Source organism: candidate division WOR-3 bacterium (assembly GCA_016867815.1).
In the GTDB taxonomy this organism is placed as follows: Bacteria; Hydrothermota; Tepidihabitantia; order Tepidihabitantales; family Tepidihabitantaceae; genus UBA2258.
The window spans coordinates 1-57,671 of sequence record VGIR01000006.1 but is presented as its reverse complement, the minus strand read 5'-3'; the positions used below and the strand labels follow the sequence as shown (position 1 = coordinate 57,671).

Annotated in this window: 44 protein-coding genes (1 of these 44 running past the window's edge); 4 read left to right on the top strand and 40 right to left on the bottom strand. The window is 64.6% G+C overall.

Features of this window, described 5'->3' with window-relative positions; genetic code table 11:
• The 7 genes from FJY68_01955 to FJY68_01925 form a co-directional block, all read right to left on the bottom strand.
• Positions 1-577: the start of a hypothetical protein gene (locus FJY68_01955; protein ID MBM3330600.1), read on the bottom strand. It extends 1,052 nt beyond the left edge of the window; 577 of the gene's 1,629 nt are visible here — the first part of the coding sequence; the start codon lies at positions 575-577; its stop codon lies off the left edge, out of view.
• The gene (locus FJY68_01950) at positions 578-1,546 is read right to left on the bottom strand and encodes a hypothetical protein (protein ID MBM3330599.1); all 969 of its coding nucleotides are present in this window, start codon (positions 1,544-1,546) and stop codon (positions 578-580) included.
• Positions 1,547-1,645: 99 nt separating this feature from the next.
• Positions 1,646-2,098: a DUF2721 domain-containing protein gene (locus FJY68_01945; protein ID MBM3330598.1), complete on the bottom strand. Its 453-nt coding sequence runs from the start codon at positions 2,096-2,098 to the stop codon at positions 1,646-1,648.
• A 22-nt stretch (positions 2,099-2,120) separates the two neighbouring features.
• Complete coding sequence (locus tag FJY68_01940; GenBank protein MBM3330597.1) at positions 2,121-3,155, bottom strand: shikimate dehydrogenase; 1,035 nt, start codon at positions 3,153-3,155, stop codon at positions 2,121-2,123.
• Positions 3,156-3,166: 11 nt separating this feature from the next.
• Positions 3,167-3,697: a hypothetical protein gene (locus tag FJY68_01935; GenBank protein ID MBM3330596.1), complete on the bottom strand. Its 531-nt coding sequence runs from the start codon at positions 3,695-3,697 to the stop codon at positions 3,167-3,169.
• Between the two features lie 12 nt (positions 3,698-3,709).
• Positions 3,710-4,102: a VOC family protein gene (locus tag FJY68_01930; protein ID MBM3330595.1), complete on the bottom strand. Its 393-nt coding sequence runs from the start codon at positions 4,100-4,102 to the stop codon at positions 3,710-3,712.
• A 30-nt stretch (positions 4,103-4,132) separates the two neighbouring features.
• Entirely contained in the window at positions 4,133-5,071 is a 939-nt protein-coding gene (locus FJY68_01925; GenBank protein ID MBM3330594.1) for a hypothetical protein, read from the bottom strand.
• Positions 5,072-5,164: 93 nt separating this feature from the next.
• Between FJY68_01925 and FJY68_01920 the strand changes: the two genes are divergently transcribed.
• Positions 5,165-6,274 carry an asparaginase gene (locus FJY68_01920; protein ID MBM3330593.1) on the top strand — a complete coding sequence of 370 codons (1,110 nt, stop codon included), beginning with the start codon at positions 5,165-5,167 and terminating at the stop codon, positions 6,272-6,274.
• Positions 6,275-6,350: 76 nt separating this feature from the next.
• On the opposite strand, the gene FJY68_01915 is transcribed toward FJY68_01920, so the two are convergent.
• The 8 genes from FJY68_01915 to FJY68_01880 form a co-directional block, all read right to left on the bottom strand.
• Positions 6,351-7,235 carry a DMT family transporter gene (locus FJY68_01915; protein MBM3330592.1) on the bottom strand — a complete coding sequence of 295 codons (885 nt, stop codon included), beginning with the start codon at positions 7,233-7,235 and terminating at the stop codon, positions 6,351-6,353.
• A 181-nt stretch (positions 7,236-7,416) separates the two neighbouring features.
• Positions 7,417-8,079: a methyltransferase domain-containing protein gene (locus FJY68_01910; protein ID MBM3330591.1), complete on the bottom strand. Its 663-nt coding sequence runs from the start codon at positions 8,077-8,079 to the stop codon at positions 7,417-7,419.
• 82 nt (positions 8,080-8,161) lie between these two features.
• Positions 8,162-10,069 carry a hypothetical protein gene (locus FJY68_01905; GenBank protein MBM3330590.1) on the bottom strand — a complete coding sequence of 636 codons (1,908 nt, stop codon included), beginning with the start codon at positions 10,067-10,069 and terminating at the stop codon, positions 8,162-8,164.
• Between the two features lie 246 nt (positions 10,070-10,315).
• Positions 10,316-12,349, bottom strand: a complete 2,034-nt coding sequence (gene feoB / locus FJY68_01900) for a ferrous iron transport protein B (GenBank protein MBM3330589.1) — start codon at positions 12,347-12,349, stop codon at positions 10,316-10,318.
• A gap of 104 nt (positions 12,350-12,453) precedes the next feature.
• On the bottom strand, positions 12,454-12,702 hold the full coding sequence (locus tag FJY68_01895; GenBank protein ID MBM3330588.1) for a ferrous iron transport protein A: 249 nt from the start codon (positions 12,700-12,702) through the stop codon (positions 12,454-12,456).
• Positions 12,689-13,147 carry a metal-dependent transcriptional regulator gene (locus FJY68_01890; GenBank protein MBM3330587.1) on the bottom strand — a complete coding sequence of 153 codons (459 nt, stop codon included), beginning with the start codon at positions 13,145-13,147 and terminating at the stop codon, positions 12,689-12,691. The genes FJY68_01895 and FJY68_01890 overlap by 14 nt, the downstream gene beginning before the upstream one ends.
• An 812-nt stretch (positions 13,148-13,959) precedes the next feature.
• Positions 13,960-16,497, bottom strand: coding sequence for a hypothetical protein (locus tag FJY68_01885; GenBank protein MBM3330586.1), 2,538 nt, complete (start codon positions 16,495-16,497; stop codon positions 13,960-13,962).
• A 9-nt stretch (positions 16,498-16,506) separates the two neighbouring features.
• Positions 16,507-18,867, bottom strand: a complete 2,361-nt coding sequence (locus FJY68_01880) for a hypothetical protein (GenBank protein ID MBM3330585.1) — start codon at positions 18,865-18,867, stop codon at positions 16,507-16,509.
• Positions 18,868-19,382: 515 nt separating this feature from the next.
• On the opposite strand from FJY68_01880, the gene FJY68_01875 reads away from it, so the two are divergent.
• Positions 19,383-19,742, top strand: coding sequence for a hypothetical protein (locus FJY68_01875; protein MBM3330584.1), 360 nt, complete (start codon positions 19,383-19,385; stop codon positions 19,740-19,742).
• A 23-nt stretch (positions 19,743-19,765) separates the two neighbouring features.
• Here FJY68_01875 and FJY68_01870 read toward each other — a convergent pair whose 3' ends face one another.
• The 19 genes from FJY68_01870 to FJY68_01780 form a co-directional block, all read right to left on the bottom strand.
• Entirely contained in the window at positions 19,766-21,916 is a 2,151-nt protein-coding gene (locus FJY68_01870; GenBank protein MBM3330583.1) for a hypothetical protein, read from the bottom strand.
• A gap of 8 nt (positions 21,917-21,924) precedes the next feature.
• A complete protein-coding gene (locus FJY68_01865) occupies positions 21,925-23,256 on the bottom strand; it encodes a YncE family protein (GenBank protein MBM3330582.1) in 1,332 nt (443 codons plus the stop codon).
• A 51-nt stretch (positions 23,257-23,307) separates the two neighbouring features.
• The gene (locus FJY68_01860; protein MBM3330581.1) at positions 23,308-24,504 is read right to left on the bottom strand and encodes a hypothetical protein; all 1,197 of its coding nucleotides are present in this window, start codon (positions 24,502-24,504) and stop codon (positions 23,308-23,310) included.
• A 9-nt stretch (positions 24,505-24,513) separates the two neighbouring features.
• The gene (locus tag FJY68_01855; GenBank protein MBM3330580.1) at positions 24,514-26,100 is read right to left on the bottom strand and encodes a hypothetical protein; all 1,587 of its coding nucleotides are present in this window, start codon (positions 26,098-26,100) and stop codon (positions 24,514-24,516) included.
• Between the two features lie 15 nt (positions 26,101-26,115).
• On the bottom strand, positions 26,116-27,699 hold the full coding sequence (locus FJY68_01850) for a hypothetical protein (GenBank protein MBM3330579.1): 1,584 nt from the start codon (positions 27,697-27,699) through the stop codon (positions 26,116-26,118).
• A 15-nt stretch (positions 27,700-27,714) separates the two neighbouring features.
• A complete protein-coding gene (locus FJY68_01845) occupies positions 27,715-29,799 on the bottom strand; it encodes a hypothetical protein (protein MBM3330578.1) in 2,085 nt (694 codons plus the stop codon).
• Between the two features lie 9 nt (positions 29,800-29,808).
• Positions 29,809-32,400 carry a hypothetical protein gene (locus tag FJY68_01840; protein MBM3330577.1) on the bottom strand — a complete coding sequence of 864 codons (2,592 nt, stop codon included), beginning with the start codon at positions 32,398-32,400 and terminating at the stop codon, positions 29,809-29,811.
• 9 nt (positions 32,401-32,409) lie between these two features.
• The gene (locus FJY68_01835) at positions 32,410-33,636 is read right to left on the bottom strand and encodes a YncE family protein (GenBank protein MBM3330576.1); all 1,227 of its coding nucleotides are present in this window, start codon (positions 33,634-33,636) and stop codon (positions 32,410-32,412) included.
• 9 nt (positions 33,637-33,645) lie between these two features.
• Positions 33,646-34,992, bottom strand: a complete 1,347-nt coding sequence (locus tag FJY68_01830) for a hypothetical protein (protein MBM3330575.1) — start codon at positions 34,990-34,992, stop codon at positions 33,646-33,648.
• A 13-nt stretch (positions 34,993-35,005) separates the two neighbouring features.
• Positions 35,006-35,536: an acetyltransferase gene (locus FJY68_01825; GenBank protein MBM3330574.1), complete on the bottom strand. Its 531-nt coding sequence runs from the start codon at positions 35,534-35,536 to the stop codon at positions 35,006-35,008.
• A gap of 2 nt (positions 35,537-35,538) precedes the next feature.
• Complete coding sequence (locus FJY68_01820; protein ID MBM3330573.1) at positions 35,539-36,963, bottom strand: hypothetical protein; 1,425 nt, start codon at positions 36,961-36,963, stop codon at positions 35,539-35,541.
• Between the two features lie 150 nt (positions 36,964-37,113).
• Positions 37,114-37,641 carry a T9SS type A sorting domain-containing protein gene (locus FJY68_01815; GenBank protein ID MBM3330572.1) on the bottom strand — a complete coding sequence of 176 codons (528 nt, stop codon included), beginning with the start codon at positions 37,639-37,641 and terminating at the stop codon, positions 37,114-37,116.
• Positions 37,642-37,653: 12 nt separating this feature from the next.
• Positions 37,654-40,203 carry a hypothetical protein gene (locus FJY68_01810; protein ID MBM3330571.1) on the bottom strand — a complete coding sequence of 850 codons (2,550 nt, stop codon included), beginning with the start codon at positions 40,201-40,203 and terminating at the stop codon, positions 37,654-37,656.
• A gap of 24 nt (positions 40,204-40,227) precedes the next feature.
• On the bottom strand, positions 40,228-41,763 hold the full coding sequence (locus FJY68_01805) for a hypothetical protein (GenBank protein MBM3330570.1): 1,536 nt from the start codon (positions 41,761-41,763) through the stop codon (positions 40,228-40,230).
• 570 nt (positions 41,764-42,333) lie between these two features.
• Positions 42,334-42,708, bottom strand: coding sequence for a hypothetical protein (locus tag FJY68_01800; protein ID MBM3330569.1), 375 nt, complete (start codon positions 42,706-42,708; stop codon positions 42,334-42,336).
• A gap of 254 nt (positions 42,709-42,962) precedes the next feature.
• A complete protein-coding gene (locus tag FJY68_01795; protein MBM3330568.1) occupies positions 42,963-44,846 on the bottom strand; it encodes a 2Fe-2S iron-sulfur cluster binding domain-containing protein in 1,884 nt (627 codons plus the stop codon).
• A 105-nt stretch (positions 44,847-44,951) separates the two neighbouring features.
• Positions 44,952-46,133: an iron hydrogenase gene (locus FJY68_01790; GenBank protein MBM3330567.1), complete on the bottom strand. Its 1,182-nt coding sequence runs from the start codon at positions 46,131-46,133 to the stop codon at positions 44,952-44,954.
• Entirely contained in the window at positions 46,126-46,650 is a 525-nt protein-coding gene (nuoE, locus tag FJY68_01785) for an NADH-quinone oxidoreductase subunit NuoE (GenBank protein ID MBM3330566.1), read from the bottom strand. The genes FJY68_01790 and nuoE overlap by 8 nt, the downstream gene beginning before the upstream one ends.
• A gap of 2 nt (positions 46,651-46,652) precedes the next feature.
• Positions 46,653-47,024: a response regulator gene (locus FJY68_01780; protein ID MBM3330565.1), complete on the bottom strand. Its 372-nt coding sequence runs from the start codon at positions 47,022-47,024 to the stop codon at positions 46,653-46,655.
• Positions 47,025-47,259: 235 nt separating this feature from the next.
• On the opposite strand from FJY68_01780, the gene FJY68_01775 reads away from it, so the two are divergent.
• Complete coding sequence (locus FJY68_01775) at positions 47,260-48,651, top strand: GAF domain-containing protein (GenBank protein ID MBM3330564.1); 1,392 nt, start codon at positions 47,260-47,262, stop codon at positions 48,649-48,651.
• Between the two features lie 267 nt (positions 48,652-48,918).
• Here the strand turns inward: FJY68_01775 and FJY68_01770 are convergent, their stop codons facing one another.
• Both FJY68_01770 and FJY68_01765 read right to left on the bottom strand, forming a co-directional pair.
• Complete coding sequence (locus FJY68_01770; protein ID MBM3330563.1) at positions 48,919-49,485, bottom strand: flavodoxin family protein; 567 nt, start codon at positions 49,483-49,485, stop codon at positions 48,919-48,921.
• A gap of 136 nt (positions 49,486-49,621) precedes the next feature.
• Positions 49,622-50,188: a hypothetical protein gene (locus FJY68_01765; GenBank protein ID MBM3330562.1), complete on the bottom strand. Its 567-nt coding sequence runs from the start codon at positions 50,186-50,188 to the stop codon at positions 49,622-49,624.
• Positions 50,189-50,497: 309 nt separating this feature from the next.
• Between FJY68_01765 and FJY68_01760 the strand changes: the two genes are divergently transcribed.
• Positions 50,498-51,667, top strand: a complete 1,170-nt coding sequence (locus tag FJY68_01760) for a phosphoribosylaminoimidazolecarboxamide formyltransferase (protein MBM3330561.1) — start codon at positions 50,498-50,500, stop codon at positions 51,665-51,667.
• A gap of 198 nt (positions 51,668-51,865) precedes the next feature.
• Here the strand turns inward: FJY68_01760 and FJY68_01755 are convergent, their stop codons facing one another.
• From FJY68_01755 to FJY68_01740, 4 genes are all read right to left on the bottom strand, one after another.
• The gene (locus FJY68_01755) at positions 51,866-53,293 is read right to left on the bottom strand and encodes an MFS transporter (protein MBM3330560.1); all 1,428 of its coding nucleotides are present in this window, start codon (positions 53,291-53,293) and stop codon (positions 51,866-51,868) included.
• Positions 53,290-54,192, bottom strand: a complete 903-nt coding sequence (lipA, locus tag FJY68_01750; protein ID MBM3330559.1) for a lipoyl synthase — start codon at positions 54,190-54,192, stop codon at positions 53,290-53,292. The genes FJY68_01755 and lipA overlap by 4 nt, the downstream gene beginning before the upstream one ends.
• A gap of 86 nt (positions 54,193-54,278) precedes the next feature.
• A complete protein-coding gene (locus tag FJY68_01745; GenBank protein ID MBM3330558.1) occupies positions 54,279-55,886 on the bottom strand; it encodes a 4Fe-4S binding protein in 1,608 nt (535 codons plus the stop codon).
• A 162-nt stretch (positions 55,887-56,048) separates the two neighbouring features.
• On the bottom strand, positions 56,049-57,551 hold the full coding sequence (locus FJY68_01740; protein ID MBM3330557.1) for a hypothetical protein: 1,503 nt from the start codon (positions 57,549-57,551) through the stop codon (positions 56,049-56,051).
• Positions 57,552-57,671 lie beyond the last annotated feature (120 nt).

Here is a 57,671-nt window from a genome sequence, read left to right as displayed (position 1 = left end):
CCCTGCCCTGGTAGCTGCTCGAGTTGTCTCGGCAGACGGCAAAGCGCTGCCCGGAATAGGCGTTGCTGAACCATGGCACCACCGTATCGTTGTCGGGCGACAGGTCGAGCAGCGGATTGTGGTAGAACGCACCGTAGTCAGACCAGGTTATGCCGGAGTTGTGGTTTGCCGAGAAGTGGTTGTGGTGGAAATCGGCCACCGGCCAGGTCGAGATGAACCCAAGCGTGTCGCCGACCGCGACCGTGTCGCCGTTCTGGACCTGGATCGTCGTGTCGTCGATATGGTAGTACATGTACCCGGAGCAGAACGAAGCGCCGGCCGAATCGGCGACGGTCACACCGTTGTAGAGCGGGCTGCCGCCGAGCCAGACCTGCTTCACATACCCGGGCTTGATGGCGACGACGGGAGCCTGGGCTGCGACCATGATATCCTGCCCGTTGTGCATGTAGGCCGAACCGTAGTTCTGGTAGTTGCCCCAGGCGTTGCCGATGGGATGAACCGAATTCTGCGGCAGGTGCGGCCAGGGGAGCGCGAAACCGGTAGTGAGCAGCGCGGTGAAGACCAACAGGCTCTTCATCTATTCCTCCTGATAGCGGTACTCTCGGACCACGTCGGCAGTCTTGACAGTGAGCGTTCGGCCGAGCCCGAATCGAACGCCTGGCATGGCGCTGCTCCAGCGGCTGTAGGTGAGTTCCTGCTGCCAGACCGGAGCGCCGGCCGGGTCGAGCAGAACCACCTGCCCGATCCGGTGTCGGTTGGGAGTGCCCTTGCCACCGTCAAGGTCAAGGCCGGCAGCCGTGAGCTCGTTACCAACGTCGAGCGAGATGAACTGCAGCCTCGGGTCCTCAGGCTGGAACTGGAACTCGAGAGCCGCGTCCCGGACTCGGTACAGGTACAGCGTGCGCCGCTCGCAGTATCCGAAACGCTCACCGTCCGGGGAGAATACCATCCCGCGGACGAAGGGTACGGCGACAGGAACCTCGGCGACCGGCGCGCCGTCCTTCAGGAGCCGGATTGCCTCGTCGGTCGCCAGCGCCAGCTGCCGGCCGTCCGCGGAAACTGCGAAGCGGTTGCCGCGACCGGCATTGTAGAGTTCCCTGCCTTCGGAAGTGAAGACCCGCAGTCCCTGCTTGCCGTCGAGCACGCAGTAGACGTTGCCGCTCGCTGAGAAACCATGTCGGTCCCAGAACCCGACCTCGGCGGTGCCGCGCTCTTTGCCTTCCGCGTCGTAGAAGTGCAGCCTCGCCCCTCCCGACACGGGCCCGTCGAAGTCGACCCCGACTACCAGCCCGTTGTCCGAGATGTCGAGGACCGTGTGCCCGCTACCGCTCCTTCCGTATACCGTCTTGCCGGCGGCATCGAGTAGTTCGAACCGATCGAACGGGACAAATTCGGTGTTGCCGGCGGAGTACTCCACCTTGGCTGCGTAGCTGCCGGACGGCGAGCGAAACTGCCAGGCACCGGTACCCATCGGCCGCTCGCTGACCAGTGTCGGCGCCAACGCCAGGACCAGCATGGGCGCCAGCGAAAGGACTAGTGTCCGCATCATTCCTCCTCTGTCCGCTCGGCCGGTAGGATCGCGGCCGCCGGCGGATGATGAATCAGTGTAGACCTAACCGGATGCAAGTCAACCCCCGTCGCCGGACTAGTCGTGCAGCCGGAGCTCCTTGATTTCCTCCATGATTGCCTGATGGGAGAGGCGTATCTCGAGGTAGGCGAGGATGCCGGCCCAGACGACCGATGCCAGCCCGAGGACGAAAAGCACGAGCATCAGCACCTCAAAGAACTGGGCGGCATGCGAAAGGCCGACGCAAAGAGAGGTAAGGGCAAAGACGGCCACGGCAAAGTAGAGCAGCCCGCAGGCGTTGCGCAGGAGCACGGCGCGGCGGAGCAGGATGTCAATCTGATTGCGGATGGATAGGCGCCGGACCATATCAACATCCGCAGGCAGTTCTCGATCCTCCGAGTTCAGCCCGCGAATCCGGTCAACGATGCGCGCAAGCTTGTTGGAGACCGACAGCAGCAGCAACCCGCACGCCGAGATCATCACTGCCGGCGTGACCATCGACTGAACGAGACTCAACAGGCCGGTCTGCATCAGGCACCTTCCCCTGTCGTCATCACCCCTCCTCTTCAATCTCCACGGCGCTTTCACCGAGCCAGACCTCAAACCCGTGCTTCCGGCCGATTTGCCCTATCTCCTCGACCTTGGCCGGACTGATGTTGTCACCCAGGGAGAAGTTCTCCAGTCTGCCTTCGAGCGCCAGCGCCATGGTCTCGGCCATGCAGGCATATACTACGCCTCGGGAAAGCCCGATGTCGACGCTGAACTCCGGCTTGCCTGGCAGCTTCACCCTTCCTCCGTCAACCACGGTCACGTCGTCGCGGGAATGCCGGGCTTTGGAGATGTTCTTGGGCACCGATACGTCGGCAACTATGCTCCCCGGCCGCAGTTCCTCTGCTGTGAACAACGCGTCTGGAGCGCTGGTCGTTGTGATGATAAGGTCGGCAGCCGCGACGGCCTTGTGAGCATCCATCTCCACGATCACCTCGGCGGCACAGGACCTAGCGACATCGCCTCGTAGCCTCTCCAGCCTGTCCTGATGCCGGGCGTTGATGATGACCTTCTTGACCGAGGGTGCCAGCACCTTGGTGCAGAGCGAACCGATGGAGCCGCTCGCGCCGATAACCGCGAGCGTCGAACTGCCCGGGGCAACGCCACGCTGCTTGGCCAGACGACGAATCGCCTCGACGGCCGACCAGGCAGTCATCGCGCTTCCGCTCGTCACCGCGATTCTCATCCGGGAGGCAACCGTATGCCCTTTGTCGCCGACGATTGACGTGTATCCGCCGAGGCCCAGGATTCCGGCGCCAAGCCTCTCGGCAATCCTGCCGGCACCGACAATGCGGTCTATGACGAACTCCGTCTCCAGTTCGAGCATCTGCTTCGGCAGCAGCGGGCAGACGACGAAGAAACCCTGGACCTCGTTTCCGAGAACGGAAATGACCTTGCGCACGCGTGAAATGAGGCACGGCTTCTGAAGACTGATGAGGGACACGACGAGACCATCAGGGACGAGGCATAGCGCGGGCACGGCCTTGCGTATGTGCCTGAGCGTCGGCGGGTGTACCGCAAAACCGAAGGACACGGGCACGGATGACTTCGTCACTTCCGGGGGCCTGCCAGCGATCGGATGAGATCCGTATCCAACTCTCCCTTTGCGCCCCAGCCTTTGACTCCGTCGGGAATCTGCGGTCGGAACTGCGCGTAAAAGGCAAAGGCCCGGGCAGCCAGGACGTCCGGCTTCATCGACTTGGCCAGCTCTTCCATCGCCGCCCGTACGGCTGCCAGGTGTTCGCCGAACTTGGACTCAAGATACGCCTGAGCGCTTCGGGCCGGAACCGGTTCACCCTTTGACAAGGCGCGCACGCCTTCCGCGGTACGCGTCACCGGCACCTCCCGGCCGAACAACTCGACCGAGTCCGCCCACCCCTCGCGTCGCTCTCCCGGCATCTCGTGCTTCTTGTATATCCCGAGGTGCCGCCCCTTGGCCTGCGCGTTCAGGCCGGTCACCGCCTTGCCGAGCGACAGCGCCTCTTCGCGGCTGAAGCCCAGCCGCTCGGCCACGACCGTAGCCCACAAAGCGAGCACCGGCGCCCGGTTGATGCTGACCACGAGTCCCTTGTCCGTCGCCATCGCCCGTGCCTCCTACTTGCCCCCGAGTGCTTCTAGGATGTTGCCCGCCGGGTCGTAGAACTGGAACCAGTAGTTGTCTCCACCCATGTGCTTCGGCTCCGCGTAGATGAACCTGACACCCGCGGCCTTGAGTCGCTCATAGGTTGCCTCGGCCGACTCGACCGAGAAGACAAACGCGGTGCGCATCGTGTCTTCTCCGTAGCTCGCGGCCTTGTTCTTGCCCTGCAGGTAGAGCCCGGTGTTGTCGGGAAGCTTGAAGAAGCATGCCGCGCTCCCCATGTCGTACTCCTTTTCCAGACCGAGGACTTCGGCGTAGAACCGATAGGCCTTCTCGAAGTCGTCGACGTACACCGACGCGAAGGCCAGTCCTTTCACCCTGTGTTTTGCCATCTCTACTCCTCTCATGCTGCAGCAATCGACTGCATCGTCCCGACGCTAGCGGACAACAACGACCTTCTGCGCTGCCTGCGCCTGGTCCTGTCGGACGAAATACACCCCGCGCGGCAGAAACGCACCCCTCGCCGTGACGTTTGCTCCCGATAGGTCATACACTGTCATACCCGTGGGCAAAGAACTCAAGACGTACAAACCTCTCTCGACCCGCTGCCGCTCGCCTGTCGGTGCGTCAGTAATATCCGACACAGTCTGCCAGGCGATCTCCTGGCAGAACCGCGCGGTCGCCGAGTCCAGGCCACCGTAGAACTGCAGGCCCACCGGGTTCGCCTCGTGTAGAACCGCGTAGAACACGCATGCTCCGAGGTAGGTACCCTCGAGTGTAGGATGGCTGTTGTCGCCCTGCCACAGGTCCACGAGCGAGTCAACCTGGCGGGCGCGGGCAAAAGCCGTCCCGACCGGGCAGAGGCCAGAGGACAACTCGCCCGCGATCTCCTGGTAGGCCACGCACAAGCTATCCTGCATCTCGAAGAAGTCGCGGAAATCCGGGCTCAGCGAGTCACCATAGCTCCACTGGCCGCCATGCTTCCGACCCCACGTCGTGAAGAAGACGGTCTTCGCGTCCTGGAGCCTGATGAGCGAGTCTAGCAGGCGGGAAGCCGGGTACATGCTGTTGTACCGCCAATAGTGAATCGTCGGTATGACGCTCTGCTCCTGCAGCACCACGAAGGACCACGAATCCTGTGCGATCTTGTCGAGCGTCGCCTGCGAGTTGGCGTGGTCGTTAAGCGAGTAGCCGCCGAACGTGCCGGCGTCGGTCCGCAACGGCCGGCCCCCGGCCTCAGATAGCCCCTGGAACAGCCCGGGCAGGTCGTTCACGTACGTGTAGCTGTTCCCGACGAAGAGCACCAGCAGCGAGTCGTCAGCCGTGGCCAGACCAGCGAGCGCGAGGATGAGAGCGACTGCACGCAGGCCATACATGGCCAGTGATTCTCCGGCGCTGACCGCCCTTCGTCAAGCCTCGCCTCCGGCCCGTGTTTGACTCCGGACGATATCGCGGCTAGATTCTGCCTGATGGCCACCGCGTCCCAGCACCGCTACGAGGCCGGTAACCGCGGCTCGGGTGTGCTGGTCATTTACACCGGCGGCACCATCGGCTCGATGCCCCGCGACCCGTCGGACCCGCAGAGCCCGCTCGTGGTCGTCGACTGGGCAGATTTCCGCCGTCGCACATCTTCGCTCTCGGAACTCCTGGCCGACGGCAGCACCAACCCGCGCTACATCGGGTTCAATGTGGATGGCGCCAGCCTCGAACCGCTCGACTCATGCAACATCGGACCGGGATACTGGGTCGAACTGGCGCGGCTCATCGAGGAGAGCTACGACCGCTACGAGGGCTTTGTCGTGCTCCACGGCACCGACACCATGGTCTACACCGCATCAGCGCTCAGCTTCATGCTCGAGGGGCTGGGCAAGCCCGTTCTGCTCACCGGCGCGCAGCGCTCGCACCTTGCCAACGTGCGCAACGATGCCCTCCAGAATCTGCTCACCTCGTTGCTCATCGCCAACCCGAAGCACTCAGGTCTGCCTGTCGTCCCCGAGGTCTCAATCTTCTTCCACGAGGAGCTGCTACGCGGCAACCGCAGCCGCAAGGTGAACGCCTCCGGGTTCGCCGCGTTCACGTCTCCCAACTACCCGCGGCTCGCTTCCGCCGGTGAGAGCATCATTGTCGACCGTCGCGTCCTGCGGCCACCGGGCTCACGCCTGCGTCTGCGCAGCCACATCGAGCCCAATGTCGCCTCCGTCATCTTCTTTCCCGGGATTCAGGAAGCGTCGATTCTGGAGGACGTGCTCTCCGACCCGCGCCTCAAAGGCGTAGTCCTGATGACCTACGGCGCCGGCACCGTGCCATCTGACTCAAGGGTTCTCGACCCGATTGCGGCGGCGGTAGAGCGCGGGGTCGTGGCAATTGCCGTTACTCAGTGCGGCGGCGGAACGGTCGAACTCGAGCGCTACAAGGCGAGCGCCCAACTGATCGACGCCGGAGTCGTATCCGGCCGCGACATCACGCCCGAGGCCGCGCTGGTGAAGTTGATGGTCCTGCTCGGCGACTCGAATCTCAGACCAGCCGAAGTGCGGCTACTTCTGAGCCAGGATCTCGCCGGCGAACTGACTGTCGGCTAGCAGCCAGCCGCCGAGATTGCGGACTCCGACTTCTGCACTCTGAATTCTGGCATCTGACTTCGGCCGAACCGTTGCCCTAGTCGACCTCGGCAGGCCCTGCGATCGTGCCGAGGTAGATGGCGAGAAGTGTCACAGTCGCGCCCGCAGCCTGCATGAACGACACCGGATGCCTGAAGAAGACCACGTCCCAGACCGCCGCCAGCAGGGGTTGTAGCAGGAGCAGCAGACCCGCCAGTGAACGGCGAACGCGCGGCAGGCCGCCGGACATGAGCACCCACGCCAGCACCTGCCCGATGACGCCCAGGGCCAGCAACAGACCCAGGCTCGGCACGTCCGGAATCCCGAAACTCTCCCGCTGTATCAGGGCAATGATGCCAAGAAAGCCGGCACAGCACGCCGACACGGTCGCCATGTTTGAAACTCGCCCGGCCAGCCCAGCGCTGTGCTGCAGCCGGCGCAGGGCCACGAGATACCCGGTGTAGCAGCAGGCGCTGCCGAGCCCAAAAAGGACGCCGTGCCTGAACCCGGTGCTGCCAAGCCGCCAGTCAACGCCGACTATCATCGCCAGGCCGACGATTGCCAGCGGCGCTGCCGCGGCAAGGCGCCAGGTCAGCTTCTCTCGGCCGAAAAGAAGACCGATGCCGGCCATGGGAAACACCTGGCAGCCGACCAGGATAGTAGCGAGGCCCGGCCCGACCAGCCGGATGCTGCGGTTCCACATCGTCATATCAAAGGCGAACGAAAGAGCGGCGGCCGCGGCGAGCGGAAGCGAGTTACGGTCCAGTCTCAGGCGCTCCCGCGCAAGCCCGACGATCAGCAGCAGTATGGCGCCGCCGAAGACCATCCGGTAGAACGCGGTGACCGTGGGCGCCACGGCGAGCACGCGCACAATCGGCCCAGTGAAGCTGACGATCGCCGCGCCGGTCGCGAGCATGAGCAGGGACGAATTGGCGGCTTTCATCTGGTGGTCGGCGGTCAGTCTAGGCGCAGCCCTCCACAAGTAAAGCCCTCCCGAAGAAGGGCACAACCGAGGTCAGATGTCAGAAGTCTCAGAACGGGCGCCCATGTGCCATTGCTTCAGAATCCACCTCTCCGAATTCTGGCATCTGGTTTCTGACTACTGAATTGTCTGTGCCGGTATCTCAGCGCTTGCGGCAGAGGGTGAGGCCGTCGGCAATCGGCACCAGGCTCAGGTCGATGCGCTGGTCATCAACCCGCGCGGCATTGAAGGCGCGGATGGCCCGCGTGTCGGCATCGCGCTTCGCCCGGTCCGCCACCCTGCCGCTCCACAGAGTGTTGTCGATAGCGATAATGCCGCCCGAACGCACCAACTCCATGCACTGCTCGAAGTAGGCGCCGTCCTTTGTCTTGTCGGCATCGATGAACGCGAAGTCGAAGCTGTCGCGTCCGCGCTCCTTGCGCAGTTGCGTCAGCGTCTTCTGCGCCTCGCCCAGGCGGAGTTCGATTCGGCCCTCGACTCCGGCCTTCCGCCAGTAGCGCCGGGCGACTGCCGTCCATGTTTCGCTTCGATCGCAGGTGATGACCTTCCCATTCTCAGGCAGCGCGAGCGCCATCGCGAGCGAGCTGTAACCCGTGAAGGTCCCGACCTCAAGCACGCGCTTCGCGCCCATCACCCGCAGGAGCAGAGCCATGAATTGCCCCTGCTCGGGCGAAATCTGGCAGTCGGCCTCAGGCATCGGCCGAGTTTCGTCGCGCAGCTCGCGCAGCACGTCCGGCTCGCGCAGCGAGGCCCCGAGCAGGTACTCGTACAGCGCGTCGTTCAGGTAGATGGTTCGGTTAGACATCACTCGTCTCCCTTCGGTTGCGAGTCTGCCTGAGAGAAGGTACTGTAAGGGCCGGCTCCGAGTGTCAAAGCCCGCGCCCGCGCTAGAGAATCTCGCAGCGGCCCGCGAAACAGGCCGGCTCGACGTCCACGGTCGTGGTGTCGCCGGTCATCGCCTCGAACTTGCCGAGCTGCGAGAAGTCGAGTTTCGGGAACTTCGCCGCCCGGTCCCGGTACGTCGCCTCGTCGATCTCCTCGAACGGCGCCAGCTCGTACTCGGCATCGGTGTAAGGGTAGAACGTTACACCGACGATCTCTTCCCAGTGCTCGTAGACGTAGTTCGCGACCTTCAGCCACTCATCCGGCTTCACGTAGACCGTGCAGGAGGCGTTGTGCGTGCACCAGTGCTGCTGCACCTTGCGGTACCAGTCGAGTTGTTTGAACGCGTCCATCCCGTCGCGGAAGACCGCGGTCGCGGGCGCCTGGACCGGGAAGGTGACGACCGCGGTCGTGAAGTTGTCGCGGGTCTGGCCGGTTTCCGGCTCCCAGGGCAACCCCTGGGCACGGAGCATGGCCAGGACCGGGTCGTTGGCCGCAATCCGGTAGCGGCGCAGGTAGTAGCGACTCCAGCGCGGGTGCAGGCCGCTGGCGGAGTCTACCAGTTGCGACACCGTGCCCGACGGCTTGACGCAGGTGTAAGCGGTGGCGGCCGGAACCCCGAGACAGCGGGCGGCCTCCTCGACCGTGCGCTCGACCACGGTCTTCAACTGCTCCAGCACCTTCTCGGTGAGGAGCGACGGGTGGTCCATCTGCCCGGTCAAAGACACCCCTGCCAGCCGTTCCTCGTTGCAGTTCTCCGCCCACTCCTTGCGCAGGAACGGGAAGAAAGTGAAAGTCCCCTGGATCACGCCCAGCCAGGCCGCGGTCTTCACCTTGTCGACCAGCGTGCCGATGTCGTCCGCGGGCCGCAGCACCACCTCGGAGAGATTGCAGAACTGGTGCGGGCGGAGGATGATCTCGCCGCAGGGATTGGTGCGTTCGTCCCCGCGGTACTTGCGGGTCTGCGAGCAGGCGACCGGCACGGCGCTCGTGTTCAGGATGCCGCGTTCGCCCGAGCCGGAGGCGGCCATCGCCGCCCACTCGTTCATGAACACAATCGGGTCCGGCTTCTTCGTGTAGGCTACGCTGTTGTTGGCGATGAACCGGTAGGACGGGACCGGGCCGCGCGAGAAGTCCTTGGCGTGGCGCATCTCCTCGTCATCGAGGTCCGAAAACGAGATCATGGCCGAACGGCGCTTCCCGCCCATCACGATCTTCTCGGCCACCATGCAGCAGATGTCGTGGCACTCCAGCGGCGTCAGGCGCCGGCCCGCAGCCCGGCGCACGATTGCCTCGACGTCGGCGAACAGATGCTGCAGCGATTCGGCGCCCGACGCCCTGCCTCCCATCTGCTTCAGCCGCGCGCCGTACGGGCGGATTTGCGAGAAGTCGAAACGCACCGACTCGCCCGCGAACCAGGTCTCGAGGGCGAAAAGGAATGCCTTGGCCCAGCCCTCGCGCGAATCCTCTATCGCGTAGTCATCGCGGCAGTCCACGCCCGGCTGCGCCACCGGCGGCAACTGCTGCACGAACTCCCGTTCCACTGAGAACCCGACGCCCGATCCGCACATCAGCAGGAACATCAACTCGGAGAAACTGCGCAGGTCCCGGATCGGGAAATAGGCGCAGTTGTAGATGCACGCGTTGTCCTTGAGCACGACCGGGCCCGCGGTCGCCACCAGCCGCATCGACGGCATCACGCTGAACGTCGCGAGCCCGTCCCGTATCCTTTCCCACACCCGGGGCGGCACGCCCTCGCGCCCGGGCGTGTTGTTGCGCAGGAACGATACGACCCGCTCCACCACTTCGTCCCACGTTTCGCGGCGGCCGTCTTCCTCCCGCCACCGGCAATAGTGGGTCAGGGCGACGAACTCTGCGGCCTGATTCGGAAACAGACTGTGCTGCTCTGCCAAGACCTCTCCTCTCACGTCTCAGTGCACCGGGAAATTGAAGTTGTTTGCGTAGGCTGCCGACGGCTCGCCGTCCGCCTGGCGTCAATCTGGTTTGACTCGGTGTTCGGGATTCGAGCTTCGGAATTCAACCTACGACGCCGCGAGTCTACCCCCACCCGGGCCTCGAATCAAGCGTTTTCCACCCTCCGCGCGTGCGGCAAACGGGACGACCTGTGCGAGCGAGCAAGGTGCCCGGCTCTCCTCCGGCTAGCGCAGCAACAACCGGCCGACCTGGTTGATGGCGACGGCTACGACCCAGCCCAGCGCCAGGCTGTACCCGGTCGCGAGCAGGGCCCAGCGCCCGCCGGCCTCACGCCGGATGGCGGCGATGGTAGCGACGCACGGGACGTAGATGAGCGACATCGCCATGAACGCATAGGCTGTAAGCGGCGTGAACTGGGCGTGGAGGGCGGCCGTCAACCCCTGGCTGCCGGTGCCCATCAACGTTCCCATGGTCCCGACGACCAGCTCCTTGGCCACTATCCCGGCCAGCAGCGATACCCCCGCCTGCCAGAAGCCGAACCCGGCCGGCGCGAACAGCGGCGCCAGCAGGCTGCCGATCCGTCCGATCAGCGTCCCCTCCGAGGCGTAGGGAGCACCCCAGGGCAGCCGCGCCAGCAGCCAGAGCAGAACCACGGCCAGGGCGATGGTCGTGCCGGCCTTGCGCAGGAAGAGACCGGTCCGCTGCAGGGTGTGGCGCAGCAGGTGCCGGAGCACGGGTGCGTGGTACGGAGGCAGTTCGATGATAAGCGGCGCCGCCTCGCCCGGGAAGAGCAGCCGGCGCGCCACCCGGGCGACGACCAGGGCCAGCAGGATACCGAGCAGATAGAGCGAGAAGACTACGAGCCACTGCCGGCGCGGGAAGAACGCGGCTGCGAAGAGAGTGTATATGGGCAGCCGGGCCGAGCAGGACATGAGCGGCGAGATAAGGATGGTGAGCAATCGGTCCTTGCGCGCGTCCAGTGTCCGGGTTGCCAGGATTGCCGGCACGCAGCAGCCGAAACCCATCATCAACGGGATGAAGGACTTGCCATGCAGCCCGAGTGCGTGCATGAAGCGGTCCATCACGAACGCTGCCCGCGCCATGTACCCGGAGTCCTCGAGGAGCGAGATAACGAGAAACAGCAGCGCCACATTGGGAACGAAAACCAGCACCGAGCCGACTCCACCGATGAGCCCGTCCGCGACCAGCGAGCCCACCCACTCCGGAGCGTGTGCGGCAGCGAGCAGTGTCGACGCGGCTGCCGCCAGTTTGCCGAACCCGGTGTCAACCAGGTCGGCGAGCGGCGCGCCGGCGCGGAAAACGACGAAGAACGCCAGTCCCATCACCGCCAGGAAAAGCGGAACCCCGAACCAGGCGTGAGTTGCGACCCGGTCGATGCGGTCCGAAGCGGTCGGCCCGGCCTCCGCGTCTGGCGCTTCCCTGACACACTCATGCACCAGGCCATGGGCATAGGCGTGGCGTCGCTGCACCATCGCCGCCTCGATGCCCCCGGGCAGGCGCGACTCCAAGCGGGTGCGGGCCCGGCCCAATGCCGGCTCCAGCGCCGCGCGGCAGGCAGGACTGAAGTGGTGCAGCTCGTCGGCGTCGCCCTCGAGCAGCCGCAGGGCCAGCCAGCGTCGCGGCAGACCCGGCGCGTCCCCGCAGCCGGCCATCACCGACTCAAGCGCCGCCGCCTCGGCTTCAATATCCGGCCCGTAGTCCACGCGCAGCGCCGGCCCGCCTTCGGTCCGGCCGGCATCGTGGAGCGCGCGGCGGAGCTCGTCCAACCCCTGGCCGCGGCTCGCGACCGTCTCCACCACCGGTACGTTGAGCACGCGGGAGAGACCGGCCGCGTCGATTGCGGTCCCCTGCTTCGCCGCGACGTCGCTCATGTTCAGGTCGAGGACCACGCGGGCCCCGAGTTCGAGCAACTGGACGACGAGGTAGAGATTCCGCTCAAGGTTGGCCGCGTCGACCACTGCCAGCACCGCGTCCGGACGCTCGCGCACCAGGTAGTCGTGCGCAACCTTCTCATCGAGCGAATAGACCGTCAGGCTGTAGGTACCGGGCAGGTCCACCACCTCGACCTCGTGCCCCTGGAAGCTGAACCGGCCTTCTTTCCGCTCGACCGTCACGCCCGGCCAGTTGCCGACATGCTGGCTCGAACCGGTCAGCGCGTTGAAGATTGTGGTTTTGCCCGAATTGGGGTTGCCGGCGATCGCCACCCTAATCCGGCGTTTGGCCGGAGCAGCGGTCATGATCCGGTTCCTGCCGCCCCGATTCCGAAATTGAACCACCAAGACACCAAGAACACCAAGAGAAGAGCTTCGGGTCCTTCCTCACCCATTTGTGTCTTTGTGCCTTAGTGGTGACATCCTGTGCCGGATTCAGGGACCGGCTCGACCCTGACGCGGCGGGCAAGCCCGTGGCCGATTGCCAGACGCGAGCGGCGCAGGGCGACCAACACCGGCCCGCCCCCGCGCCGGGACAGAACGCTCACCTCCGTGCCGGGGATGAGACCGAGCGTGCTCAGCCGGCCGGCCATGCCGCGGCCGCCGTCGATTTCCACTACCCGCACGTTGCTGCCGGGTTGAACGTCAGCGAGACTCATGCCTGCCTCCGCATTCGCACCGCTTCCCGGTCGCCAGGAACCGCTCGAACCGGTCCCGGCACCGGGCCGCACCGTCTGGGTCGGCGGCGAAATCGAGGAACCGCACCATGCGCCGCATGGTTCCGGCCGACAGCGCGTGCTCCATGCGGCATGCGTCCGCCTCCGCCGCCTGCGCCCCGACGCCGAGAAGCTCGGAAAGGAACCTCACCAGCAGCCGGTGGCGTCCGGCCACCAGGCGCGCCGCCGATCGGCCTGTTTCGGTCAGCGTCACGTGGGCGTAGCGCTCGTGCCGTACCAGCCCGCGCCCGGCCAGCCGCCGCAACGCGGCCACCACCGCCGGCCGGCTCACCTCCAGCCGCTGCGCGAGCGCCGCCACTCGCACCGGGACGTCCCCGCTCTCCAACTCGATGATTGCCTCAAGATAGTCCTGGGCGCTTTCGCTCAGGTCCGTACTGCCCGTCGCCCTGGCTGTGTTATCCATGGATAATTTTGTTAACCTCGGTTAATTATAGGGCAGCGGCACTCGCCTGTCAACCCGCGCGGGGCTGCTGGAGATTGCGGGAGTTGTGCTTCTCCGTGCGGACCGGAGGCGAGCGACGGCAGCGGCTCTGCGCCCGGGCAGGCCCACTCACCGACCGAGCGCACCTCGCGCGTCTCAGCCGTCGTCGCTGCGCCACTGCCGCGCTCAGGTCCACCATTCTGCATCTTGCCATCTGCACTCTGCAGTCTGCATTGCCTCGGCGCATAGCCCGGCAAGCGAACCTGGAGACTGACCCGCATGCGACCTCGACTGCTGTCTCAACGGTTGCTCGGGCCGCAAGCGCCCGGACTCACCGGAGAAGAGTCCGCAGGACAAACCGGCGAATTGCATCCCCTGCTCTCCGACACACGGGCCCCCGAACTCCTGTTCACTTTCCTCCCCGGACAAGGGACCAGGGACTCCCCGAGACAACTTCCGAGACAGTCTTCCTGTCTCCTGTCTTCTCTGTTCTGTATTCTATCCGGAGGGCCGTCCCCCAGGCGGGGGTGTCATTTCGTCAGCCTCAAGCCTAAGGCCTCAAGCCTCAAGCACATGGGCCCAAGAGCCCGCTCCCGCGCCATTCTACAGGGTTGTAGAATCGCGTGTGGCAGCGAGCCTAGGACATCGTCACGGCGAGTGGGTCGAAGGGAGCAGGGGCGGGCTATCGCCCGCCCCGCTTTCGTTCACGCCCTAGTTCCGGACTCTACCTCAACCTTGACCTCAACCTTAGCCTTGCCCTATCTCTGCAAGACCACCTTTTCCGTCGCCGGGTGCTCGCCGGCAAGGCGCCGCACGAAGTAGACGCCGGGGGCGAGGCGCGAGACGTCGTTCGCGCCGGGCTCTAGTTCGATTACCTTGCGGCCGGTTGCGTCCATCAAGCTTGCGGCTTGGGGCTTGCGGCTTGCAGCTTCCGAGAGGAGCAGCACGCCGCGGACGATGGTCGGGACGGGGTTCGTCGTTCGCACTTCGGCGTTCGGCGCTTCCTCTACGCCCGGGCCCGGGTAGAGCTTGCCCCATGCCCGCATGGTCCGCGCCGGCCGGCCGCCGATCTCCTCGGTCCAGCCGGAGTAGGCAACAAGCACCTGCGCGTCCGGCCCACGGGCGATGTCGGGCGTCCGCTGGTTGCCCTGTCGTTGGGTGATGACCACCGTGTCTCCAACCAGGCCGTCGGGAGAAACCCTGGCGCCGTACACATCGTAGTTCTCATAGCTCTGGCGGTTGTCCTCCCAGACGACGACGAAGTCCGAACCGTCGAAGGCTGCTGTCGGATAGAGCTGTTCGCGCTCGGCGGTAGAGACCGGAATACCGGCCGAGTCAAGCACGGCCCCGCCCGTGCCGACCCTGGCGCCGTACACGTTCCGGTCCACGCCGCTGCGGTTGTCCATCCAGGCGACGAGGAAGCGGTCCCCGCCGCATGCGACGGATGGGTAGCTCTGCCCTCCCTGAGCCGCGGAGACGACAATCGGTACCGTATCCAACACCTGCCCACCGGGCGTGACCCTCGCGCCGTGGACGTCGCCCCCGCTGGTCGCGTCGGCCCAGACCACGAGCCAGTTCGATGCGTCGAATGCGACGTCTGGCGTGAGCTGGTCCCCGGTGGCGGCCGCAACTGGGATTCCGGTCGGGTCGAGCACCACGCCTGCCGGACTGACTCTCGCCACGTAGATGTCGAAGTCCTGCCCGTTGCGCCTGTCCTCCCAGGCAACCAGGTAGTTGCTTCCGTCCCACTCGGCCGCTGCATGTCGCTGCTCGCCGGGCTGTGCCGACACCGCGATGCCCGCCGGGTCGAGCGCGGCCCCGGTTGCAGCGACGCGCGCGCAGTACAGGTCGTTCTTATCGCGCCGCGCGTCCTCCCAGGCAACGAGGTACTGCCCGCTGCCGGCGGCCACCACCGGCGACAACTGGTAGCCGGATGCCGTGCTGACCGCAATCGGAGTCGGGTCGAGAACCCGGGCGCCGGATGAAACCCGGGCCGCGTAGATGTCGAACTCGGACTCGGCGCTGCGGTAGTCCTGCCAGGCAACCAGGTACTCGGACCCGAGCCCGGCGACTGCCGGTTCGGATTGATGACTGGCCCCTACCGCCACCGCGATTCCGGCGGTGTCCAGGACGACCCCGGACTCAGTCACCCGAGCACCCAGCACATTGCCGGACGACCAGAGAACAAAGAAGCTGTCGCCGGCAGCAACGGCCGGGTAATAGCCGGTGTGGCGACCTTGCCAGACCCTGATGCCCGATGTGTCGAGGACCTGCCCGGTCCCGGCGACGCGTGCTCCGTAGATGTCGTACCTGGTGGTATCATTGCGCCGGTCGGTCCAGACTATGAAGCTGCCGGCAGCGCCATGGGAGACGGCGGGCAGCATCTGGTGACCGGCCGCCTTTGAGACCGCAATCCCCGCGGTATCGAGCACGGTTGCGCCCGGTGTGACCCGCGCGCAGTAGATGTCGTAGTTCGCCGGAGGATAGTTGCGCAGGTCGGCCCAGGCTACCAGGTAGTTGGCCGCATCGAAGGTGACTGCCGGGCTTGCCTGACTAAGCACGGCTGCGGATATGACGAAACCGCCGGAGTCGAGCACGCCGCCGCCGGAGTTCACTCTCGCGCCGTGGATGTCGGTTCCTCCGAACCTCCAGACGACCAGCCAGTTGACGCCATCGCTGGCGACTTCCGGCGTCTCCTTGTCCTTGTCCGGCATCATGGCGATCTCGATTGCCTGCGTGTCCAGCACCTGGCCTGCCGTGCTGACCCGCGTTCCGCGCACGTCCGCGTAGATCGTGCTGTTCCGGTAGTCCTCCCAGACCACAAGGTACTGCCCGTTGCAGTATGCGACCCGAGGCCTCTCTTGATGGCGCGTTACGGTCGAGACGGGAATGCCGGCGGTGTCGAGCACGGTGCCGTTGGTCGTGACCCTGGCGCAGTAGATGTCGCTCGATGTGCCGCGCGAATCCTCCCAGACCACGAGGTAGTTCTCACCGTCGAACGCGACCGCCGGGTCATACTGACCGTCGGCTGCCAGCGAGATCGGGATTCCACCCGGATCCAGCACGGTGCCGTCCGCTCTCAGCCTGGTTCCGTAGACGTCGTAGGCGGTCACACTCCGATGGTCCTCCCAGACCGCGAGGAAGTTCGTGCCGTCGAAAGCTATCGCTGGCTCGGACTGCCCGCCGACTGAGGGCGTGTAAACGATGGTCGTATCGAGCAGAAACTCGTCGGCTCGGGCCGGGCTGGCCACTGCACTGATGGCCAGAGCAGCAGCTACCAGGACACGGATACGCATTCAGTGCTCCTATCTGGTCACGATGACCTTGGTCATTCGCTCAATGCCTGACGCACTACGCATCACGCCGGACGCTTGACGCATGAAGTACATGCCAGGGGCGAGGGCGGATACGTCATTCGCGCCGGGCTGCAAGTTCATGACCTTGCGGCCGGCTGCATCGAGCAGGACGACTTCCGATTGCAGGTTGCAGGTTGCAGATTGCAGATTGAGTATGCCTCGGACGATGGTCGGGACGCGGTTCGTCGTTCGCACTTCGGCGCTCGGCGTTTCCTCGACGCCGCCCGCGTCGTCGAGGACCGAGATGCTGGAACCCACGGAGTTCGCGGTGTAGACCCGGTTCCGTGCCGGATTCCATACCAGGTCCAGCGGGCTCTTGCCCACCGCAATGGTCGCTATCACCTGACGGGTCGCGCAGTCGATGACACTGACGTTGTCGTCCTGGCCGTTCGCGCAGTAGACACGGTTGCTAAGCGTGTCGAGGACCAGCGCGACCGGGTTGTTGCCGACCGGCACGGTCGCGATAACCGAATCCGCCGCGCAGTCAATCACCGAGACGCTCCGGCTCTGCTGGTTGGCGACGTAGACTTCGGTCCCGCCCGGGCCGCCGGCCATCGCGCTCGGGTTGTTGCCGACCGCGATGTAGGCCGCCACGCTGTCGCTGGGGCAGTCGATTGCCGCCACCGAGTTCTGGCCACCGTGGTGGCTTTCGACGTAGACGCGGTTGTCGCCGGGATTGTAGAAGATGGCGTTGTCGCACTCGCCGACCGTGATGTCCGGCAGCCAGGTGTTGGTCGCCCCGTCGATCACGGTCACGATGTCGTCGTTCGAGTTCGTGCAGTAGACCCGGTTGCTCGTCGGACTGTAGCAGAATCCCTCCGGACCCGTCCCGCGCGTGAGGCTGGCGATGACGCTGTCGCCGGCACCATCGATGATTGTCACGATGCCGCCCCAGTAGTCGGCGACGTAGACCTTGTTGTTCTGGGGGTTCCAGCACAGCGCCTGCGGTTCGGCGCCGGCCGGCAACGTCGCCCGGACCGCGTTCGTTGCCGCGTCAATCACGGTCACGGTGCCGCCACCGGTGTTGGCGGTGTAGACCTTGTCGCTCGTCGGATTGTACAGGATTGCGTAAGGCCAGTCCCCGGTTCGGACATAGGTGACCACCGTGTCGGCAGCCGCGTCGATGACGGCCACGTCGTCGCTGGTTTCGTTCGCCGAGTAAACCCGGTTGCGACCCGGGTCGTAGCAGAGCGCGACGGGCGAGTATCTGGCCTTGATGGTCGCGACGACGGTGTCGGCCGAAGCGTCGATGACCGTCACGTCGTCCGACGCTTGGTTCGCGGTGTAGGCTTTGCCGTTCTGCGGGTTGAAGCAGATGGCTCGGGAATCGCTTCCGGCCTCGACCTCGGTCATCGGCTGGTTGGTCGAGCCGTCAATCACGGTCACCAGGCTCGTATCCAATGCGCTGACGCAGTACACCCGGTTCAGCGCCTCGCTCACCACGAGGCCCTGCTCGTATCCCATCAGGGTAATCCGCGCCAGCACCGAATCGCCCGGACCGCTGATTGCCACCAGCCCCGGCCCGCCAAGGCAGTAGACCTGCTGGTTGGCCGGGTTGTAGCACAACGCTCCCGCTCTCGATATGTCATCGATCTGGGCCAGGATTTGGTTGGTCGAGCCGTCGATTACCGTTACGCGGTCGGCGCCCCGATTGGCGACGTAGACCTTGTTTGCCGCCGGGTTGTGGACGACGGCGTTCGGCTCATCGCCGGTGGCGACGGTCGCCAGCACCTCGTTGGTCGCGCCGTCAATCACGGTCACGTTGTCGCTGTACTCGTTCACGCAGTAGAGCCTATTGCCGGACGGGTTGTACCCGAGCGCCGTCGGCGCGGTTCCGACCGCAACGGTATCCAGCACCTGATTGGTCGCACCGGATATGACGAGCACTACCCTTTGAGCGGTGGCACAGTAAACCTTGTCGTTCTGGCTGTTGTACCCGAGGGCCAGCGGACGACCGCCAACCGGCACTGTCGCCACCGGCTGGTTGCTGGCGGCGTCAATGACAGCGACCGAGAAACTATCGGTCTGCGCCGCGTAGACCTTGTTGCCGGTCGGGTTGTACAGCAAAGCGCCCACCGCTTCGGCAACCGGGATGCGGGCGACCTTGTGGTTGGTGGCGCCGTCGATCACCAGCAGTAGGCCGCCCCCGCCGCCGACGTACACGCAGTTGCCCGCCGGCGCATAGACCAGCCGCGACGGGGAAGCGGTTCCCACGAAAGAGTCCGGCAGCCATATCGTCTTGTCGAGTCCTTGCGCCAACGCGCCGGACAGCAGGCAGCTCGCAGCTAGCAACAGAACAGAGAATCTCATCTCATCCTCCTATTTTGCCACGACGATTCTGGTAGCGGTCGACAGCCTGCGGCCTGTGGCTGACGGCACTTCTCGCACGAAGTAGACGCCGGGCGCGAGGCGGGAGACTTCGTTCGGGCCGGGACGCAAGTCAATCGCCTTCCGCCGTTGATGTCCAGCAGCTCCGCATTCGGCACTCGGCAACCGGCAATCGACAGACGCTGCGGACGACGCTCGGGACGGGATCCACCGTGCCGCGCTGATGGTCCATCTCCTTCTCAACCCCTCGCTGCGCACTGCCGCCAACGGCCGAGACCCCAGAGTTGAGGTTGGCGCCGCACAGCCGGCTCCGGGTCCCACCACAGGCTGACGTATGGCCGAAACTGACGTGCAGCCAAGCCGATCCTGAGGAGCAGCACAGGGACGGCGTCTCCGCGTACGGGAATGACGCCCGAGCGCTTGACAGCAAAGTCGAGGCCGATAGAATCCCACATAGTGCCATCTGACGCCGCGGCCAGCCAACCAAGGAGGCAAACGTGAGAAAACTGCTAAGGCTGTTTCTTGCATTCCTCGCACTCGTGGCCATGGGTAACATGTGCCCACCGAAAGCGCCGAAAATAGTGCCAATACGCCCGGAGCCCGGGTCTACGGTCCACGCCGGCCCGGTCGAAATCGTCGTCGTCGTCACTGACGACTATGAAGTCAAAAGCGTGCTGTACCATTTCCCGGGGGCCGACCCGGTTCCCGCGCATTGCTGTCCGCCCGATACCTACTGGTTGTTCTGGGACGCTTCCACCGTGGAGCAGAACCAGTGGGACACTATCAGGGTCAGAGCCGAGGACCACGACGAAATGGTCACCTGGGCGGATCTCTCCTACTTCGTAGTCGCAAAGTAGTGCCCGCCGGGGCGCAGCCAGGTTCACCATACGACGGCCACCTTGGTCAGGCTGGTCGTCGGTAGTCTGCCGCTCTGATAGCGCCGCACCACGTAGACCCCCGATGTGAGATGCCGAATGCTGTTCTCGCCCGGCACGAGATGCATCACCTTGCGCCCGCTCATGTCCAGCAGCTCCGCCCGCTGCGGGCCGCTAGCTGCAAGTCGTGAGCCCAGCCGCAGCACGCCGCGGATGATGGTCGGGCGGCCGCTTGGCGTCCGCCGTTCCGCGTGCGGCGTCTCGTGTACCGCGCCGCCGGCATCGCCGGTCGCGACGACGGTCCCTCCTGTGCCGACGGCGTAACCGTTGCGGCAGTCGACCGGGAAGCAGACCGCCATCAGCAGCGCGGACGTCGGGAATTGGCTGGTCCAGGTGGCGCCCTGGTCGGTTGTTCGGAATATGTCTCGTTCGCCGACCATGTAGCCGGTGTCCGCGCCCGCGGGAAACGTGATGTCGTAGAGGCAATCGCTGGAGCTGCCGATGAATTCGCCCTGCCACGTCTCGCCGCCGTCGGTAGAGCGCGCGAAGTACCGATCACTGCCGCAGACATGTACGTCCTGACCGCCGGGCAGCAGGGAGACCGCGTACAGGTCGTCAGTCATGCCGGCGTTGACTACGGACCAGGTCTGGCCCGCGTCGGTGGTCCGGGCGACCGCGCCCCATTCACCAACGAGCATCCCGGTGTCAGCGCAGCAGAAGTCCATGTCGAGGTAGGTCGCCGAGGTTCCGGTGTGGCGTGGGGACCACGTGCTCCCGGCATCGGTGGTGCGGTAGACGAGGTTGCCGGCACGGGCGTAGCCGGTTTCCCCAGTCGGGAACGACAGGTCGCTGAAAGTGGAGCCCGAAGACCCCAGTACCGAGTCCCACGTGACGCCTTCGTCCGTGGTCCGACAGACGACTCCGCGGTTCAGGCCGTGCCGGCCGGACACGAACCCGGTCTCGGGCCCGCCCGGGAAGACAATCTCCGTGAAGAGGTAGGTCGAGTCGAAAGCGCCCAGCGCCATCCAGTTCTGTCCGTAGTCGCCGGTGGCGAACAGCCCGCCGAAGTCGCTGGCCATATAGCCGCTCTCGGGCCCGGTCGGGAACGAAACACCCGTCAGCGTATGACGGGTCACCCGCCGCGCGAGGTCGAACCACGTCCGGCCGGTGTCGCTGCTCAACTTCAGGTCGCCTGCCAGCCCGGTCATCAGGACGTGCTCGCCGTCGGCCGCGAAATCAAGGGAGGTAGGGTAGAACGAGCTGGTCGTGTCTTCCGACCAGGTTGCGCCGCCGTCCGTCGTCCGGTGGCGGGTCTGTGCGCCCCCGTTGTACACACCCATCAGCACGAACCCGGTCTGGTTGTCGCGAAAGCCGGCGCCGATGCTGTTCCAGCCCGACTGGAAACCGGACGAGTCCCACGACAGCCCCGCGTCGGTGGTCTTGAGGACAAGACCGTAGTTACCCACAGCGTACCCGGTCTGGCCGTCTACCGGGAAGCTGATGTGCGTGAGTGAATGGCCTACCGGACCAGCGACGCGGTTCCACGTGACTCCCGCGTCCGTGGTTCTGAATACGACCCCGCCGGACGTTCCCAAGTTTCCCGCGGCATATCCGGTTCGGTCGTCTGCCAGGAGCAAGACACCGTAGAGCCGGCCGATCTCGCGAGGCTCCGACCGCGTCCAAGTGACGCCGCTGTCGATTGTCCGGAAGACGACCGTCGATTCCGGGGAACCAGGGAAGTAGCCGACGGCGAGACCGGTCCTCGTATCGGAGGAGAAGCAGATGTCTTCAAAACGGTACAGGATGTTGGACAAGACCATCGTCCAGTTGCGGCCACCGTCAGTGGTCCTGAAGACGGCACGGCCTCCGTCCCCGCTACGTCCGAGCACGAACCCGGTCAAGGTGTCCGCAGGGAAATGGATGCGGCGGAATGCGTACGGTCTGCCGTACGCGCCGTGGTCGGACCAACTTGCCCCGTTGTCCGTGGTCTTGAGCACGGTGCCGCCCGCCCCGGACACCAGCCATGTGTTCGCCTGCACGTGCTGCACCGCGAATAGGTCGTTTCCGGTAGGCAACGGGCACCGGTAGGACCAGTCGGCAGCAGCCATCGCGCACAGAACGACACAGGTCAGGAACGATATCTTCCATCTGAGCATGCGTGCCTCTACCGCGTCACTACGACCTTTGTCGTTGTCGAGCGGCGAGTGCCGACTGCCAAACGTGCGAAGTACAGCCCGGGCGCGAGGCGGCTCACGTCGTTCGCGCCGGACTCCAGCGGCATCACGCTGCGCCCGCTGATGTCCAGCAGGTTCCACTCCCTCACCTCCTGCCCCTCTCCCAGCGGGAGAGGGAAGGGTGAGGGCAGCAGGTACAGCACGCCGCGGACGATGCTTGCCCCGGGCGTGATGCGTGAAGCGTCGGGCGTGGAGCGTTGCTCCGCGACGGCTGCGGCCGAATCGCGCAGTACCGATATCGTTTGGTCCCACGAGTTGGCGACATACATCCGCTGACGTTGTGCGCTCCAGTACAGGTGGTCGGGTTTCGCCCCGACCGTGACGGTCGCTATCGCCGAGTCGGACGCGCCGTCGATCACTACCACTTTGCCGCCGTCGCGATCGGTGCAATACACCCGGTTGTGAATCGTATCGACGTCGATTGCACCGGGCGTGCCGGGAATCGTGACGTACGACCGGACCGAATCAGTCTGGCAGTCGATGATTCCGACGTTGTTGTTCCCGGTCGTCGCGGCGAAGACTTTGTTCACGCCCGGGCTGTAGCAGACGTACGTAGGCCAGACACCGACCGGAATCGGGCGCATAACGGTGTCGGCCGAGCAGTCGATGACCGCGACGTCGTTGCCGACGTCGAGCGCGACGTAGACGCGGTTCTGCATGGGATTGTAGCACATCATACCCGGGGTTTCGCCCACGGTAAGGCGGGCGCAAATCGTGTCCGCCGCGCAGTCGATGACTTCGACCCGGCTTTGCGAGTGGATGGACACGTACAACTTGTTCATGCCCGGGTTCAGGCACACGTAGTCCGGCATGTGCGCAACCGCTATGCGGTGGATGACCGAGTCGCCGGCGCCGTCGATGACGGCGATGGTGCGGTCACCGCCCGAGCCGCAGTAGATGCGGTTGCTCGGCGCGTGATAGACCAGCGGGCCCGGCCAGGTGCCGATGGCTAGGTGTTTGATGACGGTGTCCGCGTCCGCGTCGATGATGGTCACGGCAGTCCCGTATGCGGCTGCAGCGTAGAGCTTGTTGTTCGCGGAATTGAAGCAGAGCGAGGCTGGATTCACCCCGCAGGGGATGGCTTTGACAAAGACGTTGGCCGCAGCGTCAACAACGTCGACCGTACCGTGGGCCGAGGTAGTGTTCGCCACGTACAGCTTGCCGGCAGCGGGGTTGCAGAGCATGGCTCCCGGCATCGACGTATCGGGCAGGGCTATCGTAGTCTCCAGCCACTGCGCGGACAGGCAACCGCACAGCAACATTGTCGCCGCACACAGAGTCAATCGACTCATAGTGTTTTCTCGGTTCACGGTCTAGTCTCCCACTACGATTTTGCGGATGGCCGCACTCACCGGGGAATGCACGAAGTAGACGCCCGGCGCGAGGCGCGAGACGTCATTCGCGCCGGACTCCAGCGGCATCACGCTGCGTCCGCTGATGTCCAGCAGCTCCGCATTCGACATTCGGCAACCGTCAATCGCCAATCGAAGGACGCCGCGGACGATGCTTGCCCCGGGCGTGATGCGTGAAGCGTCGGGCGTGGAGCGTCGCTCCTCGACTCCCGCGCCGTAGAACTGGAACACGCGCAGGCCGACCGGGTCCTCGGTGACGCAGACGTAGTCGCCCGCAAGGGCAACGCCGTTCGAGTAGCCGGGCGTGTCGTAGTATCCTACCTCCTGGGGTTGCTGCGGGTTCGACACGTCAACCACGCGCAGGCCCGCGTATCCGCCCGCCACGTAGGCGAAGTCACCGACAACCAGGACGTCCGCGGAGTAGCTAGGACTAGCGTAGCGGCCGACCTCCTGTGGGTCCGTCGGGTCGATGACATCAATGATGAGCATGTCCCCGGCCGTAACGTAGGCGTAGCTGCCCGAGACGGAAAGTCCCTGGCCGCTGCTCGGCAGGGCGCAGTATCCGGCGAGCGTTGGGCTGGCCGGATTGGCGACGTTGATGGTCAGGAACAGGCTTTGCAGCGCCCCACTGACGCAGGCAATGGTGTCCTTGACCGCAACGTCCTCGTAGAAGGCCAGGGTGTCGCAGAAGCCTACCTCATACGGGCTTACCGGATTGGCCACGGAGAGCACACGCAGGCCCGCGTCGCGGTTCGTGACGTAGAGGAAGGTGTCCTTGACCGCGACGCGCGGGGCAACGGCGGGCGTACCCCTCTGTCCGGCCAGGGTCGGGTTGCGCGGGTCGGCGACGTTGACCAGGAATACCCCGGCGGCGTGTCCGGCCACGTACGCGATGCTATCCCGAACCGCAACGCCAATCGCGTTTGCCATCGCGTCGAAGAACCCGACCTCGGTTGGGTTCTGCGGCTCAGTGAGGCTGACTATGCGCAGGCCGCCATGCGCGGCCGCTACGTAGGCAAGGCTGTCGGCGACGGCAACGTCAGTCGGATACCCGACCGGTACGCCATAGGTTCCGACCAGCCGGCAGTTGAGCGAATCGGCGCGGACCGCTGACACTGCCAGCAGCAGGCAGACGCCAACGAGGATGGTTGTTCTCATGTTTCCTCCCTAGTGATTGATGATGACCTTGGTCATACGCTCAACGCCTGACGCACTACGCATCACGCCAGACGCGGGACGCATGAAGTAGACGCCCGGCGCGAGGCGGGAGATGTCGTTGGGGCCGGGGACAAGGTCAAGTACCTTGCGGCCGGCTGCATCGAGCAGGGCGACTTCCGGTTGCAGGTTGCAGGTTGCAGATTGCAGATTGAGTATGCCGCGGACAATGGTCGGGCCGCGGTTCGTCGTTCTCACTTCGGCGCTCGGCGTTGCTTTGACCGCACCGGCTGAGCCGTAGGCCAGCGTCAGGTAGTCAATGCCCGTGCTGTCGTCGTCGGTCCGTCCACCGACGAAGACGTTTCCCTGGCGGCTGAGCGCGAGGACGTAGCCTTCGTCGAACCTGCTCGGCCGGTCGTAGCGCTCCACCCACCGCTGGTTGCCGGCCGAGTCGTACTTGACCGTGACTACGTCCCAGCCGCCGGTGGAGTCGGCGCTCGAGCCGGTGACGTAGACATTGGCTTCGGCATCGAGCGCGATTCCCTGTGCCGTAGCCCGACCTGTGAGACCGGCATAGAGTACTACCCAGCGTTCGGACCCGTCCGGGCTGTACTTGATGGTCGCGTAGTTGTAGTGGTTCTGGTCGACATAGCTGCCGCCGGTCACGTAGACGTTGCCGGCCTGGTCGAGTGCAAGCCCGGCTATCTGGTCGTCCTGGTTGCCCGCACCCACGTAGCGCCGGGTCCAGAGCGTGTCGCCGTTCGGCGCGTACTTGATCGTGACATAGTGGCTGCGGCCCGCGCTGTCGTTGCTGACTCCGCCCACGAGGACGTTGCCGCTACCGTCAACCGTGATGAACCTGCCCATGTCCGACTTGCCGCCCGGCCCGACGTAGACGGTCGCCCAGAGCGACTCGCCGGTCGGGCTGACCTTGCAGGTCAGCAGGTCGCCGTAGCTGCCGCTCCGGATCGTGTACCCGGTCAGGTAGACGTTGCCGTCGCGAGCCACCGCGATTGCGTTCGCCCCATCGTTGTCTCCGCCGTCATAGTTGAATGCCCATGCCTCAGTCCCGTTCGGGTCATACTTGACGGCGACAAAGTCGAGGTAGTTGAGGCTTCCCGCCTCGCCCGTGACGTAGCTGTTTCCCGCCGAGTCGACTGCGACCTGAGTCGGCCGGTCCCGGTTGCCGAAGTCCCTGGTCGTAGTCCAGAGTGAATCGCCGGTCGGCGAGTACTTGATGGTCTGCCACTCACCGTACTGTGAGGTCGAACTGCCGAGGTAGCCGGTGATGATGACGTTGCCGGAGCGGTCAACGGCAAGCGCCGTCCCGCCGTCGCAGCCGGAACCCGGGTTGAAGTGCCGAAGCCAGGCGGTGTCGCCGCTCGGTTTGTACTTGATGGTGACGAACTCCGCATCGTTCGCGCTGAGCTCGCTGAAGCCGGAGACGATGACGTTGCCCGAGTCGTCTACGCCGATGGCGTAGACCTCGTCGTAGCTGTTGTATGGCCCGTTGTAGGTCCCGGACCAGAGCGGATCGGCATGCAGAACGCAGGATAGCGCGACGCAGCCGATACAAGCCCGAAGAACGTTCCAGGTCATTCCGTTTTCCTTTCGCTATCTCGTGACAATGATCTTCTGCATCCCGAATGCGGACAGCCGACTTCCGTCAATCGACTGTAGGAAGTAGATTCCAGGCGCTAAGCGCGAAGCGTCGTTCGGACCGGGCTTCAGGTCCATCACCTTCCGACCATCGGAAGTGATGAGCGATGAGTGATGAGTGATGAGTGAGGCAGGCAAACGCAGCACGCCGCGGACGATGGTCGGGCCGCGGTTCGTCGTTCGCACTTCGGCGCTCGGCGTTTCCTCGACGCCGGGGGCCTGAACGTACTTGATGGTAACGTATTCGAAGTCCTGCGAATTGGACATCGAGAAGCCGGCCACATAGACGTTGCGGTCAGCGTCCAGCCCGATGCCGACCGGCTGGTCCCAGTCGTTCGCGTAGCCGCTGTACCTTGTCTGCCAGCGCGGCGTCCCGTCCGGCCCGAGGCTGATAGTGTGGAAGTCGTACTGCGTCGCCGGGCCGAAGCCGTAGCCCGTGATGTAGCTGTTGCCATCCCCGTCGACCACCAGTGCCGTGGCCCAGTTGCCATAGCCGCCATAGTCCCAGCGCCGGGCCCACAAGGAGTCGCCCAACGGGCTGTAGCAGATGACCAGGTAGTCGGCGAACGTGCCGTCCCCGCCGCTGTAGCCGCAGACGTAGACCCGTCCCCGTGCGTCGGTGCCGATGCCTACAACCTCGTCATCGTCGTCTCCCGAGCCATTGTATCGCCGGGTCCAGAGCGTGTCGCCGTGCCGGCTGTACTTCACCAGCGCGAAGTCGCGGCCCGTGCCCCAGCCTTCGGTGTACCCGCCGACATAGACGCTTTGCGACGCGTCGACAACCAGGCAGGTCGCCTTGTCCTCGTCGTTGCCGCCGGTGCCGGTCCAGCGACGCGCCCACAGCGTCTCCCCCACGCCGTCGTACTTCACGGTCACGACGTCGACATTCGTCCCGGTGTTGCGGCTCGACCCGGCCACGTAGATATGGCCCACGGAGTCGATACCCAGCGCCTCGGCCTCGTCGGCGCTGTTCGCGTCGCCGTTGTGGTTCGCGGTCCATAGGGTCTCGGCGTCCGCGCCATAACGAATCGTGGTGAAGTCCCAGTTGCCGGCCGGGCCGAACGCCGCGCCGGTCACGACGCACCCGCCGCCCGGGTAGGCGGCAACCGCACGCGCCTCGTCGTTCTCGGCGAGCGACCCGGAGTGGTAGACAGCCCATCGTACGATGCCGTCGCTGTCGTGCAGCGCGGTCATCCAGTCGAACCGCCCGCCCTCCTGCCAGGCCTTGCCGGTGACGTAGCAGTTGCCCTCGGCGTCCACCGCCAGCGCGGTCGCCCGGGCACTCGTGTCGCCCCGCCCGTCGAAGCGGCGAAACCAGACGGCCTCGCCGGCGGCATCGTAGCGGACGGTCGCGAAGTCCTCGATCGTGTCGTCGTCGAAGCTGTGGCCTGTGACCCACACGCCTCCCGATGGGTTCGTCACGAGCGCGGCCGGCAGGTCGGCCGAGTCGCCCGCCCCGTTGAGCCGGCGCACCCAGGCGGTATCCACCTGGGCCGACACGCTCACAACGACGGCTGCGAGCACTGGCAGTAGCCTCATGCCCATTGAATCCTCCTACATGACAATGACGACCTTGGTCACGCTTGACGCCTCACGCTCGACGCCGGACGCTTGACGCATGAAGTAGACGCCGGGGGCGAGGCGCGAAACGTCATTCGGGCCGGGGCGCAGGTCCGCCACCTGCCGCCCTGCCGCGTCCAGCAGTACTGCGACTCGTGGCCTGAAATCAGCGGCCGCCTCCAGCCGGAGAACGCCGCACACGAGCAGGGTCGGCAGGTGCTCTCGCCTCCCAGCTCCGCGCGGCGGGCCGGCCTCTTCTATCCACTGCCCGCCTTCTGTGGCTTTGAGAATCGTGCCGTAGGCCCCGACCGCGTAGCCGATCCCAGTTCGGCCGCAGAACCAGACCCCGGGCAACTCGTTGCGGCAGCGGGTGACCTGCGTCGTCCAGCTCTCGCCGCCGTCGGTGGTGTAGAGCATCTCGCCGCCGCTGACGTACCCCGTGTCATTGCCGAACGGGAAACTGGCCCGATAGATGCTGAGACCCGAGGATGGTCGCTTCAGCGTCCAGGTCGCACCGCCATCAGTGGTCTTGGCGATACCATCGCCGAGAGCGTAGCCGGTGCGGGTGTCGTGCGGAAACAGCAGCCCATTGAGATACGCCAGCCCGCTGCTATGCTCGGACCAGGTGCCGCCGCCATTTGTTGTCTTGTAGACCAGGCCGGGCCAGGCAGCCACCCATCCGGTATCGCTCTGGCCGGGCGGGAAGCTGACCGCCATCATGTCCTCGTTCGTGGGCGGAGACGGATACGTCCACTGCAGCCCTCCATTGGTCGTCTTCGCAAGTGACCCGTCCGAACCGCAGGCATAACCGACCTGCGTGCCCCAAGGAAAGCAGATGCCAGCCAGACCGTACGGGGCGAACCCGGTCGAGAGCCAGCTTTCCCCATCCCAGGTCAAATAGAGATTTCCCCAGGCGTCGCAGGCATACCCACTGTCATTGCCCGCGGGGAACGCGAGACCGGAGACTGCCGAAGAAGTCTGCAGGTCCTGCAGATTCCAGGTCACGCCCGCGTCGGTTGTCTTCAGTATCGTTCCTTGGAAACCTGCGGCGTAGCCGGTGTCCGGCCCGGTAGGAAAGACGACGTACAGGAGATGCTCGGTGTGGGGCGTGGCAGTGACCATTCGCCAGGACTGGCCGGCATCCGTCGTCCGGTAGATGCGGCCTGCCCCGCCGGCGATGTAGCCGGTGTCGGGTCCGGTCGGAAACTGGATGACGTCAAGCCTCTCGGAGATCTGGCCGGCTCTGGCCCAGGTCAGGCCGAAATCCGTGCTCCGGTAGATGGACCCGTGGAACCCGACCAAGTAGGAGGTGCTCGTGCCCGGCACGAACGCGGCATCTATGAAGTCGCCAATGCCGGTAGGGACAGGGCATCGCTGCCAGGTGGCACCGGCATCGGTCGTGCGCAATACGAAGGTGTCCTCACCCGCAACCAGGCCACTGTCCGGGCTACGCGGGAAACAAACAACTCGCAGGTTAGACAGGGTCCCGGAGCTGAGTTGCTGCCAGGAGTTCCCGGCATCGGTCGTCTTGAGGATTGTGCCTCCGCCGCCGACCACGTACCCGGTCTCGACGCTCACCGGGAAGGACAACTGCTTCCGGAAGTACAGCCCCGGCATCGGGAGGTGTAGCCAGGTCTGTCCGCCGTCGGTGGTTCGGAATATGGTGTCAGGGTACGCGCCCAGAGCGTAGCCGTTCAGGTCGTCGCGGGGGAAGCAGAGGTCGGGTACCTCAAGCGGGTGACTCACGATCTGATGCCGGGTCCAGGTTTCGCCGCCATCCGCGGTCCGGTAGACCTGGCCCGAATCGCCGCCGGCATACCCGACCCTGGTCCCGACCGGGAACTGAAGCGACATGAGGTCGTTCGAGAACGTCGTCGGCAGAAGTGTCCAGGTGCTTCCGGCGTCGCAGGTACGCAGAACCGTGCCCCAGACACCGGCCGCGTACCCGGTGTCGTTGCCCACGAAGCTGATACCCTTGATGGAGTTCGTCGTTGTCCGGGGAGATAGCCATTGCCAGCCGGCACCTGCGGAGGAACACAGCAGCGACGAAGCGGCGTACAGAGTCAGCATTAGTTTCACGGTTACTCCCTATCTCGGAATTATGACCTTGCGGACAGCTCGTGCTTGAGCTTGCGCTACTGCTTCTCTCAGAAAATAGACGCCCGGTGCGAGGCGCGAAACGTCGTTCGGGCCGGGGACAAGGTCAAGGACCTTGCGGCCGGCTGCATCGAGCAGGGCGACTTCCGGTTGCAGGTTGCAGATTGCAGATTGCAGATTGAGTATGCCACGGACGATGGTCGGGTTTGGCGTCTGGCGTAATGCATAGGGCGTAGAGCGTTCTTCGATACCGTAGAACGGGTAGATGCCCGCCCAGATACGCATCGTCTCGACATAGGAACCGCGAAGCGTGTCCACGTAGCCCGAGTAGACTACCACAATCCGTCCCCCAGAGCCAAGTGCGACCGAGGGCGTGGCCTGGTATTCAGGCTCTGCGCAGACCGGGAAGGAGTCGAGAACCGCGCCTTGCGGGCTGATGCGTGCTCCCCAGAGGTCGCCGGGAGAGTTGTTCCGGTACTGCCAGACGCAGAAGAAGTTGGTGCCGTCGAAGACCATCTGCAGCGGGTCCTGGTAGTTGGCCGGCTCCCAGCCGAGCGGGATGCCCCCGGGGTCGAGCACAGTCCCAGCCTGGCTTACCCTGGCGTAGTAGAGGCTCTCCTCGTCGCCGCCGCGCCGGTCCTGCCAGGCCACAAGCCAGTTGGTTCCGTCAAAGGCCACCGACGGTGCGTACTGGCTGTTGCCCGCGGTCGAGATGGCGATGCCGGCCGTGTCCAGTATCGTTCCGTCAGGTGAAACCCGCGCTCCGTAGATGTCATAGCTCGAGCCGCTGCGAGCGTCGTACCAGACCACGAGGTAGCTGCCGGCGCCGAACGCGACGTCGGCCCGGTTCTGCTCGCCGGGCACTTGACAGACGAATACGGGGTTGCTGTCCAGTACGACTCCATCCTGGCCCACGCGCGAGCAGACGACGTTCCAGTCCTGGCCCGGGCACTTCATTGCCGCCACGACCAGCCAGTTGGTGCCGTCGAAGGCCACCGACGGCGGCCAGGCGTCATATCCCCAGAGGCGCGTCGAGACGGGGACAGTGTCGAGCACCGCTCCGGCGCGGTTCACGCGGGCTGCCTGAATTCTGCGATAGTTGCCGGAAGGTGCATCCCAGCAGACCAGGCAGTTGCTGTCGCCTCGTGCCACCACCGGAGTACCCAGGCCCCCCGAGTGTTCGGCAATCGGGAAGCCACCGGGGTCGAGAACCACACCGACCGGGCTCATCCGTGCGCCGTAGACGTTGTCCGCGCCCTCGTGGGCGCGGCCGTCCTTCCAGACGGCGAGGTAGTTGCTGCCGTCAAAGGCCACCGCGGGCTCTTTCTGTTCATAGGCGTAGAGCCTGCTCGGGAGCAGCGCGTCAACCGTATCCAGCACGATACCGGCCGGGCTGAGCCGGTTGCAGCAGATGTCCGGGTCGCTCGGGTCGCTCCGCCAGTCAGCCCACGCCACCAGCAGTCCGGAGGAACCGGACGCGATACAGGGATAGTACTGGTTATCGTCCGCTTCACACACGACAATGCCGGTGTCCAGCACCGCGCCCGAGGGCGTGACCCGCGCCGCGAAGATATCGCAGTTACCGCCGCCGGTCAGCCGGTCGTCCTCCCAGGTGACGAAGTAGTTGGCGCCGTCAAAGGCCGCTGCCGGCCCTCCTTGCCAGTAGGGGTCTGAAGTGACATTCAGTCCGGCCGTGTCCAGCACGACTCCGGCCGGAGACACGCGCGAACCCATCACTTCGCCGTCCGGGCTGCGATAGTCCTCCCACACCACGAGCCAGGTTGAACCACCGGCGGTCGCACTCGGGCCGTCCTGGCTCCCCGGGGCGCGCGAAACCGCGATGCCGGCCGGGTCCAGCACCGTGCCGGCCTGTGTCACGCGGGCCGCGTAGATATCGTCCGACGTGAGCGAGTCGTTGCGCCGGTCCTTCCAGGCAACCAGGTAGTTCGTGCCGTTGAAGCCTACCGTCGGGTATTCCTGCGGCAGCATCACGCTCGAGACTAGGATGCCGGCCGGGTCCAGCACACCGCCGCCGGAATTGACCCGCGCGGCATAGATGTCCTCGTCCAAGCTGTCGATCCGCGTGTCCTGCCAGACAACCAGGAAGTCGCTGCCGTTCGAAGAAACCCCCGGGAACTTCTGGGAATGGGCGGTCGAGCAGACTGGTATCCCGTCCGGGTCCATCACGACCCCGGCGGTGCTGACCCTTGCGGCGTAGATGTCGTACGAGGAATTGCGCGCATCCTGCCATACCACGAGATAGCCGGACCCGTTGAACGCCACCCTCGGTTCGTACCGCTCGTCGTCGTCGTTGGCGACCAGGATGTTCCCTGAGTCGAGCAACACCCCGGCTGAACTCACCCGAGCGGCCCAGATCGCTTCCCGGTCTCCTCGCAGGTCCTGCCAGACAACCAGCCAGTTCGTACCGTCGAACGCGGCGGCCGGGTACTTCTGTGCTCCATAGGGTGCCACGAATCGCACGCCGGAATCAATCAGCACCGGCGGCGAGGGCAACGCCCGGACCTGCCCGACCCCTGCCAACGCTGCACCCAGTATCGCCACACTCAACGCAGTGGTTCTCACGCCAACCTCCTATCGGGTCACAATGACCTTGGTCATACGCTCAATGCCTGACGCACTACGCATCTCGCCGGACGCGGGACGCATGAAGTAGACGCCCGGCGCGAGGCGCGAGACGTCGTTCGGGCCGGGGACGAGGTCAAGGACCTTGCGGCCGGCTGCATCGAGCAGGGCGACTTCCGATTGCAGGTTGCAGGTTGCAGATTGCAGATTGAGTATGCCGCGGATGATAGAGGGGCCGGGCGTGATGCGTGAAGCGTCTGGCGTGGAGCGTCGCTCCTCGACCGCCACCGGCACCGAGTCGCGCAGGACCGATATCGAGGAACCCGATTTGTTGGCAACGTAGGTCCGGTTCCAATCCGGGTTGTGACAGAACCCAACCGGTTCGTCGCCGACCGCGATAGTCGCCTTCGCGGAGTCGGACGCACAGTCGATGACGGTCACGTCGTCGCTGGTCTCGTTCGCACAGTAGACCTTGTTGCAGGCGGGAGCGTAGACGAGGGCGTGGGATCCGTTGCCCGTCGGCACGGTCGCTGTGAGCGAGTCGAACTCGCCGTCGACCACGCCGACATTGAGGCTGTAGTAGTTCGCGGCGTACACCTTGTTGTCCCGAGGGTTGTAGACCACGGCCAGCGGGTAGGTTCCTCCGGTCGAGGCCGTTGCCACCACGGTATCGGACGAGCCGTCGATGACCTTCAGGACGGCGCCGGTCATGCTCGCGCAGTAGACCTTGTTGCCGGCGGGGTTGTAGCAGATGGCCGTGGGGTAGGCGAAAGCTACGGTCGCGACGACCGAATCCGCCGTGCAGTCTATCACGGCCACGCCGTGGCCGTCGTAGCAGGCAGCATACACCTTGTTGTCCTGCGGGTTGTAGCAGAGGGCGCGCGGCCCGGTGCCGACGGCAAGGGTCGCGACGACCGAGTCTGTCGCCGCGTCTATGACCGTCACGCTGTTGGAGCTCGAGTTCGCGCAATAGATCTTGTCGCCCGTGGGGTTGTGGTAGAGGGAGCGCGGTCCGCCGCCGACATTCACGGTCGCGAGAATCGCGTTGGTCGCGCCGTCGATGACCGTCACCGTGTTCGATGACTGGTTCGCGCAGTACACCTTGCCGTTCAGCGAGTCATAGACCAGCGCGGCCGGACCGGACGCCGGCGGCAGGTCGATGGTCGCTTCCAGCCACTGGGCGGAGACGGCTGACAACACACAGCCTGCGGCCAACAACACGGAGGACAACCTCATCGGTTTCTCCTATCTTGTCACAATGACCTTGGTCATGCGCTCAATGCCTGACGCACTACGCATCACGCTGGACGCAGGACGCACGAAGTAGATGCCGGGGGCCAGCGAACGCACGTCGTTCGCGCCGTGGTTCAGCTCGATCACTTTTCGGCCGGTTGCGTCCAGCAGGCTTGCAGCTTGAGGCTTGTGGCTTGAGGCTCGCGGCAGCGTCAGCACGCCGCGGACGATGGTAGCGCCGGGCGTGATGCGTGAAGCGTCCGGCGTGGAGCGTCGCTCCTCGACCGCGCCCGAGGCTCGCAGTATGGAGACGGTCGCGCCGTAGAAGTCGGTCGTGTAGACACGGTTGTCGCGGGTGTTGTAGACCAGCGAAAACGGGCCGCGCCCGACCCCGACGCTGGTCCTGACCTGCGAGCTCTCTGCGTCGAGGACGAGCACCGAGTCGCTGCCGAGCGCGACAAAGACGTAGCCAAGCTCTGGGACCGCGAGCGAGCCCTCGGGCCAGCCGCTCACCGGGGTGCTCGCGACGACCTGGTTCGACGCGCCGTCGATGACCGCGAGCACCGCGCTGGTGAAGCAGCTCACGTAGACCCGGCTCCGGGTCGGCTCGTAGCTGACGCGGTGCGGGTACTGGGCCGGCTTCAGCGTGGCGACGACCATGTTGCTGGCGCAGTCAATCACAGCCACGGTTGAGTCCGTGCCCTCCGCCGTCGCGGTGTAGACCTTGTTCTCGCGGGAGTTCCAGCAGAGCTTGTCCGGGGCCGGGCCGACCTTGATCGTCGCCACGACGACATTGCCGGCGCAGTCAATGACGTGGACCGCGCTGTCGGTCCGGGTCGCCACGTAGACCCGGTTGTCGGTCGAGTCGTAGCAGACGCCGTAGGGCTTGAAGTCGAAGGGGATGGTGACCTCGACGGCGTAGCTGGCGCAGTCGACCACGACCACGACGCTAGGGTTGCCGCCGAGGACGTAGAGCCTGTCGTTGACCGGGCAGCGGACCACGTCCCACGGGTGCGTGCCGAGGCTCTCGGTCGCGACGACGACGTTGGTCGCGCCGTCGATGACGCTGAATGTCTGGCTGCCCTCGTTGAAGCAGAAGACCTTGTTGTTGAGCGGGCTCCAGATGATGGCGTGCGGCTGGTCTCCGACCGCGACCGTGGCGGCGACTTCGTTGGTCGTGCCGTTGATGACCGTCACGTTGTCTGCGCCCCAGTTCGCGCAGTAGACAAAGTCGTTCTGCGGGTTGTAGCAGAGTGCATATGGCCAACTGTCGGCCGGGACGGTGGTCTCGAACCACTGGGCATGTACCGGCGCCGAGGTCAGAACGCAGATTGCGGACACGAGCATACAGACTCTCAAACCATCCTCCTATTCAGTCACGGTGCTTTGGTGAATCGCCACCGGCAGCGCCTCGGCGGCGCGTCATCAGCAGGCAGCGCCCATAAGGGACATCGTCGAACTCCCGTTCCTCGCTGAACCCGGCCGCGGCGAACGCCCGGCGCGACGCGACGTTCTCGACCATTGTCGCCGCCATCACGAGCGGCACATTGGGGTCGGCCAACGCCTCGTTGGCGATAAGCCGAATCGCCGCCCGGCCCACGCCTCGGTTCTGCTCGGCCGCCTCGCCGACCATTATGTCAATGTCAACGACGGTCTCCGGGATGTCGTGCAGCCCGGCGACGTCCAGCTCCTCCCGCGTCGGGTGCTGCCGGACGATAAGGCCGACCTTGCGTCCGTCCGCCTCGATGAGTGAGGCGCGCGCCGAGGGCGGCAACCGGCTGAGTTCGACCGCGACAGGGGCCGGGTCGCCCCAGTAGCGCCGGACGTGTTCGGCGCGCAGCCAGCGCTCGACAAGGCCAAGGTCGCGGGCTTCCAGCGCGAGGAGCCTGACGATTGCCGCCATACTTAGCGCGGGACTACGACCGTCCGGACCTCCGCCGCGCCACGGACGAAGTACACGCCGGGAGCGAGGCGCGAGACGTCGTTCGCGCCGGGCACGAGGCCCATCACCTTGCGGCCGCTGATGTCCAGCAAGTGGTTTGTGCTTGAGCTTGGGCTTGCGCTCGGCGCCAGCCGCAGCACGCCGCGGACGATGGTGGCTCCGCGGTTCGGTGTTCGCACTCCGTCACTCGGCGCTTCTGCGACGGCGGTCGGGTATGGCGCGTTCCACCAGCAGCCGTTCAGTCCCGCTCCGACAAAGACGCAGCCCGCGCCGGGAAACGGCCCGCCCGGTGTGTAGCAGAGCTTGGGCTTGATTTCGGACCCGGTGCCGGCACTGCCCTCGTTGATTCGCAGGGTGTCCGACCACTGCGTCGGGCTCGCCGCGTTGGCGTAGCGGCGGTAGACGGTCCGGAACACGTCGTTGTCGCTGATGTAGGATGCATTGATGTACTGGTTCCCCAGGCTTGTGTAGTTGCGCAGATCGGGAAACCGCTCATTGGTGGCCCTCGAGCCGGCAAGGTAGTCGGGTCCATACCAGTTCCAGCCGCCGTCGGCGTAGCTGGACACTATATCCCAGTCACCGGAGTTATGGTAGTTCTCCGACCAGAGGGCCCACACGGTCGCGGTCGACTCAGGAAGGGTGAAAGCGGTGGCAATGACCGGATCGCCGACCTCGTAGCCGCTGTAGTAGAAGGCCGACTTCCAGTACCCGCTGCCAAGGTAGAGGCGGTTTCTCAGCAGGGTCAGCGAGTCGCCATGTGTGAATGTGCAGAAGATGTAGCTACCGGGTCCGGCCGAGATGTGCGGGTCCAATGCCCGGTGACTGGCGCTGTCGGTTATGTACCACTGGCGGCCGTAGGTCGAGGAGCGCAGGAAACGGACAGCGTGACCGCTGCCGGGCGGATCGGGATTTGTCACAACTGCGTACAGCCAGTAGTTGTCCCCGGTGTAGTCGCGGCAGACCGCAAAGTCGCGGATTGTGTCCGGGCCGACCGCGACGTCGAAGATGTTGCCAGCGCCGGTTTCGCGGTCAAACCGGAGACACTGGAGGTCGCCGTTTTGCGCCGGGCTGAGATAGAAAAGGTAGACGAATGCCGATTCGCCCTCACCGACCACCAGTCCCAGTCGGTCTGCAATCCCGGCAGTGCGCAGAGACAAGAAGAATCCCCAATTCAGACCGTGATCGGTCGTTCGGTGGACGCGCAAGCTGGTGTCTTCCAGCAGCGTGAATGCCGCCCACATCGTGCCGTCCATCTCGTAGTCGGCCGCGGTAGCGACGATGGTCCCGTCGCGTATCTGGATATCAGCCCCGTCTGGCTGCGCGGCGGCGGTTCCAGTCAGAGAGACCAGCAGGCAAACGAGAACCACGTACGAGCATCTGGTGTACATTGAGTATCTCCTCTCGCGGATATTCTAAGACGTCGTGGTCGTCGGTCAAATCCAGTTGCGGCAAGCAGAGGCTGGCTCTCGCCCGCCCGTCTCCGTTCACGCTCTAGTTCCGGTCTCTACCTCAACCTTGGCCTCAGCCTTGCCCCTACCCTACCTCTGCAGCACCACCTTCTCCGTCGCCCGGTAGTCGCCGGCCACAAGGCGGACGAAGTAGACGCCGTTGGCAAGACTGCGGCCATTCTGGTCGCGGCCGTCCCAGACAACGCTGTAGGCGCCACGCTTCATGCTCGATGCGCAGAGCGTCCGGACAACCCTGCCGGTCAGGTCATGCACCTGCAGGAGCGTCTGGTGTTCAGCGTCCAGCGTGTAGCGGATCGTCACGCTGCGTGCAGCGGGAGTCGGGAATGGACGGTACAACCTCGTTTTGAACGCTTGACCGCTGGACCACTGGGCCTCTCTCACACCGGTCGCACCCTCCGGCTGCCAGAAGCCGATCAGCGCCCAGTAGTTCGCGCCCGCAATGGGCCCGGCTGCGGTCTGGCCGACGGTCGAGCCGCACTTGTAGTTGCCCGTCATCTCCCCGCCCCCAAACCCCACCACGCTCCAGTCACACCTGTAGGGCTGGGCGAGACAGAATGGACTACAGAGAACGTAGAGGACACAGAGAGTTCTGAGCATCACGGTTCCTCCCTACGGCTGCCCGGCCGGCTGTGGAGTCGCCGTGAGCGAAGTCGCGGTCGTGGCTTGAGTATGCACCGTCCTCGGTCGTTCGACCGTTTCGGACGGCTGCGGTCCGGGCGCATCCGGCAGGCGCACGCCCTCGTTGCCCTTCCACTTGGCAAGTACCCGCCAGGAGAACCGGGCGTTGCTCGAGCCGCCCTGCAGTTCGTACACGTCGAACCCGGTTTCGTCCTTCTTCACGTAGACGCCGTTGCAGTCGTCTTCCAGTTGGACGAAGACCTTGAGCCGGTGCGTCGCGTCAACCTTGATGCAGTCGGAGAACAACGCCTCGAGGTCAATGCGGCAGTGTCCCTTGACCAGTTGACCCTCGCCCGCATCCTCAAAGTATGCCTCCGGCATCTCCGGCGCGAACAGGGTTTTCTTGCCGCGTCTGGTATCCATTATTGTCGAGACAGTGCCGGAACCGGCTATCTTGTAGTTCGTGCCGTTGTAGTACGCGACGTAGGCATAGGAACCGTAGCCGTTGGCGAAGTAGCCGCCCGCGGTCGGGTTGGTGCTGTTGCGAGCGTAGCCATAGACACCGTACTGCGTGCCGGTGCCGGCCACGCCGCTGCCGGACGCCAGGTGAGAGCCGCTGGCGTTGTTGCCGATGCCCGAGATGCCCGTGCCGCTGGTATTGCTGTTGTGGGCAAAGGAGCCGAACCCGTTGGCGTTGTTGATCTCGCCGTAGAGCCCGTAGGCTGTGCCGCTGGTGTTGGTGGCACGGCCATACCCGCCGCATACCGTTCCGACGAATGCGCCGCCCGAGCCCCCAGTCAGGTACGTGGCGCTCGCGCCGTTGCCCGTGGAGACGATGCCGGTGCCGGTGGCGTGCGAGTTGTGCACGCGTGCACCGAAGTGGGTCGCGTTGTTCGCGAAGCTGTACAGGCCGTGGGTGGTAGAACCGCCAAAGGCGCCGACTCCGGCGGCACCCGTGGTCGTCGCCGTGCCGTATAGGCCGTAGGCATAGCTACCGCCGTCGCCGTAAACTGCGGGCGAGCCGCTCGAGGCCGCCACGCCGTAGAACTGCGCCGCCCGGCCATAGCCGCTTATCCAGTGGTTGCCCGTCTGGGCCGATGAGTACTGGTTCAGAATGTAGCGGCCATCTGTATAGGTCGTGTTCAAGGCTATGTTTCCCGTGGTTGTGATGGGATTCGGCGTGCAGGTAATCCCGGTGCCGCTGGAGCATCTTGTCACCGTGCCGGTTCCTAGGCTGTCGTTGCGTGGCGCCCAGGCACTGCCGGTCCACTTGATGACCTGTCCGGAGGCAGCTCCGGCCTGATTGAGCTTGGGCATCGTCACCGCTGCGTCCTTGAGCTCGGCCGTATTCACGGTCGTGTCGCGGATGCCAGCCGAAGTGACCGCGCCATCCTGTATCTTCGCCGAGGTAATAGCACCGTCCTTCAGGTCGGCCGTGTTCACGGTGGTGTCACGGATGTCGGCCGCGGTGACGCTGCCGTTGACGATGTTCCCCGATGACACCGCGTCCGCCGCGACAGTCGGGTTCGGATACGTGCCGGTCAAACCGCCGCCAGCGGTTCCGCCGGGTGGCACGCCGCTGATGGTGGTATTGCTCGCAGCGGTGAGCCGTCCCTTGGCGTCTACCGTGAACGTACCGACCTGCGTGGCGCTGCCGTAGGACCCCGCCGATACGCCGGACGTTCCGAGCGTCGGGCTCGGATAGGTGCCGGTCAGGTCGCCGCCCGCGCTCTGGGCTTCGTTGACGTACCGGCCATCGCCCCAGGTCGCGTCGAATCCGACCGTACCGGTCGTGGTAATCGGATTGGGCGTGCAGACTGCGCCGGTCGCCTGAGACACGCTGGTTACGGTGCCGCCACCGCCACCCCCACCCACGCTGTCGTTCCGCGGTGCCCACGCGCTTCCGGTCCACTTCATCACCTGGCCGGACGAGGCGCCCATCTGGCTGAAGTCCGCCGCCGCAATAGTCCCGTCTGCTATCATGTTGCTGGTTACCGATGACATTTGCCCCTCGTTCACATAGGCCGCGTCGTGGTTGTGTCCGGAAGGAGCGAATGCGGCCGTGTCCCTGCCCTGCAGCAGGTCGGCACTGGCCGCCCGGGAACTCAGGTAGGCATAGGCTGAACTGGCAAGGCGCAGGCGTGGGGTCAACTCCGCACCGCCGTCAACCGCCATGGCCAGATAGGCAGCACCGGCGTCGGGCATCGAGCCGATGGGCGTCACCGAGCCGAGCAGGACCGAGAAGAGCCCGGCCTTGGTCGTAACGCCCTGGGTCTCGTTCCAAATCGGGCTGCCGCCCGAAGGGGTGGTGTAGAGCCGGAACACGACCGAGTAGTTGCCGTCCGGGACCGGGATGCCGGTCGTGTCAGTCAGCTTGCCCTGGTATGACAGGATCTGCGGAACCGCTATCGCTTCTGTCCCGTAGCTCTTATCCTGAGGCCCCTGGCTTGGGGCCGTTTTTGGTACAACCGATGCCCTATCGACGGCCAATGCCACAAGGCAAAGCGCCGTCACGACCAGTATCAGGATTCTCGCTTTCATCTTCTCCTCCTATTGCTTCTTGATCTACGCCAGCTCAGCTTCGAGCTGGGCGATCCGGATCCTGTCAGTCTTCGCTTCGTCAAACAACGCCTGAACTGCGGCCAGCAGGACGCCGTCGGCGTCAGCCAGGTTGATGCTCGTCTCGTTCCCGCCATATCCGAAGGCGCTGTGGAAGTCCTGCGCTACCGGGCCGATGTGCCTGGTCCCGTCGTTCTGGTCCTTCATCTTGTAGTCACGCGCACGGAGCGACGCAACCTTGTCGAGCAGAGTCTTCCTGTCAACCGGACGGAAATCCTCCTTGGTCATGCTGTCACAGGCTGACTCCCAGGAGTTGGAGTTCGGGGCAAGGTACGCGCCGGTGGTCATTGCAGAATTGGAGAAGAACCACGCCCCGCCGCGCGCCCGCGCCCGGAATTGGAGGATGCCAGTGGTGTAGACCGATTCCGCGGCGGTCACCGCCCCGTCACTCCACACGAACGACCCATCGTGGTTGGACCTGGCGTAGCTGCCTGCCGCGAGACTGGAGTAGCCTCGGGCTGAATTCATGAAGCCACCTGGTACGGCAGAATTGCTGCCGCTGGCGGTGTTGTAGCTTCCGCCACCGACGGTCGCGAGACTCTCATCGGCGGTGTTGAAGCTGCCGCCGCCGACCACGGTCCAGATCGCGTCCGCGAGGTTGCGGTTCCCGCCGCCGACAAAGGAGTACTGCCCATTCGCGACGTTCCTGTTTCCTCCGCCGACGGCGCTCCAGTACGCACTTGCGGTGTCGTCCGAACCGCCCGCGACGACAGAATACCCTCCGTCCGCCACATTGTACCCGCCGCCGCCTACCACTGCGCAACTTCCGCGAGCATCGTTGTAGCAGCCGCCACCGACCGTGCTCCAATCCATGCCGGCGACGTTAACCTGCCCGCCAGCGACCGTCGTGTATCGGTAGTCCTGCCCTGAGAGCCCGGTGGTACAGGCAACGCCAAGGTTGACGTGCGTGCTACGGGCGGCGCCGTACAGCATGTTGCCGGAACCGCCGCGGGCAATGCCGAGCTGGCGTATTGTGAAGAGCACACTGTCGGGAGTCCCTCGTACCCACGCGTTGTCGCCACCAGCGCTTGCAAGCGCATAGCCTGCAGTGTCTGCCTTGTACGCGTAGGCCACACTCACTACACGCAGGCGCGGTACGAGTTCTGGCCCGCCGCCGACAGCCATGCCCAGGTACAGCCCGCCTGCGGCAGGGACCGAACCGATGGGCGTCATCGCTCCCAGCAGCACTGAGAACAGCCCGGCCTTCGTCGTGACGCTCTGCGTCTCGTTCCAGAACGAACTCCCCCCCGACGGCACGGTGTAGAGCCGGAACGCGACACTGTAGGTCGAGTCCGCGACCGGTCGGCCGAGCGTGTCGGTGAGCTGCCCCTGGTACGAGAGCATCTGCGGAATCGCGATGGCGTCAGCGCCATCGACCATGGACGATGGACTATGGACGATGGACTGACGGTCGCGGACCGCGTTGTCGGCCGCGAAGGTGAAGGCGCAGAACAGCGCCGGCAGCAGGATCGTGAACTTCATCTGACCTCCCAGGTATGTCAGGGCTTCCCATTCTCGTGGCGACGGATGGGGACTGTCCCGGCGTGGACTGTCCCCAAGGCCTGAAGCCGTAGCACGGGACGCGCCACCCCGCTCGCGCACGCCTAGTTATAGCCCCACCCGCTCAAGTGTCAAGTTGCGCCAGCTGGCGCCAGTCGCCTGCCCAGAAGCAGAAGGCGGGCCTGCGCCCGTCTTTGCCCCTTATGCTGTCTACTCACGACCACTTGCTCCTGTCGTTAGTCGGGGAATAGAACGGCAGGCAAGTCGGGAGACTGACCCGCACGCGACCTTGACTGCTGTCTCGACTGCAGCTCGGGCAACAAGCTCCCGAACTCACTGGAGAACAACCCGTAGAACAAACCGGCGAACTCCGTCCCCGGCTCTCCAGCACCCAAGCTCCCGAACTCCTGTTCACGTTCCTCCACTGACACCTGTCTACTGAATTCTGCATACTGTCCTCTTCGCAGTCTCCCCGTCTACTACCTACTCTGTTCTGTACTCTGCCATCGCGGTCTTCCCCCGGGTGAAGGTGCCCTTCCCGGCCATAAATGATCAGTAGGTGCGGAGCGTTGAGGTTACTGGGACAAGCGAGAGAACATACGTGATGAGTACTCTTATCATGCGGGCGGAGACGCTCGCGTCGGTATCGGCACCACAACGTGTGGTATTGGCCGGACGCAGCACCACAATCCTGCCGCCCACTCCACGACCCACAGGCCGCCTCCCCCCTAGCCTCTGCCGACACATCGCGAGACGCATCGGAACGGACAACTGCGCGAGCATCGACTCGTACATCGAGCCGAACAACGGTGCGAACAACAGCCGGAACACCGACCGGTAAGACTTCGTGAACAACGCGCGGTACAGCGACGGATTCAGGTCGAGGTTCAGGTCCGGGTTCAGCTCAGGACACAGCTCACGACGCAACCACCTGCGCAAGCGAGTATACAGCGCGCGGAGCTTCTTCCGCTACTTCGTGACGAACATCGAGCGGTACTTCGCCAGATTCGACCGCGCGTGGTGCCGAGTCCAGACCAGAAGTGCGGTCGCGGCGTCGGCAAGGGCGAGAACCGCCTTCATCACCGGGACACCAGGTTACGAGGGTCTGCAAACGAAGAGCGCCTATGGCGAACGAGAAAGCCGGCGGGCGCGAGCCCGCCGGCCTGTGTATTCGGTAGAGTCTAGACGAGGTAGTCGCCGCGGGGAGTGTAGTGAGTGTGCAGGTACTTGTGGCTCACCTCGCCGCACGGCCCGTCGGTGAGGAACTCCGAGTAGAGTTTCAGCACGTGCGGGTTCTCGTGCGATTTGCGGATGGGCAGGCCCATATCCTCGGAGTAGATCGCCTTGGCCCGGGCCGCGCGAATGGCGGGCGAAGTGGGAATCGGTTGGCCGCCGCCGCCGAGGCATCCGCCCGGGCAGGCCATGAACTCGATGAAGTGGCAGCCGGCAAACTGCCCCCCCGCCTTGATGTCTTCCATCACTTTGCGGGCGTTGGCCGTCCCGTGCGCCACCGCAACCTTGAGTGTCGCACCTTTGAGCCACGACCAGTCCTTGCCCAGCTTGCCTTTCTTGATGAGCGGCTTGAACAAATCGAGCATCGGGCCGGTCTGCGGCACCTTGATCTCCATGTACTTGATGCCCTCAAACCCGCGCACCGGGATGATGTTGGCGTCGGTGAAGACCTGCTCGGCCTTCAAGCCCGTCACCACCTCGACCACGGTCCGGAGCGCCGCTTCCATCACACCGCCGGAGGCGCCGAAGATGAGGCCGGCGCCCGAAGCGTCGCCGAACGGCAGGTCGAACTGCGACTTGGGCATGTGCGGCAGGTCGATCCCTGCCTCCCTTATCATCTGCGCGGTCTCGCGGGTGGTGAGGCCGTAGTCCACATCCTTGTACCCGGTCGAACGCATCTCCGGCCGGTTCGCCTCGAACTTCTTGGCCGAGCACGGCATCAGCGAAACGGTCACGATGTCGGCCGGGTTGATGTTCTGCTTCTGGGCGTAGTAGCTCTTGATGAGCGCGCCGAACATCTGCTGCGGCGATTTGCAGCTCGACATGTAGGGCAGGTACTCAGGGTAGAAGTGCTCGATGAACTTGACCCAGCCCGGCGAGCAGGAGGTGAACTGGGGCACGAACGTCTCTTCCTTCTTGACCAGCGCCTTGTAGAGCCGTGTCAGGAGCTCGGTGCCTTCCTCGATGATGGTGAGGTCGGCCGTGGTATTGGTGTCGAAGACCATGTCGAACCCGGCGCGCCGCAGCGCGGTGTTCATTTCGCCGGTCATCGAAGTGCCGGCCTTGAAACCGAACTCCTCGGCAATGGCGGCGCGCGGGCTGGGCGCGGTCTGCATCACGACGTGCTTTTTCGGGTCATCGATACCCGCCCAGATCTCGTCCGATGGGTCTTTGGCCCGGAGCGCGCCGGTCGGGCAGCGGTTGATGCACTGGCCGCAGTTGATGCAGATGACGTCGGCGAGCGGCCGGTCCTCGAAGGTCTCGATCCGCGTCTTGTCGCTGCGCTTGGCCGCGGTCAGGACGCCGACCGACTGCAGGTCGATGCAGGTGCGGACGCACCGCCGGCAGACGACGCACTTGTTCATGTCGCGCACGACCGAGTAACTGGAGCGGTCGACTTCGAACCGGGGCTTGTCCGGGTGGCCAAAGCGGAAGAAATCGACGCCGTACTCCTTGGCCAGCGCCTGCAACTCGCAGTTGTTGTTGCGGAAGCAGGAGTAGCACTCGCCGTAGTGCTTCGAGAGGATGAGGTCGAGAACGTGGCGGCGCGCCTGGCGGACGCGCTGGCTGGTCGTGCTGACCGTGATCGGCTCGGTGATGGGAAATGTGCAGGCGGTCTGGAGCGTACGTTGTTTGGCCACTTCCACCACGCAGATGCGACAGACACCGGCAAGGCAGAGGTCCTCATGGTAGCAGAGCGTCGGGATGCGGATACCGACGGTCTTGGCCGCGTCGAGGATGGTGGTGCCGAACGGCACCTTGATGTCGAGATCGTCCATCTTGACCGAGACAAGGCCGCCGATGTCGCCCGGCTTGCCCGCCAGGACGGTCATCGGCTTCTCGCTGGTCGGGGCGGTCCCGCCCGGCGCGACCCGTTTGGGGTTGGCGCCGGGAGCTTGGGGCTTGGTGCTGGAGGCTTTCTTCGTAGGCATCGTGGACTACTCCTTCGTCGCGGGCACGCGGCCCAGGATTTCCGACCGGAAGTGCTCGGTGATGTCGAGGAACGCATTGGCGCTCGATTGTCCCAGGCCGCACTTGGACGCGGCCTGCATCGTGCGCCCTAGATTCTGCAGCTCGCGCAGATAGTTGATGGAGCAGCGTCCCTGCTTCAACAGGTGCACGCCCTCCAGCAGTTTCGGGTTGCCCTCACGGCAGGGGGTGCACTGGCCGCAGGACTCCTCGACGAAGAAGTCGAGGAAGTTCTCGGCCACGTGCAGCATATCCCGCTGCTGGCCGATGACGATGACCGAGCCTCCGGTCGCGAGGTCCTCAAAGCCCAGCTTGCGGGCGAATTGCGCCGCCGGGACCGTCCGCCCCGAGGCGCCGCCTACCTGCACTGCCTTGGCTCCCTCGCCCTCGACGAGTTTCAGGATGTCCCTGACGCTGGTGCCAAAACCGACTTCATAGACGCCAGGGCGCTTGCAGTCGCCGGATATCGACAGCAGCTTCGATCCGGTTGAGACGTCGGTACCCAGCTTCCTGAACCACTCCGGTCCTTTGACGAGTATGTGCGCGCAGGCGATGAGCGTCTCGACGTTGTTCACCGAGGTCGGAACGCCAACCAGCCCGGTGTTCACCGGGTAGGGCGGCCGGTTGCGCGGCTCGCCGCGTGAGCCCTCAAGCGACTCGATGAGGGCGGTCTCTTCGCCGCAGACGTAGGCGCCGGCGCCCATGCGGATTTCGATGTCGAAGTCGAAGTCCTTGCCCAGCACTTTCTTGCCGAGCAGCTTGTTCTTGCGCCGCTCCGCCAGCGCGGCCTCCAGCCCGGGCCGCATGTAGGCATACTCGGCACGCAGGTAGATGACCCCGAGCCTGGCGCCGATGGCGTAGCCGCCGATGGTGATGCCGTCGAGCAGCACCTCGGGCCGCTCGGTCAGGAGCAACCGGTCCTTGAAAGTACCCGGCTCGCCCTCGTCGGCGTTGCAGACGAGGAACTTCTTCGGGGACTGGGCCACCGCGCAGAGATTCCACTTCACCGCGGTCGGGAACCCGGCGCCGCCGCGACCGCGGATGCCGGACTCACGCACGACCCGGATGACCTCGGTCCGCGACAGCGAAAGCGCCTTCTTCACGCCCGAGCCGGCTTCGTAGCGCTCCATGATATGAACGACGCTAGCCATGGTGCGCCTCCTTCTCTTCCAGTTGCGAGGCCGGGCCGAACATTCTCCGGTACTTCTCGAGGATTTCCGATACCAGTTCCGGGCTGACCTCGGTGTAGACGTCATTGTTCACGAGCATGGCCGGGCCGTGGTCGCACATGCCCAGGCAGTTGCAGTACTCGAGTGAGAAAAGCCCGTCCTGGGTCGTGCGGCCGAACCCGATGCCCAGCTCGTTCTCGAGCTGACGCGCAACCTCCTTCTTGCCCACGAAGTCACAGGAAAGGGTGCGGCAGAGCCGGATGGCGAACTTCCCCCGCGGCTCGGTCGAAAGGAAAGAATAGAAAGAAGCCACGCCGTAAACCTCGGTCGGGAACACCCCGAGTTGGCGGGCAATCTCCTGCATCGCAAAGTCGGAAACGCAATGGTACTTCTCCTGTACGGCCTCGAGGATCGGCATCATCCCGTCGCGCTTGTGCTCGTACTTCTCCGCCAATTCCGCGATTTCGTGGCGGAGCGATTCTCTTTCAGTTGCCAGCATCTTCATTTCCTCAGGAACTTCTTGACCTTGGCGACCAGGTCTTTGGGCGCAACCGGCTTGGACACAAACTCGTCTACCGGCGCCATTTCGGAATCCTTACCGAACTTGTAGCCGGTCACGTGGCCGATGGAGGACAGGATGATGATCGGCGTCTTCACACCCTTGTGGCGCAGATCCTGGGCAACCACGAACCCGTCATCCGGCTGCTCCATCATCACATCGAGTATGATGAGGTCGGGTTTCTCTTTGTCGACTCCACGCATAGCCTCTTCCCTGCTCGTGGCGGTGGCCACCACATATCCCTCGGCCGAGAGGATGAGCTGCAGGGAATCGACGATATCCGGGTCGTCGTCAACGATCAGTACCTTCGGCATAGCGACTCCTTATTAATTCTTGCCTGTCTTCGGGTCTGGCCAACGGATTGTTGCGAATGGTACGGGGTGCGACCTACCGAGTGCAGTGTATCAGAAACCAGCCCGGCTGGCAAGTCCCGCCGAATCCGACGCCAAGAACACCAAGCGTACAGTGACATTGCCTGCCGGACCTTCTTCGTCTCTTTGCACCTTGGTGGTGAACTCCCAAATCGAACCTGGGAGTGGTGAACCGCGGTTGACTGAGGCGCGTCGCCGGCTATCTTCTATCATCAAGGAAGACGAAAGCTCCACACCCGTGAACGGGCCGGAAATGCGCACCCCGGAAGACTCGGCCGGACCGCTGCACGAGGCCGCGGTGCAGATGGTCATCGAGGACCTGAAGCACCTCTGGTTCTCGGGCAAGTCGCTGTTCGAGGTGCTCGACGTCGTCTTTGAGACGATGCGCCATATCATTCCGTTCGACCGGATGTCGGTGGCCTTCTACAATGAGGAAACCGGCATGGTCGTGTCCCGCTGGGTGCGGAGCGATACCGAGGTGAAACGCGTCGACAAGGGCTACTGGGCAGAACTCAAAGGCTCGTCGCTCGAGCCAATTCTCCGCACCGGCCGGCCCCGTATCATCAACAACCTCGAACAACACCTCGCCGCCCGGCCCGATTCCAGGGCAACCCAGGACATCCTGAAGGACGGCGTGATGTCCAACCTGACCTGCCCGCTGCGCGCCGGCGACCGCGCCATCGGCCTGCTCTTCTTCAGTTCACGCAAGCCCGACAACTACCAGCCCAGCCACATCGACACTTTCCTCGCGGTCGCGGACTCGCTCTCTCTCGCGGTCGAGAAGGTCAAATACCTCGACGACCTTGCCCAGGCCAAGCACAACTACGCCCAGATACTCTATTTCGTCGCCCACGAACTGAAGGCGCCGCTGGCCTCGATTGTGACTCTCGGCCAGACCCTGACCGAAGGCTACCTCGGCAAACTCACGCCCCAACAGGCCGAAAAGGTGCAGCGGATGATTGCGAACTCCAACTACCTGGTCAATCTCGTGCGCGACTACCTCGACCTGTCGCAAATCGAAACCGGCGAACTCCGGTATCATCCCGGCCCGGCCGTGGACCTGGTCGAGGAAGTCATCCGGCCGATGGTGGAAATCCAGTCAACGGCTGCCAGGGCCCGCGGCATGACCATCGAGACCGACCTCGAGTACCTGGTCGCGCCCTGCGACGCAACCCTGCTCAAGGTCGTCTTCAACAACCTGCTCGGCAACGCGGTCCGGTACGGCCGTGAGAATTCGAAGATCCTGGTCCGGCTCGTGCGCCGGAGCTTCTCCGACTACGCTGACTCGGGCGAGCACGTCCGCCAGTACTGGGCGCTCTTCTCGGTACGCAACGAAGGCGTCGGGTTCGCGCCGGAACAGAAGCAGAAACTCTTTGCCCGGTTCCAGCGCCTCAACCATCCCGAACACAAGGGCGTGACCGGTTCCGGCCTGGGCCTGTACATCTCGCGCCAGATAGTCATACGGCACGGCGGCGAGATCACGGCCGATTCCGAACCGGGCAAGTGGACCGAGTTCCGGTTCCGCATCCCGCTCCGGCAGGAAGCCCCCCTGGCGAGCACGCCAGCGTAGGGACGACCGATCCGGCCGCCTTCCTTCACGCGCCTGCATCCTGTTGTCAGCAAGAACCGGACACCGACGTCGCCGGGCTGCGGATGCTCCCTGGTGAGGAGGGAAGACGAGTCCCTTGACTTCCGACTGACCCTACCCTGCGGTCAAACCTGCGATGCGCATCCTATCGGGGAAGAAACGCAGAACAACCAAGGGTCCTCGCCTTGGCTGTTGCCCGCATTCTGGCCTGATCGGTGACTGGGAATCAGCTAGTCGTCAGTACCTGTACTACTTCGCCCTCAGCGCCTTCGCCAGCTCCTTGCCAAAGCCCCTAGCGCTGCTCCTGAGCGCGGCGCTCGCCGCGAGCTTCGCACCATCCGGGCAGGGCGCGGCTACGTGCTGGCCCAAGTACTCTATGCCGGCGTAGCGTGAGAACCGTGCGAACACTTGCACCGCCAGGTCCGCGCCGTCGAACGCATCGCCACCCGCGGTCAGCACCAGTGCCCACTTGCTCCCCTTCAGCAAACCCTCGCCGGTCAACAGCGCAAAACACCGCTCCAAGGCCGACTTGACCCGGGCGGTCACGCTCCAGCAATAGATCGGGCTGGTCCAGAGCACGAGGTCGGCGTCGATCATCTTGTCGTACAGCTCGGTCATGTCGTCACCCTGTGCGCAACCGGGCGCTCCCTTGGTCTTCGTGCACGCAAGACACGCCTGACATGGGTGGATATCCAGCTCACACAACTTCACCCGCGTCACCTTGTTGCCCTTGCCCATACCGGCCAGCACCCAATCGGTCACCGCGCTCGTGTTTCCCTTCCTCGGGCTTCCTTCGAGCACAAGAACGTGATTCATGCCGATCTCCTCTCTTGTGGAATCGTCATTGCGGGACTCTCACTACCCCGAACGGAATCCCAGTTGCGCGCGACAATCAGACAACCCGGGTCCGGGGCGGCACCGTGGCAATGTCAACCGATGTCCGCGTCGGCGACTACTTGGTCGGGCGAGGCGAATCCGGGTCGCCGGCGACGTACTGTTCAAGCATCTGCAGCGCTTCGGGCAGCACCGACAGTCGACGGGACGGGTCCGAAACGCGAGCCCGCTGCAGCAGCGTTCTTCTGGAAACGACCTTGGCTACCGCTGCACAGTACTCCGCCAGGGCCTGAGCCCAGTATCCGGTCGGCAGTTGCGGCAACCCCATATACTCCTGATTGGTGCGCCACAGCCTGTCCAGCTCCGCAGCCACCGATGCCGGATCGGTGTTCTCCTCGGTGTACGGTCGCATCAACTGCCCTTGCACGCCCCGGACGCCGACGAATTCCCCGAGCGCCCGGCCGAACTTCCTCAACGCCTTGGCCGACACCGCGCCGAAGTCGGCGGACGCTCGCACCTGTACCAGCGTCGACAGGCACTGCTTGACCGCGTCCTCGGCGGCGATCTGATCGGCCAGCTGCTGTGCGCCGCCAACGCTCTCCGCCAACTCCACAACGATGCTCTTGGCACAGCCGGTGAGCGCGCTCTTGGCGACGTCCGCGACTATTACTTCAATTGGGTTCATTGGTGAAGGTCCGAGTCAGGTTGCTGCACTGGATACTCCTTGTTACCTGGTCCGAAGTTGAACCAAGCTGCTGCTGTCACCATACCAATTATCCGTGAGTCGGGCAGTATGTCAAGAGCAGACGGCGGTGTGGTGCCAGACGGCTTCCGGTTGCGGCGCGCCTTCCCGCGATACCCGGTCGCGACCTCCCAGTGATCCGGGGTCCATCCTCCTCATTCACAGCTTTCTTCCGGGCCGGACGGCAGATCCCGAGTTCTTCGGTGACTGCGCCTGCTTGACTTTGCGGCCGGGGGCGATAACGTGACCCGCATGGAAGAGATAAAGCTCCGCTACGGCGTCAACCCGCACCAGACTCCAGCGCGCGCATTCGTCCCTGACGGCAAGCTGCCGTTCATGGTGCTGTCCGGCGCGCCCGGATACATCAACCTGCTCGACGCGCTCAATTCGTGGCAACTCGTACGCGAGATGAAGGAGCTGACCGGCCTGCCATCGGCCGCCTCGTTCAAGCACGTCTCTCCGGCCGGTGCCGCAACCGGCCTGCCGCTCTCGCCGGAACTTGCCGAGTCGTGCTTCGTCAAAGCCGCCGACCTCTCGGCGCTGGCCACTGCGTACGTCCGGGCACGTGGCGCTGACCGGCTCGCCTCGTTCGGCGACTGGATTGCGCTTTCCGACACCGTTGATGAATCCACCGCGAAGGTCATCAGCCGTGAGGTTTCGGACGGCTGCATCGCGCCCGGGTACGAACCGGGGGCGCTCAAGCTCCTGCAGGGCAAGAAGAACGGCACCTACCCGGTTCTCCAGATGGACCCGTCCTATCGGCCTCCCGAGTTCGAAGCCAAGGAGGTCTACGGCGTCACACTTGAACAGGCCCGCAACAACACGCCGATAACGTCCGCGTTGCTCGACAAAGTCGTTACGTCCAGGAAGCAGATCCCGGACGAAGCCCGGACCAACATGCTCGTCGCCACACTGGCCCTGAAGTACACTCAATCGAACTCAGTCTGCGTCGCGTATGACGGACAAGTCATCGGCATGGGCGCGGGCCAGCAGTCACGCATCGCCTGCACCCGCATCGCCTGCGCCAAGGCCGACAAGTGGCTGCTCCGACTTCATCCGCAGGTGCGCGGACTCGACTTCAAGAAGGGCACGACCCGCACCGACAAGGCCAACGCGATCGACCTCTTTCTCGAAGAAGATGCAGCCGAGGCCGAACTCACGGCCTGGCGTCTCAGCTTCAGCACCATGCCGGCGCCGCTCTCCCGCGACGAGAGACAGGAGTGGCTCACCCGCTTTGACGCGGTAGCGCTCAGTTCCGATGCCTTCATCCCCTTCCGCGACAACATCGACCGTGCAGCCCGTTCCGGCGTCCGCTACGTAGTACAGACCGGCGGCTCCTCCCGTGACGAAGGCATCATCCGCGCCGCCGACGAATACGGCATGGTGATGGCCTTCACCGGCCTCCGCCTCTTCCACCACTGACCCGCTCACGCAGGATTCCCGGACGTCAAGCCGCAGACTTGGGCTGGCGGTCTCTAGATGGAGGGCGGGCCGCACGCCCGCCCAGGAATCCGGCCCGCAGGAATCAGTCAGTCACGATCAGCTTGCCCTGGCGGTCGCGGTCCCGGTCACGACAAGGGACAAGAGAGTACCGCGCGGCGCATCAACCGGCGTGTCAGATCAGGGCTCGTCTTTGGGACGCAGGCCCAGCGCGGCGAGCACGCTCTCTTTCCCGGCGTTGAGCTGCCAGAGCGCCATCGTACCGAGCGCCCGCATCGTGTGCGGCACCGACTTCGAGTCGCGCTCGTGCACCCGCAGCAGCAGCGGCAGGGTGACGAACCGGAGCAGGCCCGCAGCCATGAACATCATGTGGTAGTTGATGAAGGTGCGCCCGGCGATGGCCACGTGGAAACCGTGCAGAGCCTGGGCGATGACGCCGGAGAGCATCGAAGCCGCGAACGCGCCCAGCCCGGTGACCGCGGCGTAGATCGCGAAGTAGCTCTCGCGGTGGGCCGGGTTGTCGGCCAGTTCGAGGAGCAGGTTCCAGAGACCGAGGCTGGCGCCGCTCCAGACCAGGCCGTTCATCAGGGCGTCGCCCCAGATGGGCAGGCGGAACGACGGCGTCGCGAAGAGCCAGAGCAGCGGCATCACCCCGACCAGCGCGAAGTTCAGAACCGTGACCGGCCGCGCGCCGAACCGGTCGACGGCCCGGCCCCAGAACAGCTGCATCACCATGCCGGTCACGCCGCCGATCATCGAGTAGACGCCGATGGCGGCAAAAGAGAAGTGCAGGTTCTTCATCATGTGGACGATGTAGAACGGCGACGCGAGCGTGCCGGTCACGAACCAGACCGCCAGAAAGAGGACGAGCTTGCTGAACTGCGGTTCCTTCAGCGGCCCGATGAAAGTGTCGCGCAGGCCCAGGCGCGGGCGCGGCGGAAGTTCAGGCTCGGGTTGGCGGAGTAGGAGGAGCGTCGAGACCAGGCCGAAGACTACGGCGAGACCGAAGGCCAGCGCGTAGCCCAGCGGTTCGTGTCCCTGCGCCTTGAGCCAGTCCATGCCCCGGCCCGCGCCGTACGCAGCCGTCACGCCCAGGATGCTGTGGATGGCATTACGCAGACCAAAGAACCTGCCCCGCCTCTCCTCCGGCACCAGGTCCGTGATCCACGCCTGCCAGACCGTACCCGCGATGGTCATTATCAGGCTCGACACTGCGACCGTGACGAAGAAAAGCACCAGGCTGACCTTCATCTGCAACAGCAGGAACGGGATGAGCACTATGAAGACCGAACGGCCGATACCTGCGGTCCAGATGAGCAGATTCTTGCGCTCGCCGGCGCGGCGCACCAGGTAGCCGGACAGGAACCCGAACCCGGTGACCAGGGCAGGGATGGCGGAAAGCAGCGCGATCTGGAATGAGTTGGCGCCAAGCCAGAGAGCAAGACCGGTCAGGAACATCCCGCCCGCGAGCGTGGCGTAGAGCATCGCGAACCCGCCTTCGACAATCGAGACGCGCAGTCCGCGGTTCACCTCGGAAGCGGATAGTGATCTGGTGGTCGAGTGGTCCGGTGGTCCGGTGCCGGAATCCAGTCCCGTGTTCGTCTTCACGTGACCTCTTGGCCACTGGGGCAATGGGACACTTCTGCGGCGCGATAGGAACTCCGCACGAGCGGACCGCAGAGCGCGCCCTTGAAGCCCATCGCGAGGGCCTCTTTCTCCAGCGCCACGAATTCTTCGGGCGTCAAGTAGCGCTCTACCGACAGGCACCTTCGCGCCGGCTGGAGATACTGGCCGACCGTAACGATGTCACAGCCTACCGAGCGCAGGTCGCGGAGTGCCTGCCGCAGTTCGTCGTCGGTTTCTCCCAGTCCGACCATCAACCCGCTCTTGGTCGTCAACTTAGGCGCGATACGCTTAACCGTCGCCAGCACGGCGAGTGAACGCTCGTAGGAAGCACGCGGGTCACGTACCTTCGGCGAGAGCCGCTCGACTGTCTCCAGGTTGTGTCCGAACACGTCGGGAGAAGCCGACACCACCATCGCTGCCAGATCCTCTCTTCCGCCGAAATCAGGCGTGAGAACCTCAACCAGAGGGGACGCGGGCCGCCCATTTTGCACTTTGCCTTCTGCACTTTGCATTTTGACTTGCCTGGCTGCTTCCGCGAACATCCCCGCCCCGAGGTCCGGCAGGTCGTCGCGGTCAACCGAGGTCAGGACGACGTAGAAGAGCTTGAGTTCAACGACAGCGCGGGCAACGCGTTCGGGCTCGGTCTTATCCAGCGTGCCCTGCGGGTTCCCGGTCCTGACCGCGCAGAATCGGCAGTGGCGCGTGCAGGTGTCACCGAGAATCATGAACGTCGTGGTGCCGCGTCCCCAGCATTCGGCGAGATTGGGACACCGAGCCGAGCTGCACACGGTGTTGATGCCGTACGCTCGCAGCCGCTCGTTGGTCGCCTCGAACTCCGCGCCAGACGGCACGGCCGTCCGCAGCCAGTCAGGTTTTCTCATCGGGAGTGAATTCTACCATAAAGACATAAGGGCACAAAGGGAAGTGAACGGAATACGGTTCACGGTATGCGGTGCACGTTCCGCGGTTAGGCGCGGAATCTAAGGCAGGACTTGGGGCAGTTGGCCACGCACTCGTTGCAGCGGATGCACTCGAGCTGGTTCTGGCTCTGCACGGGGTCAATGTCCATCGGGCAGACCTTGCGGCAGATGCCGCAGTGAATGCAGGTGCTCTCGTCCAGCTTCAGGTTCATCAGACTACCCTTGTTGAAGGGCGAGTAGACGGCACCGATGGGACAGATGATGCGGCAGAACGGGCGCTTGATGGCGATGGCCGCGACGATGAAGAAAAGCAGCAGACCGATCTTGACCCAGTAGAGCCAGCCGACCAGGCCACGCAGGGCATTGACCGGATCCCAGAGCACGAGCGGGATGCCGGCGCCGAACGTCCCCTGCGGACAGAGCTTGCAGAACCACGGCTCGGCAGTGAGATAGGAAGCCACGCCTGCCACGAGCAAGAGCACGCCGAACTTGAGAAAGTTGGAGGGAAGCGACACCTTGACCACCACATCCAGCATCACGACCACGAAGAGCGACGCCAGGGCCAAACCGATTCCCAGCGGCAGGCCCGACAGAGGGCCGACATGGAAGGCAGGATTGCCCAGCCAGCCGAGCAGGAAACCGGCGACTGCGGCAAGTATGGCGCCAAGCCAGCGCCCGGTAATCCCGAACAGGATCATGGCGACAAACCCGGCCGCGACCGCGTACCCGATTTCGAACTTGAACCAGACGACAAGCGCGAGCCCGACCGCAGCCAGGAATCCGCCCAGCCGCATCCGGCGCGGCAGTTCGAGCTTGCCTTTGATGACAATGGCCAGCACCGCCAGGTTGAACGGCAGCCACGCGTAGAGGAAGACCCGCAGCGGCGGCAGTTTCAGAAAGAAGATGAGCGCCGTGGCGATCAATGCACTGATGAGGCCGACTCCTCCGAACGACGCCCAGCGCTTGTTTCCCGCCTTCGCGCCAACCTTGACCTTGAAGAGCAGGTCCTGCCACATTCCGAACGGACAGAGCCAGGCGCAGGCCGCCCGCCCGACCACCGCGCCGACGACGATGAACATGCCGAGCGGCAGCCAGGGCAGCAGCTTCATGCCGACCATCTGCTGGGTAGAGCCGATCGGGCAGGCGAAAACCGCCAGGGGCCCACCGTAGCAGTTGAGTATCGGCTGCGGCAGGTACTTCAGGAAACCCTGGTAGAGTATCTTGTTCTGGAGGTAGGCGACGATGTAGGCGTTGAGCAGGACCGCCGATGCTATCTGGACTACGCGGTAGGGAGCGACACGGCGGCGCAGGAAAATGACCGTAGCCAGCATGATCAGGGCGAACGGCAGCCACCCGAAGACGAGTACCCGACCCAGCGGCAGCTTTTCGCCGAAGCTCAGGAACGCGGCCGCGACCGCGCCGGTCAGGGCAATGACGCCGAAAGAGAGCCAGCGGTTGAGGATGGTCGGCCGGCCGAGGAACAGGGCGAGAAAGAGCCCCAAACCCAGCATCGAGGCCAGCCCGTAGTAGAGCACGCCCCAGTCAAAATGCCCGAGGAATTTGAGCAGGAGCGTGGAAACTGCCGACGCTCCGGCGATGGCAATGAACACACAGACTCGCGTCCGGGCGCTGATGTCGAAGCGCGTGCCGGTCATAGTGCCGGAACCTGCATCGAGGCTACACGAGCCCCATGCAGGACAGTCATATCTGGGCTGCGAAGCGGTGAATCGTCTCCGGGTCCCCGGCCCTGATACCGAGCACGACCGCGGCCAACCCGACAACCGCGAGGACAACGAAACTGATGCGCCGCTTCACTTCTAGAAAGTGCTGATGAGCTGTGCTTTGATGCCGCTGAAGGGCGCTTCTTCACGGCAGACACCGCCCGAGCAGGTGTAGCCACCGCGCTCGGAGCCGATCCGCACGCGCAGCATGTTCCGCTCGGTTATCGACCAGACTGCCTCGACCACCGGCCACGACGTTTCACCTTTGAAGCGCCGGTCGAGCTTCATGTCCACGAACTGGTAGCCGACGGTGAAGAGGAGCGCTTCGCCGTAGCCGTAGCTGGCGGAGATGGCGGCCTCGTGGTACTTCCACGGTTCGACCATGTGTCCCGTGTCCTCGGTGACGAAGTTATACTCGGCCTCGAAAGCGAAGGTGTGCTGGCCGAACAGGTAGTTGGCATGGATGGTCGGCTTGTCGGTCGCGCGGCTGGCCACATGCAGCTCGATGTTCTCCTGCACCATGTGGTTGAACTTCGCCTCGAACGTCCAGTCGGTCCCGAGCGAGTACCGCACCTTGCCCTCACCCTCGATCACGCCCTTCGTCGAATCGCGCGGGGCACTCAGGCTGCCGAGACTCGCCTCAACATAGAGCGGCGCAGTCGGAGTACCCGACGCGGTCACGCCGAACCCGCGTTCATCCACTCCGCGGTTGATGGCCACGCCGGACTTGATAGGAGTCGGCGGGTCGGTGTAGCGGTAAGTCCTCCTGTCCGCCAGCACGACGTCCGGGAACCCGAGCTTGTCGTAGTCTACGTACTCGCCGACTATCGAATAGCTGCCGATGGCGACGGTCCCGGTGAGGTAGTATCCGAATCCCTTCTCGCGGCCGCCGACATAGGGTTTGGTGCCGAGCCGCTGACAGACTTCGCCGTAGATCTCGACCGGACCGACCGAAATCGTGGCGTCGCCGCCGAAGAGCTCGTTGAACGCTTTGGGCGTCGGGTCCTGGGTGCGGTTCACGCGCACGTACCGCCCGCCGAACCCGGCGAAGCTGAACGGCCGTGATGACAGGTTTGCGCCCAGCACCTGGTCGTTCGTGTCGGCGTGAACCGAATCGGCGTTCATCACCCGGTAGGCATTCTCCTGGAAGAAGATGTCACGCATCCGCGCGCCGAGCAGCACCAGTTCGGTCTGCCGCGGCAGCCGACCGATGAAGCGCAGGCCGTTCAGACTCTTGTAGTGCCGGAAATCGTCGTCCGAGTACGTCCGCAGGGCGAGCCCCTTGCCGAACGTCTGGAAGAACTTCCCGTACAGGACCTCGAGCATCTTCGGGCTGTAGGCAACGGTGTAGTCGAGCAGACGCAAAGGCTGCCGGACGGCGTCCCACGGTTTTGATGGCTCGTAGAGGAACAACCCCAGCCCGCCGCGCAGGTCGCCGTAGCGGAGGTTCAGGTCGAGCTTGTCCTCAAGGTGCGTGGCGTAGTCCTGCTCGTAGAGCCAGAACTCGGCCTTGTTCGTGCCCTGCATGGAAAGCTCCGCGGCTCGGGAAAAGGAGCAGAGGGCGAGGAGCAGGACGCCAGCCGCCGACCAGGCTTTCACTCTTCCGACTTCTCCTCGGTGGCCGATTCCTCGGGCAGCCACTTCAGGAACTCGGCTTTGATCCGGTTCTCGTCGCCCTTCTTGTACCCGATGTGGGTGTAGACGATTTCACCTTTCTGA

Bases quoted from the DNA above. Each gene is read 5' to 3' on its own strand.
- FJY68_01925 (MBM3330594.1), bottom strand. From the start codon at position 5,071: ATGTATGGCCTGCGTGCAGTCGCTCTCATCCTCGCGCTCGCTGGTCTG.
- FJY68_01850 (MBM3330579.1), bottom strand. From the start codon at position 27,699: ATGAGGCTACTGCCAGTGCTCGCAGCCGTCGTTGTGAGCGTGTCGGCC.
- FJY68_01765 (MBM3330562.1), bottom strand. From the start codon at position 50,188: ATGAACCCAATTGAAGTAATAGTCGCGGACGTCGCCAAGAGCGCGCTC.
- FJY68_01805 (MBM3330570.1), bottom strand. From the start codon at position 41,763: ATGAAGTTCACGATCCTGCTGCCGGCGCTGTTCTGCGCCTTCACCTTC.
- FJY68_01770 (MBM3330563.1), bottom strand. From the start codon at position 49,485: ATGAATCACGTTCTTGTGCTCGAAGGAAGCCCGAGGAAGGGAAACACG.
- FJY68_01895 (MBM3330588.1), bottom strand. From the start codon at position 12,702: ATGAGTCTCGCTGACGTTCAACCCGGCAGCAACGTGCGGGTAGTGGAA.
- FJY68_01855 (MBM3330580.1), bottom strand. From the start codon at position 26,100: ATGACCTGGAACGTTCTTCGGGCTTGTATCGGCTGCGTCGCGCTATCC.
- FJY68_01920 (MBM3330593.1), top strand. From the start codon at position 5,165: ATGGCCACCGCGTCCCAGCACCGCTACGAGGCCGGTAACCGCGGCTCG.
- FJY68_01860 (MBM3330581.1), bottom strand. From the start codon at position 24,504: ATGAGAACAACCATCCTCGTTGGCGTCTGCCTGCTGCTGGCAGTGTCA.
- FJY68_01885 (MBM3330586.1), bottom strand. From the start codon at position 16,497: ATGCGTATCCGTGTCCTGGTAGCTGCTGCTCTGGCCATCAGTGCAGTG.
- FJY68_01870 (MBM3330583.1), bottom strand. From the start codon at position 21,916: ATGCTCAGATGGAAGATATCGTTCCTGACCTGTGTCGTTCTGTGCGCG.
- FJY68_01745 (MBM3330558.1), bottom strand. From the start codon at position 55,886: ATGACCGGCACGCGCTTCGACATCAGCGCCCGGACGCGAGTCTGTGTG.
- FJY68_01930 (MBM3330595.1), bottom strand. From the start codon at position 4,102: ATGAGAGGAGTAGAGATGGCAAAACACAGGGTGAAAGGACTGGCCTTC.
- FJY68_01820 (MBM3330573.1), bottom strand. From the start codon at position 36,963: ATGTACACCAGATGCTCGTACGTGGTTCTCGTTTGCCTGCTGGTCTCT.
- lipA (MBM3330559.1), bottom strand. From the start codon at position 54,192: ATGAGAAAACCTGACTGGCTGCGGACGGCCGTGCCGTCTGGCGCGGAG.
- FJY68_01910 (MBM3330591.1), bottom strand. From the start codon at position 8,079: ATGTCTAACCGAACCATCTACCTGAACGACGCGCTGTACGAGTACCTG.
- FJY68_01825 (MBM3330574.1), bottom strand. From the start codon at position 35,536: ATGGCGGCAATCGTCAGGCTCCTCGCGCTGGAAGCCCGCGACCTTGGC.
- FJY68_01880 (MBM3330585.1), bottom strand. From the start codon at position 18,867: ATGAGATTCTCTGTTCTGTTGCTAGCTGCGAGCTGCCTGCTGTCCGGC.
- FJY68_01795 (MBM3330568.1), bottom strand. From the start codon at position 44,846: ATGACCGTCCTGGCGGGCAAGCCGGGCGACATCGGCGGCCTTGTCTCG.
- feoB (MBM3330589.1), bottom strand. From the start codon at position 12,349: ATGACCGCTGCTCCGGCCAAACGCCGGATTAGGGTGGCGATCGCCGGC.
- FJY68_01865 (MBM3330582.1), bottom strand. From the start codon at position 23,256: ATGTTGCTGTGCGGTTGCCTGTCCGCGCAGTGGCTGGAGACTACGATA.
- FJY68_01915 (MBM3330592.1), bottom strand. From the start codon at position 7,235: ATGAAAGCCGCCAATTCGTCCCTGCTCATGCTCGCGACCGGCGCGGCG.
- FJY68_01760 (MBM3330561.1), top strand. From the start codon at position 50,498: ATGGAAGAGATAAAGCTCCGCTACGGCGTCAACCCGCACCAGACTCCA.
- FJY68_01790 (MBM3330567.1), bottom strand. From the start codon at position 46,133: ATGGCTAGCGTCGTTCATATCATGGAGCGCTACGAAGCCGGCTCGGGC.
- nuoE (MBM3330566.1), bottom strand. From the start codon at position 46,650: ATGCTGGCAACTGAAAGAGAATCGCTCCGCCACGAAATCGCGGAATTG.
- FJY68_01945 (MBM3330598.1), bottom strand. From the start codon at position 2,098: ATGCAGACCGGCCTGTTGAGTCTCGTTCAGTCGATGGTCACGCCGGCA.
- FJY68_01950 (MBM3330599.1), bottom strand. From the start codon at position 1,546: ATGCGGACACTAGTCCTTTCGCTGGCGCCCATGCTGGTCCTGGCGTTG.
- FJY68_01780 (MBM3330565.1), bottom strand. From the start codon at position 47,024: ATGCCGAAGGTACTGATCGTTGACGACGACCCGGATATCGTCGATTCC.
- FJY68_01935 (MBM3330596.1), bottom strand. From the start codon at position 3,697: ATGGCGACGGACAAGGGACTCGTGGTCAGCATCAACCGGGCGCCGGTG.
- FJY68_01835 (MBM3330576.1), bottom strand. From the start codon at position 33,636: ATGAGGTTGTCCTCCGTGTTGTTGGCCGCAGGCTGTGTGTTGTCAGCC.
- FJY68_01810 (MBM3330571.1), bottom strand. From the start codon at position 40,203: ATGAAAGCGAGAATCCTGATACTGGTCGTGACGGCGCTTTGCCTTGTG.
- FJY68_01815 (MBM3330572.1), bottom strand. From the start codon at position 37,641: ATGCTCAGAACTCTCTGTGTCCTCTACGTTCTCTGTAGTCCATTCTGT.